60 protein-coding genes, 3 tRNA genes and 2 pseudogenes (2 of these 65 only partly in view) are annotated in these 55,229 nt (G+C 72.4%); 12 read left to right on the forward strand and 53 right to left on the reverse strand.

Going from position 1 to position 55,229, the window contains the following annotated elements; genetic code table 11:
* From FE634_RS16530 to FE634_RS16580, 11 genes are all read right to left on the reverse strand, one after another.
* On the reverse strand, positions 1-387 hold the start of the coding sequence (locus tag FE634_RS16530; RefSeq protein ID WP_396954599.1) for an MlaE family ABC transporter permease. It extends 450 nt beyond the left edge of the window; the window shows 387 of its 837 coding nt (coding positions 1-387); it begins with the start codon at positions 385-387; its stop codon lies off the left edge, out of view.
* Positions 384-1,169 carry an MlaE family ABC transporter permease gene (locus FE634_RS16535; RefSeq protein WP_134766993.1) on the reverse strand — a complete coding sequence of 262 codons (786 nt, stop codon included), beginning with the start codon at positions 1,167-1,169 and terminating at the stop codon, positions 384-386. Before FE634_RS16535 ends, FE634_RS16530 begins: the two co-directional genes overlap by 4 nt.
* 4 nt (positions 1,170-1,173) lie before the next feature.
* Entirely contained in the window at positions 1,174-2,127 is a 954-nt protein-coding gene (locus tag FE634_RS16540; RefSeq protein WP_148240786.1) for an ABC transporter ATP-binding protein, read from the reverse strand.
* Between the two features lie 227 nt (positions 2,128-2,354).
* Complete coding sequence (gene rplL, locus FE634_RS16545) at positions 2,355-2,738, reverse strand: 50S ribosomal protein L7/L12 (protein ID WP_137294360.1); 384 nt, start codon at positions 2,736-2,738, stop codon at positions 2,355-2,357.
* Between the two features lie 78 nt (positions 2,739-2,816).
* Positions 2,817-3,497, reverse strand: coding sequence for a 50S ribosomal protein L10 (rplJ, locus tag FE634_RS16550; protein ID WP_137294361.1), 681 nt, complete (start codon positions 3,495-3,497; stop codon positions 2,817-2,819).
* 606 nt (positions 3,498-4,103) lie between these two features.
* The gene (gene rplA / locus FE634_RS16555; RefSeq protein ID WP_137294362.1) at positions 4,104-4,820 is read right to left on the reverse strand and encodes a 50S ribosomal protein L1; all 717 of its coding nucleotides are present in this window, start codon (positions 4,818-4,820) and stop codon (positions 4,104-4,106) included.
* A gap of 91 nt (positions 4,821-4,911) precedes the next feature.
* Positions 4,912-5,340, reverse strand: coding sequence for a 50S ribosomal protein L11 (gene rplK, locus FE634_RS16560; RefSeq protein WP_137294363.1), 429 nt, complete (start codon positions 5,338-5,340; stop codon positions 4,912-4,914).
* A gap of 116 nt (positions 5,341-5,456) precedes the next feature.
* A complete protein-coding gene (nusG, locus tag FE634_RS16565; RefSeq protein ID WP_138876524.1) occupies positions 5,457-6,401 on the reverse strand; it encodes a transcription termination/antitermination protein NusG in 945 nt (314 codons plus the stop codon).
* A gap of 52 nt (positions 6,402-6,453) precedes the next feature.
* Complete coding sequence (gene secE / locus FE634_RS16570; protein WP_137294365.1) at positions 6,454-6,699, reverse strand: preprotein translocase subunit SecE; 246 nt, start codon at positions 6,697-6,699, stop codon at positions 6,454-6,456.
* Positions 6,700-6,771: 72 nt separating this feature from the next.
* Positions 6,772-6,844, reverse strand: a tRNA-Trp gene (locus tag FE634_RS16575).
* Positions 6,845-7,015: 171 nt separating this feature from the next.
* Positions 7,016-8,434, reverse strand: coding sequence for an APC family permease (locus FE634_RS16580; protein WP_138876525.1), 1,419 nt, complete (start codon positions 8,432-8,434; stop codon positions 7,016-7,018).
* A gap of 105 nt (positions 8,435-8,539) precedes the next feature.
* Here FE634_RS16580 and FE634_RS16585 point away from each other — a divergent pair, with 105 nt between their 5' ends.
* From FE634_RS16585 to FE634_RS16595, 3 genes are read left to right on the forward strand one after another with little or no spacing between them, the layout of a single operon-like run.
* Complete coding sequence (locus FE634_RS16585; RefSeq protein ID WP_138876526.1) at positions 8,540-9,748, forward strand: pyridoxal phosphate-dependent aminotransferase; 1,209 nt, start codon at positions 8,540-8,542, stop codon at positions 9,746-9,748.
* The gene (locus FE634_RS16590; protein ID WP_138876527.1) at positions 9,745-10,770 is read left to right on the forward strand and encodes an adenosine deaminase; all 1,026 of its coding nucleotides are present in this window, start codon (positions 9,745-9,747) and stop codon (positions 10,768-10,770) included. The genes FE634_RS16585 and FE634_RS16590 overlap by 4 nt, the downstream gene beginning before the upstream one ends.
* 38 nt (positions 10,771-10,808) lie before the next feature.
* Positions 10,809-11,351, forward strand: a complete 543-nt coding sequence (locus tag FE634_RS16595; RefSeq protein ID WP_138876528.1) for a DUF4190 domain-containing protein — start codon at positions 10,809-10,811, stop codon at positions 11,349-11,351.
* A 17-nt stretch (positions 11,352-11,368) separates the two neighbouring features.
* Here the strand turns inward: FE634_RS16595 and FE634_RS16600 are convergent, their stop codons facing one another.
* The 11 genes from FE634_RS16600 to FE634_RS16650 all read right to left on the reverse strand — a co-directional run bounded on the left by FE634_RS16600 (position 11,369) and on the right by FE634_RS16650 (position 20,415).
* Positions 11,369-12,451, reverse strand: a complete 1,083-nt coding sequence (locus FE634_RS16600; RefSeq protein WP_262347460.1) for a UDP-N-acetylmuramate dehydrogenase — start codon at positions 12,449-12,451, stop codon at positions 11,369-11,371.
* Positions 12,448-12,834, reverse strand: a complete 387-nt coding sequence (locus tag FE634_RS16605) for a MaoC/PaaZ C-terminal domain-containing protein (RefSeq protein WP_137294370.1) — start codon at positions 12,832-12,834, stop codon at positions 12,448-12,450. The genes FE634_RS16600 and FE634_RS16605 overlap by 4 nt, the downstream gene beginning before the upstream one ends.
* Entirely contained in the window at positions 12,834-13,226 is a 393-nt protein-coding gene (locus FE634_RS16610; RefSeq protein ID WP_138876529.1) for an FAS1-like dehydratase domain-containing protein, read from the reverse strand. The genes FE634_RS16605 and FE634_RS16610 overlap by 1 nt, the downstream gene beginning before the upstream one ends.
* Positions 13,227-13,325: 99 nt before the next feature.
* Positions 13,326-13,496: a 50S ribosomal protein L33 gene (gene rpmG, locus FE634_RS16615; RefSeq protein ID WP_137294372.1), complete on the reverse strand. Its 171-nt coding sequence runs from the start codon at positions 13,494-13,496 to the stop codon at positions 13,326-13,328.
* A gap of 48 nt (positions 13,497-13,544) precedes the next feature.
* Positions 13,545-13,618, reverse strand: a tRNA-Met gene (locus FE634_RS16620).
* A gap of 11 nt (positions 13,619-13,629) precedes the next feature.
* Positions 13,630-13,702 (reverse strand) — tRNA-Thr (locus FE634_RS16625).
* A gap of 72 nt (positions 13,703-13,774) precedes the next feature.
* On the reverse strand, positions 13,775-15,190 hold the full coding sequence (locus tag FE634_RS16630; protein ID WP_138876530.1) for an amidase: 1,416 nt from the start codon (positions 15,188-15,190) through the stop codon (positions 13,775-13,777).
* 91 nt (positions 15,191-15,281) lie between these two features.
* Positions 15,282-15,857 (reverse strand): DNA-3-methyladenine glycosylase I, encoded by a 576-nt coding sequence (locus FE634_RS16635; RefSeq protein ID WP_148240787.1) that lies wholly within the window; start codon positions 15,855-15,857, stop codon positions 15,282-15,284.
* Positions 15,858-15,903: 46 nt separating this feature from the next.
* Positions 15,904-17,034: a sensor histidine kinase gene (locus tag FE634_RS16640; protein ID WP_137294375.1), complete on the reverse strand. Its 1,131-nt coding sequence runs from the start codon at positions 17,032-17,034 to the stop codon at positions 15,904-15,906.
* Positions 17,031-18,005 (reverse strand): pirin family protein, encoded by a 975-nt coding sequence (locus FE634_RS16645; protein WP_262347461.1) that lies wholly within the window; start codon positions 18,003-18,005, stop codon positions 17,031-17,033. Before FE634_RS16645 ends, FE634_RS16640 begins: the two co-directional genes overlap by 4 nt.
* A 34-nt stretch (positions 18,006-18,039) precedes the next feature.
* A complete protein-coding gene (locus FE634_RS16650) occupies positions 18,040-20,415 on the reverse strand; it encodes an FdhF/YdeP family oxidoreductase (protein WP_148240788.1) in 2,376 nt (791 codons plus the stop codon).
* A 220-nt stretch (positions 20,416-20,635) separates the two neighbouring features.
* Between FE634_RS16650 and FE634_RS16655 the strand changes: the two genes are divergently transcribed.
* Positions 20,636-21,220 (forward strand): RDD family protein, encoded by a 585-nt coding sequence (locus FE634_RS16655; protein ID WP_137294377.1) that lies wholly within the window; start codon positions 20,636-20,638, stop codon positions 21,218-21,220.
* 27 nt (positions 21,221-21,247) lie between these two features.
* Here the strand turns inward: FE634_RS16655 and FE634_RS16660 are convergent, their stop codons facing one another.
* Entirely contained in the window at positions 21,248-21,667 is a 420-nt protein-coding gene (locus FE634_RS16660; protein WP_138876531.1) for a hypothetical protein, read from the reverse strand.
* Positions 21,668-21,776: 109 nt separating this feature from the next.
* On the opposite strand from FE634_RS16660, the gene FE634_RS16665 reads away from it, so the two are divergent.
* Positions 21,777-22,712, forward strand: coding sequence for a metallophosphoesterase (locus FE634_RS16665; protein ID WP_137294379.1), 936 nt, complete (start codon positions 21,777-21,779; stop codon positions 22,710-22,712).
* A gap of 3 nt (positions 22,713-22,715) precedes the next feature.
* Here FE634_RS16665 and FE634_RS16670 read toward each other — a convergent pair whose 3' ends face one another.
* The 6 genes and pseudogenes from FE634_RS16670 to FE634_RS21170 all read right to left on the reverse strand — a co-directional run bounded on the left by FE634_RS16670 (position 22,716) and on the right by FE634_RS21170 (position 36,002).
* On the reverse strand, positions 22,716-25,265 hold the full coding sequence (locus tag FE634_RS16670; protein WP_138876532.1) for an ATP-binding cassette domain-containing protein: 2,550 nt from the start codon (positions 25,263-25,265) through the stop codon (positions 22,716-22,718).
* A gap of 60 nt (positions 25,266-25,325) precedes the next feature.
* Entirely contained in the window at positions 25,326-27,560 is a 2,235-nt protein-coding gene (locus FE634_RS16675) for a DUF3488 and transglutaminase-like domain-containing protein (RefSeq protein ID WP_148240789.1), read from the reverse strand.
* On the reverse strand, positions 27,560-28,741 hold the full coding sequence (locus FE634_RS16680; RefSeq protein ID WP_138876534.1) for a DUF58 domain-containing protein: 1,182 nt from the start codon (positions 28,739-28,741) through the stop codon (positions 27,560-27,562). Before FE634_RS16680 ends, FE634_RS16675 begins: the two co-directional genes overlap by 1 nt.
* 7 nt (positions 28,742-28,748) lie before the next feature.
* Positions 28,749-29,396 (reverse strand): AAA family ATPase, encoded by a 648-nt coding sequence (locus tag FE634_RS16685; RefSeq protein WP_262347462.1) that lies wholly within the window; start codon positions 29,394-29,396, stop codon positions 28,749-28,751.
* Positions 29,397-29,472: 76 nt separating this feature from the next.
* Positions 29,473-29,724: pseudogene (locus FE634_RS21805) on the reverse strand (AAA family ATPase); the annotation flags it as partial.
* A complete protein-coding gene (locus FE634_RS21170; RefSeq protein ID WP_187366735.1) occupies positions 29,721-36,002 on the reverse strand; it encodes an Ig-like domain-containing protein in 6,282 nt (2,093 codons plus the stop codon). The pseudogene FE634_RS21805 and the gene FE634_RS21170, both read right to left, overlap by 4 nt.
* Before the next feature lie 84 nt (positions 36,003-36,086).
* Here FE634_RS21170 and FE634_RS16700 point away from each other — a divergent pair, with 84 nt between their 5' ends.
* The 5 genes from FE634_RS16700 (at position 36,087) to FE634_RS16720 (ending at position 40,886) form a co-directional block, all read left to right on the forward strand.
* On the forward strand, positions 36,087-37,307 hold the full coding sequence (locus FE634_RS16700; RefSeq protein ID WP_138876537.1) for an FHA domain-containing protein: 1,221 nt from the start codon (positions 36,087-36,089) through the stop codon (positions 37,305-37,307).
* A 7-nt stretch (positions 37,308-37,314) separates the two neighbouring features.
* Entirely contained in the window at positions 37,315-38,715 is a 1,401-nt protein-coding gene (locus tag FE634_RS16705; protein ID WP_148240790.1) for a serine/threonine-protein kinase, read from the forward strand.
* Positions 38,716-38,869: 154 nt separating this feature from the next.
* Positions 38,870-39,808, forward strand: coding sequence for a WXG100 family type VII secretion target (locus FE634_RS16710; RefSeq protein WP_148240791.1), 939 nt, complete (start codon positions 38,870-38,872; stop codon positions 39,806-39,808).
* The gene (locus tag FE634_RS16715) at positions 39,805-40,629 is read left to right on the forward strand and encodes a hypothetical protein (RefSeq protein WP_148240792.1); all 825 of its coding nucleotides are present in this window, start codon (positions 39,805-39,807) and stop codon (positions 40,627-40,629) included. Before FE634_RS16710 ends, FE634_RS16715 begins: the two co-directional genes overlap by 4 nt.
* 8 nt (positions 40,630-40,637) lie before the next feature.
* Entirely contained in the window at positions 40,638-40,886 is a 249-nt protein-coding gene (locus FE634_RS16720; protein WP_137295637.1) for a hypothetical protein, read from the forward strand.
* A 144-nt stretch (positions 40,887-41,030) separates the two neighbouring features.
* Here the strand turns inward: FE634_RS16720 and map are convergent, their stop codons facing one another.
* The 24 genes and pseudogenes from map to rpsJ all read right to left on the reverse strand — a co-directional run bounded on the left by map (position 41,031) and on the right by rpsJ (position 53,570).
* Entirely contained in the window at positions 41,031-41,849 is an 819-nt protein-coding gene (gene map, locus FE634_RS16725) for a type I methionyl aminopeptidase (RefSeq protein ID WP_138876542.1), read from the reverse strand.
* A 67-nt stretch (positions 41,850-41,916) separates the two neighbouring features.
* The gene (locus tag FE634_RS16730) at positions 41,917-42,492 is read right to left on the reverse strand and encodes an adenylate kinase (protein ID WP_137295635.1); all 576 of its coding nucleotides are present in this window, start codon (positions 42,490-42,492) and stop codon (positions 41,917-41,919) included.
* Positions 42,492-43,793, reverse strand: a complete 1,302-nt coding sequence (gene secY, locus FE634_RS16735; protein WP_137295634.1) for a preprotein translocase subunit SecY — start codon at positions 43,791-43,793, stop codon at positions 42,492-42,494. Before secY ends, FE634_RS16730 begins: the two co-directional genes overlap by 1 nt.
* Positions 43,794-43,935: 142 nt before the next feature.
* The gene (gene rplO, locus FE634_RS16740; RefSeq protein WP_134766959.1) at positions 43,936-44,376 is read right to left on the reverse strand and encodes a 50S ribosomal protein L15; all 441 of its coding nucleotides are present in this window, start codon (positions 44,374-44,376) and stop codon (positions 43,936-43,938) included.
* A gap of 1 nt (position 44,377) precedes the next feature.
* Entirely contained in the window at positions 44,378-44,560 is a 183-nt protein-coding gene (rpmD, locus tag FE634_RS16745) for a 50S ribosomal protein L30 (protein WP_134766958.1), read from the reverse strand.
* Positions 44,560-45,197 (reverse strand): annotated as a pseudogene (gene rpsE / locus FE634_RS16750) (30S ribosomal protein S5). The gene rpmD and the pseudogene rpsE overlap by 1 nt, the downstream one beginning before the upstream one ends.
* A 33-nt stretch (positions 45,198-45,230) precedes the next feature.
* Complete coding sequence (rplR, locus tag FE634_RS16755) at positions 45,231-45,614, reverse strand: 50S ribosomal protein L18 (protein WP_137295631.1); 384 nt, start codon at positions 45,612-45,614, stop codon at positions 45,231-45,233.
* A 3-nt stretch (positions 45,615-45,617) separates the two neighbouring features.
* On the reverse strand, positions 45,618-46,160 hold the full coding sequence (gene rplF / locus FE634_RS16760) for a 50S ribosomal protein L6 (protein WP_134766955.1): 543 nt from the start codon (positions 46,158-46,160) through the stop codon (positions 45,618-45,620).
* A 38-nt stretch (positions 46,161-46,198) separates the two neighbouring features.
* Complete coding sequence (gene rpsH, locus FE634_RS16765) at positions 46,199-46,600, reverse strand: 30S ribosomal protein S8 (RefSeq protein WP_134766954.1); 402 nt, start codon at positions 46,598-46,600, stop codon at positions 46,199-46,201.
* A gap of 72 nt (positions 46,601-46,672) precedes the next feature.
* Entirely contained in the window at positions 46,673-46,858 is a 186-nt protein-coding gene (locus tag FE634_RS16770) for a type Z 30S ribosomal protein S14 (protein WP_010831721.1), read from the reverse strand.
* Position 46,859: 1 nt separating this feature from the next.
* Positions 46,860-47,432: a 50S ribosomal protein L5 gene (rplE, locus tag FE634_RS16775; protein WP_137295630.1), complete on the reverse strand. Its 573-nt coding sequence runs from the start codon at positions 47,430-47,432 to the stop codon at positions 46,860-46,862.
* 1 nt (position 47,433) lies between these two features.
* Positions 47,434-47,805: a 50S ribosomal protein L24 gene (gene rplX, locus FE634_RS16780; RefSeq protein ID WP_209020658.1), complete on the reverse strand. Its 372-nt coding sequence runs from the start codon at positions 47,803-47,805 to the stop codon at positions 47,434-47,436.
* Positions 47,805-48,173 carry a 50S ribosomal protein L14 gene (gene rplN / locus FE634_RS16785; RefSeq protein ID WP_134766952.1) on the reverse strand — a complete coding sequence of 123 codons (369 nt, stop codon included), beginning with the start codon at positions 48,171-48,173 and terminating at the stop codon, positions 47,805-47,807. Before rplN ends, rplX begins: the two co-directional genes overlap by 1 nt.
* Before the next feature lie 100 nt (positions 48,174-48,273).
* Complete coding sequence (rpsQ, locus tag FE634_RS16790; protein WP_137295629.1) at positions 48,274-48,558, reverse strand: 30S ribosomal protein S17; 285 nt, start codon at positions 48,556-48,558, stop codon at positions 48,274-48,276.
* On the reverse strand, positions 48,555-48,797 hold the full coding sequence (rpmC, locus tag FE634_RS16795; protein WP_134766950.1) for a 50S ribosomal protein L29: 243 nt from the start codon (positions 48,795-48,797) through the stop codon (positions 48,555-48,557). Before rpmC ends, rpsQ begins: the two co-directional genes overlap by 4 nt.
* Entirely contained in the window at positions 48,797-49,216 is a 420-nt protein-coding gene (gene rplP, locus FE634_RS16800; protein ID WP_134766949.1) for a 50S ribosomal protein L16, read from the reverse strand. Before rplP ends, rpmC begins: the two co-directional genes overlap by 1 nt.
* A 3-nt stretch (positions 49,217-49,219) precedes the next feature.
* Positions 49,220-50,059: a 30S ribosomal protein S3 gene (rpsC, locus tag FE634_RS16805; protein ID WP_137295628.1), complete on the reverse strand. Its 840-nt coding sequence runs from the start codon at positions 50,057-50,059 to the stop codon at positions 49,220-49,222.
* A complete protein-coding gene (gene rplV / locus FE634_RS16810; RefSeq protein ID WP_138876544.1) occupies positions 50,059-50,478 on the reverse strand; it encodes a 50S ribosomal protein L22 in 420 nt (139 codons plus the stop codon). The genes rpsC and rplV overlap by 1 nt, the downstream gene beginning before the upstream one ends.
* Complete coding sequence (gene rpsS / locus FE634_RS16815) at positions 50,478-50,759, reverse strand: 30S ribosomal protein S19 (protein ID WP_134766946.1); 282 nt, start codon at positions 50,757-50,759, stop codon at positions 50,478-50,480. The genes rplV and rpsS overlap by 1 nt, the downstream gene beginning before the upstream one ends.
* 15 nt (positions 50,760-50,774) lie before the next feature.
* Entirely contained in the window at positions 50,775-51,611 is an 837-nt protein-coding gene (gene rplB, locus FE634_RS16820) for a 50S ribosomal protein L2 (protein WP_137295626.1), read from the reverse strand.
* A gap of 22 nt (positions 51,612-51,633) precedes the next feature.
* On the reverse strand, positions 51,634-51,936 hold the full coding sequence (gene rplW, locus FE634_RS16825) for a 50S ribosomal protein L23 (RefSeq protein ID WP_134766944.1): 303 nt from the start codon (positions 51,934-51,936) through the stop codon (positions 51,634-51,636).
* Positions 51,933-52,586, reverse strand: a complete 654-nt coding sequence (gene rplD / locus FE634_RS16830; protein WP_138876545.1) for a 50S ribosomal protein L4 — start codon at positions 52,584-52,586, stop codon at positions 51,933-51,935. Before rplD ends, rplW begins: the two co-directional genes overlap by 4 nt.
* Before the next feature lie 2 nt (positions 52,587-52,588).
* Positions 52,589-53,245 (reverse strand): 50S ribosomal protein L3, encoded by a 657-nt coding sequence (gene rplC, locus FE634_RS16835; protein WP_137295624.1) that lies wholly within the window; start codon positions 53,243-53,245, stop codon positions 52,589-52,591.
* A 16-nt stretch (positions 53,246-53,261) separates the two neighbouring features.
* Positions 53,262-53,570: a 30S ribosomal protein S10 gene (rpsJ, locus tag FE634_RS16840; RefSeq protein ID WP_008360994.1), complete on the reverse strand. Its 309-nt coding sequence runs from the start codon at positions 53,568-53,570 to the stop codon at positions 53,262-53,264.
* A 1,128-nt stretch (positions 53,571-54,698) separates the two neighbouring features.
* Here rpsJ and FE634_RS16845 point away from each other — a divergent pair.
* Entirely contained in the window at positions 54,699-55,229 is a 531-nt protein-coding gene (locus FE634_RS16845) for a hypothetical protein (RefSeq protein ID WP_148240793.1), read from the forward strand.
* Positions 55,226-55,229: the 5' portion of a DUF4129 domain-containing protein gene (locus tag FE634_RS16850; RefSeq protein ID WP_138876548.1), read on the forward strand. It continues 629 nt past the right edge of the window; only the first 4 of its 633 coding nucleotides appear in the window; it begins with the start codon at positions 55,226-55,228; its stop codon lies beyond the right edge, outside the window. Before FE634_RS16845 ends, FE634_RS16850 begins: the two co-directional genes overlap by 4 nt.

Below are 55,229 nucleotides of genomic sequence, written 5' to 3' on the forward strand. Positions count from 1 at the left end.
GGCGGTGAAGCCGCAGCCGACGGTGGCGGCGAGCGCGATGCCGGAGACGAGCGGGGCGATCTCGCGGGTGTTGAAGTAGGCCGAGACGAAGCCGGAGAACGCCGCCGTGCCGAGCTGGTTGAGCGCGGCGTACCCGGACAGGCCGACCTGGGCGCCGGTGAAGAACGTCATCCCGAGGATCACCCCGACGGTGCCGCCGATGACCGCGAGCGAGCCCGAGCCGAGGGTGACCTCGGCCAGGATCCGCATGATCTCCCGGGGGTAGCGCGCGATCGTCCTCGGCACCGCGCCGAGCGCGCGCAGGTAGAAGCCGAGCTGGCCCCCGAGGTCGTCGAGGGCGCTGACCGGCTTCCGGTAGACCGACCTCAGGTTCGGCACCGCGCTCACCCGGCCTTCGGTGGGACGAGCTGGAGGTAGATGGTGCTCATCACGAAGTTCACGACGAAGAGCAGCAGGAAGGTGATGACGACCGACTCGTTGACGGCGTCGCCGACCCCCTTGGGGCCACCGCCGGCGTTCATCCCCTTGTAGGAGGCGACGATCGCGGCGAGGAGGCCGAAGACCGCCGCCTTGAGCAGGCCGACGTAGAGGTCGGGCAGCTGCGCCAGGGCGGTGAAGCTGGCGATGTAGGCGCCAGGCGTGCCGTCCTGGAGGATCACGTTGAAGACGTAGCCGCCGGAGACGCCGACCACGCTGACCAGCCCGTTGAGGAAGACCGCGACGAGGATGCAGGCCAGCACCCGCGGGACGACGAGCCGCTGGATCGGGTCGATCCCGAGCACCATCATGGCGTCGAGCTCCTCGCGGATCTTGCGGGCGCCGAGGTCGGCGGCGATCGCGGAGCCGCCGGCGCCGGCGATGAGCAGCGCCGTCCCGATGGGTGCGGCCTGCTGGATGACGGCCAGCACCGAGGCCGAGCCGGTGAACGACTGGGCGCCGAACTGCTTGATGAGGCCGCCGACCTGCAGCGCGATGACGGCGCCGAACGGGATCGCGACGAGCGCGGTCGGGATGATGGTGACCGAGGCGATGAACCAGGCCTGCTGCAGGAACTCCCGCAGCTGGAAGGGTCGCCGGAAGAGCCCGCGCAGGACGTCGAGCGCGAACGCGAACAGGCCCCCCGCGGCCCCGAGGGGCGCGAGGACGCGCGAGGACGTCAGGGAGGACACCTGCTCAGGCCCCGGTCGCCCACGTGACGTCGTCGTCGAAGGACCCCGGCGGCGGCGTCACGCCGTTCTCGCGGCACCAGGCACCGGGCTCGCGCTGGCTGCGACGCGGGATCCCGTTCGACGGCTCGAGCTGCGGCGGGATGGGCGGCAGCGGCGGCAGCTCCTGGCCCGACTCGGCGGCGAGCTCGTCGGCGTCCTTCTCCTCCGACATGCCGATCGGGCCGACCCGCTGGGCGTTGAGGAACTGGCGCACCACCGGCTCCTCGGAGCTGAGCAGCATCTCCCGCGGCCCGAACATCGCCAGGTGGCGGTGGTAGAGCAGGCCGATGTTGTCGGGCACGGTGCGCGCGGTGTTGATGTCGTGGGTGACGATGAGGAACGTCGCGTCGATCTGGGCGTTGAGGTCGATGATCAGCTGGTTGAGGAACGCCGTGCGCACCGGGTCCAGGCCGGAGTCGGGCTCGTCGAAGAGCACGATCTCGGGGTCGAGCACCAGGGCGCGGGCCAGCCCGGCGCGCTTGCGCATGCCGCCGGAGATCTCGCCGGGCAGCTTGTCCTCGGCCCCGAGCAGGCCGACCAGGTCCATCTTCTCCATCACGACTTCGCGGACCTCGGACTCCGACTTCCTCGTGTGCTCGCGCAACGGGAAGGCGACGTTGTCGTAGAGGTTCATGGAGCCGAACATCGCCCCGTCCTGGAACAGCACGCCGAAGAGCTTGCGGATCTCGTAGAGCTCCTTCTCGCGGCAGGAGGCGAGGTCGGTGCCCTCGATGACCACCGCGCCGCTGTCGGGCTTGAGCAGGCCGATGATCGTCTTGAGCAGGACCGACTTGCCGGTGCCGGACGGGCCGAGCATCACGCTGATCTCGCCGGCGGGGACGGTCAGGGACACGTCGCCCCAGATCATCTGCTTGCCGAACGACTTCGTGAGGTTCTCGATCCTGATCTCGACACCCATGCGTGCTCCTCCCCTCCTCGGACCCGGCGGCCACGGGGCTGCTACCCGGGGACACTCACCGGTAACAACGGTGCGGACGCGGCGAGGTTACGCGGGAATGTGCGCGACGTCACGTCGCACTCGCGGGGTGGCGAAAAGCAGCGAGGCGGCCACCCCCGGTGGGGGTGACCGCCTCACGGTCGGCAGGTGGTGCTCAGGACCTCGTCCCGCTCACCGACCCGCCCGGGTCACTTGAGGGTGACGGTGGCGCCGGCGGCCTCGAGGGCCTCCTTCGCCTTGTCGGCCGCAGCCTTGTCGACCTTCTCCAGGACCGCCTTGGGGGCGGCCTCGACCAGCTCCTTGGCCTCCTTCAGGCCGAGCGAGGTGAGGGCGCGCACCTCCTTGATGACGTTGATCTTCTTCTCGCCGGCAGCCTCGAGGACGACGTCGAACTCGTCCTGAGCGGCCTCGGCCTCGGCCGGGGCAGCGGCGCCGGGCGCAGCGGCCACGGCGACGGGAGCGGCGGCGGTGACGCCGAAGGTCTCCTCGAACTGCTTCACGAACTCGGAGAGCTCGATGAGGGTCATCTCCTTGAAGGCGTCAAGGAGCTCGTCGGTGCTGAGCTTCGCCATGGTGGCGTTCCTTCCATTCGGTGGCCCCGCCGCGGACGCGGGTCGGGACCGGGTTTCAGGTGGTGGGTACGCCTGGGATCAGGCGTCGGTGGCCTCGGCGTCGGGAGCAGCGGCCTCGGTCGCCTCCGCGGCGGGAGCGTCGTCGGACGCCTCCTCCGCGGGGGTCTCCTCGGCAGCGGCCTCCTCGGCCGGGACCTCCTCGGCGGCGGCGGGCGTGCCCGCACCACCTGCGAGGATCGAGGGGTCCTCCTCGGCCTTGGCCTGCAGCGCACCCGCGAGACGGGCGGCCTGGGCGATCGGCGCGTTGAGGAGGTAGACGGCCTGGGACAGCGAGGCGAGCATGGCGCCCGCCATCTTGCCCAGGAGCACCTCGCGCGACTCGAGATCGGCCAGCTTGGCGATCTCCTTCGCGTCGAGGATGTTGCCGTCCAGGACTCCACCCTTGATGACAAGGGCGGGGTTGGCCTTGGCAAAGTCACGCAGACCCTTGGCCGCCTCGACCACGTCGCCGTTGATGAAGGCGATAGCGGTCGGGCCGGTCAGCAGGTCGTCGAAGCCGGAGATGCCCACCTGGTTGGCGGCAATCTTGGCCAGCGTGTTCTTGACCACGGCATAGCTGGCGTTCTCACCGAGGGAGCGGCGAAGGTTCTGCAGCTCCTTGACGGTGAGACCGCGGTACTCGGTCAGCACGGCACCGTCGGAGGCGTTGAAGGACTCAACGATCTCCGCGACGGCGGCGTTCCTGTCTGCCCGCGCCATGGGTCTCCTTCCGGACTGGGAGACCGCCCCCGGCACCACCTGGGAACGACGAACGCCCCGAGCGCGGGGCTCAGGGCGTGAGGCTCCGTGTGGAGCCGGACTCTGAATCCTGCGCGGGCCGTCCGCATCCCTGCGGCACCTTCGGTCGGACTGCATGCACAGCCCGACAACCGGCGGTCTCTGGTTTCGGGTGGAACTCTACGGGCGGCTGGGCCGACGGGCCAAATCCGTGGGGCCCGGCCCCGCCGGGATTTCCCCGGTCGACCGGGGAAGTCTGAACTTGTCGGCCAAAACCCAGGCCCCCCAGTTCAGGTTTTGCCCGCCCAGTGGGTCGGATGGGTCGACCACGCCGACGTGACGGACGTGCCGCTGTTGATCCAAGCTGCCGCTCCGGGGCCGGCCCCGCCCGGCCGGGGTTTCCCCGGCCGACCGGGGAAATCTGAACTTGTCGGCCGACACCCCGGCCCCCCAGTTCAGACTTCGGCCGACCGGTGTGACCGGTGGGTCGCGTGGGTCGTGGCGTGCACCCAGGAGGCGGCGGGCGCCCGCAACGACACCGGCCCGCCCAGCAGAGCTGGACGGGCCGGTGTCGGGAGGGACGGAGGCTCAGGCCTCGTCGTCCTCGCCCGCGACGTTGCGGGTGCGGTTCGGGTCGACCTGGATGCCGGGGCCCATCGTCGTGGAGACGGTGACCTTCTTCAGGTAGCGGCCCTTGGAGCTGGCCGGCTTGAGCCGCAGCACCTCCTCGAGGGCGGCGGCGTAGTTCTCGGCCAGCGCGGCCTCGGTGAACGACGCCTTGCCGATGATGAAGTGCAGGTTGGCGTGGCGGTCGACGCGGAACTCGATCTTGCCGCCCTTGATGTCCGTCACGGCTTTCGCCGGGTCGGGCGTCACGGTGCCGGTCTTCGGGTTCGGCATGAGGCCGCGGGGCCCGAGCACGCGGCCGAGGCGGCCGACCTTGCCCATCATGTCGGGGGTCGCGACGACGGCGTCGAACTCGAGCCAGCCACCGCTGACCTTGTCGATCAGCTCGTCGCTGCCGACGATGTCGGCGCCGGCCTCGCGGGCGGCCTCGGCCTTGTCGCCGTTGGCGAAGACCAGGACGCGGGCGGTCTTGCCGGTCCCGTGGGGCAGGTTGACGGTGCCGCGCACCATCTGGTCGGCCTTGCGGGGGTCGACGCCGAGTCGCATGACGACGTCGAGGGTCTCGTCGAACTTCTTCTTCGAGGTGCTCTTGGCGATCTTGATCGCGGCCAGCGGGGCGTGGAGCTCGTCCTTGTCGAACGTGTCCGCCGCCGCGCGGTAGGTCTTGCTGCGCTGCATGGGTCTCAATCCTCTACGTGGTGACGCCGTCGCGACGGCGTCGGGAAGGTTGTGGTCGAAAGTGGGCCAGCACGGGCCCTGCCACGGGGTGCTACTCGGTGGTGACGCCCATCGACCGGGCGGTGCCCTCCACGATCTTCATCGCGGCGTCGATGTCGTTGGCGTTCAGGTCGGGGAGCTTGGTCGTCGCGATCTCGCGCACCTGGTCCTTGGTCAGCTTGCCGACCTTCTCCTTGTGCGGGACGCCGGAGCCCTTCTGCAGCCCGGCGGCCTTCTTGATCAGCTCGGCGGCCGGCGGCGTCTTCGTGATGAAGGTGAACGACCGGTCCTCGTAGATGGTGATCTCGACGGGGATGACGTTGCCGCGCATGGACTCGGTCTGGGCGTTGTAGGCCTTGCAGAAGTCCATGATGTTGACGCCGTGCGGACCGAGGGCGGTACCGACGGGCGGGGCGGGCGTCGCTGCGCCGGCCTGGAGCTGCACCTTGACGAGCGCAGCGATCTTCTTCTTCGGAGGCATGTTCTCTTCCTGTTCTCTGTGGTCATGACGAGGGCGACGCGCCCCCTGCCACGGGTGTTGCTCTACCTATGGTGCTGCGTCGCCGGCCGCGAGGGAAATCGCGACCCGGCGGAGCCTCAGCCCTTCTCGATCTGGCTGAAGCTGAGCTCGACCGGGGTCTCCCGGCCGAAGATCTCCACGAGGGCCTTGACCCGCTGCGACTCGGCGTTGATCTCGGTGATCGTGGCGTGCAGCGTGGCGAACGGGCCGTCGACGACCTGGACGGAGTCGCCGAGGTCGAAGTCGACGACCTCGATGGCCTTCTTGGCCGTCGAGGCGGAACCGGAGCCGGAGGTGGAGGTGCCGGCCGCGGCGGCGGCGATCTCGGCGGCGGCCACGACGGCCGGCGCGAGCATGTTCTCGACCTCGTCCATGCTCAGCGGCACCGGCTGGTGGCTGTTGCCGACGAATCCGGTGACCGAGGGCGTGTGGCGCACCGCCGACCACGACTCGTCGGTGAGGTCCATGCGGACCAGGACGTAGCCGGGCAGCGCGGGCTTCTTGCGGGTGCGGCGCTGGCCGTTCTTGATCTCGACGATGTCCTCGATGGGGACCACGATCTCGTGGATGTAGTCCTCCATGTTGAGCGAGACGATCCGGTTCTCCAGGTTCGACTTCACCCGGTTCTCCATGCCGGAGTAGGTGTGGACCACGTACCAGTCGCCCGGCTTGGCCCACAGCTCGCGACGGAACGCCTCGAGCGGGTCCTCGTCCTCGGCGGGGACGTCGTCCTCGGCGTCCTCGGCGGCGGCCTCGTCGGCGTCGAGGGTCTCCTCGACGAGCTCGGCGGCGGCCTCGTCGGCGACCTGCCCCTCGGCCTCGACCAGGTCGGCGAGCGCCTCGTCGGTCGGCTCCTCGGCGTCGAGGTCGTCGTCGATCTCGGCGACGGCCGGCGCCGTGCCCTCCGCAGCACCCTCGGTGGCCTCGAGGACGTCGTCCTCGACCACGGGGTCGGTCACCTCGGCGTCGGGGTTGTCGATCGCTTCGGTCTCGTTGTACTGCTCAGACACGCGTTGCTCCATCAATTGCTGTTCAGGGGGGCCTCTGCGTCACGACGGCGGCGCCGCCGCGACGTCAGCCGGCGAAGATCGCGAAGGCGAGCTTGCCGAAGCCCAGGTCGAGCGCCGAGACGATCGCCATCATGACGATCACGAAGACCATGACCACGAAGAAGTAGGTGACCAGCTGCTCTTGCGTCGGGTAGACGACCTTGCGCAGCTCGGCGACCACCTGGCGGTAGAACGTCGGGATGCTCGTGCGCTTGCGCTCGTCGCCGGGCCTGTCGTCCCGGGAACCGCGGACCGCGCTGCTGTCCGACACGCCACTCACCTCTCGCCGTACCTCGTGGAGCTTCCGATTGTCTCGAAGCTGTGTTGCCGTACTGATGTGTTGCAGGGCACGAGGGACTTGAACCCCCAACCTTCGGTTTTGGAGACCGATGCTCTGCCAGTTGAGCTAGTGCCCTCCGTCGATCCCTCCGCCACGAACGCACCCGGTCTCGGGCACGGCGCAGCATGCGGGGGAATCCACCGTCGGGGAGTCTACGGCCCCGGGGCCAGCGGCGTCCAAACAACCCCCGCACCGACCCCCGCACCGACCCCTGGCGCGCCCCTGTCCGCGCCCGCGCGGGGTCGGCTCAGCCGGCGCCCGGGCGGCCCCGCCCGACGCCCTCGGGCCGGGTGCGGGCGCCGAAGGAGTACTCCAGCAGGAACAGCACGACGCCCAGCGCCAGGAGCCCCGCGACCCACAGCAGCGATCCGGGGTCGTCGATGACGACGTAGGCCAGCAGCACGGCGTTGCCGAGCAGGCCGAGCAGCAGCAGGGCCGTCGGGGCGTGGTAGTTCTCCTCGGTCTCGGCCTCCCCGCGCAGCTTGAACGCGGCGACGATCACCAGGGAGTAGATGAAGAGGGTGAAGACCACCGTCACGGTGGCGAGCCGGTCGACGACGTCGATGCCGGCGCCGGACTCGTTGAGCGCCCAGCCGACCAGCAGCAGCGCGCAGACCACGGCACCGGCGAAGAGCAGCGCCACGACCGGGCTGCGGCGCTGGTCGTGGGTCTTGGCGAAGACGCCGGGGACGACGTCCTCGCGGGCCATGCCGTAGAGGATGCGGGACTGGGTGACGACCGAGACGAGGGTGGTGTTGGTGATCGCGGTCATCGCGATGATCGCGAAGACGATGCTGAGGACGCCGACCGAGATGGGCAGCACCCCGGACTCGACGACGTCGAGCAGCGGGGCGTCGGAGGAGGCCAGCTCCTTCGCGTCGACCACCAGCGAGGCCGACATCGCGACCAGCACGTAGATCACGCCGGCCGCCATCATGCCGCCGACCAGGGCCCGCGGGAAGTGCTTGGCCGGGTCGACGACCTCCTCGGCGATGTTGGCGGCGTTCTCGAAGCCGGTCATCGCGAAGAAGGCGAGCGCCACCCCGGCGACGATCGCGAAGATCTCGTTGCCCTGGGTGGAGAAGTCGGTCAGGGTGCCGAGGTCGGAGTCGCCCTCGGCGGTGTGCACCACCGCGATGAGCAGCACGACGACCAGGCCGGTGACCTCCACGATCGTCATCACCAGGTTGGCCACGACCGACTCGGTGATGCCGAGGTAGTTCACGATCGTCAGCAGCACGATCAGACCGAGCGAGACCAGGATGGCCGGCGGCAGGGACCACACGGTGTCGAAGTAGGCCGCGAACCCGGTGGCCAGCGAGCCCGAGGCCGCGAAGCAGGCCGAGAGCATGCTGACGGTGACCAGGAAGGTCAGGACGCGGTTCTTGAAGGCCTTGTTGACGAACAGCGCCGCGCCCGCGGCCTGGGGGAACTTCGTGACCAGCTCGGCGTAGGCGGCGCCGGTGATGGTCGCGATCGAGACGCCGATGAGGAACGCGACCCAGAAGGCGCCGCCGACCTCGCCGGCGACGGCGCCGATGAGGACGTAGATGCCCGAGCCGAGCACGTCGCCGAGGACGTAGAAGAAGAGCAGCCGGCCGGTGATCGTCCGCTTGAGCCCGGACTCCTCGCGGTCGACCCCCTCCGGGGACTGGGTGTCGGTCACGGTGACCCGCTTCCTCTCCGAGGACCCGCCGTCCCGACGGGCCTGGTGGTCCTTCGGCCCGAGATGGGTCGGAGGTGTGGAACGTCTCGCCCCTACGATGGGCCCATGACCAGCAGCCCCCGCGACAGACGAGTCTCCCAGCGCATCGGCGCCATCGCCGAGTCGGCCACGCTCAAGGTCGACGCCAAGGCGAAGGCCCTCAAGGCCGAGGGACGTCCGGTCATCGGCTTCGGTGCCGGCGAGCCCGACTTCCCCACCCCCGACTACATCGTCGAGGCTGCCGTCGAAGCCTGCCGCGACCCCCGGAACCACCGGTACACCCCTGCTGGTGGGCTGCCGGAGCTGAAGAAGGCGATCGCCGAGAAGACGCTGCGCGACAGCGGCCTCGTGGTCGACCCGGCGCAGGTGCTGGTCACCAACGGCGGCAAGCAGGCGATCTACGCGGCGTTCGCCGCGATGCTCGACCCCGACGACGAGGTCATCGTGCCGGCGCCGTACTGGACGACCTACCCCGAGGCGATCGCGCTCGCCGGCGGCGTCCCGGTCGAGGTGCTGGCCGACGAGACCCAGGACTACAAGGTCACCGTCGAGCAGCTCGAGGCCGCCCGCACCGACAGGACCAAGGTGCTGCTGTTCGTCTCGCCGTCGAACCCGACCGGCGCCATCTACTCCGCCGAGGAGATCCGGGCGATCGGGCGCTGGGTCGAGGACCACGACCTGTGGGTGCTCACCGACGAGATCTACGAGCACCTCGTCTACGACGACGCCGAGACCGGGTCGATGCCGGCGCTGTGCCCGTTCCTCCAGGACAACTGCGTCATCGTCAACGGCGTCGCCAAGACCTACGCGATGACCGGCTGGCGGGTCGGCTGGATGATCGGCCCGAAGGACCTCGTCAAGGCCGCGACCAACCTCCAGTCGCACGCCACCTCCAACGTCGCGAACGTCGCCCAGCGCGCCGCCATCGCCGCGGTCGAGGGCGACCTCACCGCGGTCGAGGAGATGAAGACCGCCTTCGACCGGCGTCGCAAGACCATCGTGTCGATGCTCAACGAGATCGACGGCGTCCTGTGCCCGATGCCCGGCGGCGCGTTCTACGCCTACCCGTCGGTCAAGGGCCTGCTGGGCAAGGACTACGACGGCGTCCGGATCGACACCTCCGCCGAGCTCGCCGAGTACTTCCTCGACAAGGCCGAGGTCGCCGCCGTCCCCGGTGAGGCCTTCGGCTCCCCCGGCTACCTCCGGTTCTCCTACGCCCTCGGTGACGACGACATCGTCGAGGGCATCTCGAGGCTGCAGAAGCTGCTCGCTTGAGACCCCGGGACCTGCACGCCCTGCCGAAGGCGCACCTGCACCTGCACTTCACCGGCTCGATGCGGCACGGCACGCTGCTCGAGCTGGCCGAGCGCGACGGCATCGCCCTGCCCGACTCGCTGGTGTCGGAGTGGCCGCCGCAGCTGAGCGCGGCCGACGAGAAGGGCTGGTTCCGCTTCCAGCGCCTCTACGACGTCGCGCGCTCGGTGCTGCGCACCGAGGACGACGTGCGGCGCCTGGTGCTCGAGGCCGCCGAGGACGACGTCCGCGACGGCGGGCGGTGGCTGGAGATCCAGGTCGACCCGAGCGGGTACGGCGCCCGGTTCGGCGGGATCACCGCCTTCACCGACCTCGTGCTGGACGCCGTCCGCGTGGCCTCCGAGCGCACCGGGCTCGGGATGGCGGTCGTCATCGCCGCCAACCGGACCCGCCACCCCCTCGACGCGCGCACGCTCGCCCGGCTCGCGGCGCAGTACGTCGACCGCGGGGTCGTCGGGTTCGGGCTCTCGAACGACGAGCGGCGCGGCCGCACCGCCGACTTCGAGGCCGCCTTCGAGATCGCCGGGCGGGCCGGGCTGCTGCTCGTGCCGCACGGCGGCGAGCTGCGCGGGCCCGACCACGTGCGCACCTGCCTGGACCGGCTGCACGCCGGGCGGCTCGGCCACGGCGTCCGGTCGACCGAGGACCCGGACCTGCTGGCCCGCATCGTCGACAGCGGCGTGGCCCTGGAGGTCTGCCCGGTCTCGAACGTCGCCCTCGGCGTCTACTCCGACCTGACGTCGGTGCCCCTGCCGACCCTGCTCGAGGCCGGCGCCACGGTGGTCCTCGGTGCCGACGACCCGCTGCTCTTCGGCTCGCGCCTGGCCGGGCAGTACGCCACGATGCGGGCCGCGCACGAGCTGTCCGACGAGACGATGGCCGAGCTCGCGCGGATGTCGCTGCGAGCCTCGCGCGCCCCCGACGCGCTGCGGGACGCCGCCCTCGCCGACGTCGACGCCTGGCTGGCCGCGCCCGCCGGCTGAACGGGTTTCGCCCCGGCCGCCGATGGGACACTGACGCCATGAGCGAGCGCCCCGACGAGACCGAGCCGATCCAGTCGTACCTCGCCAAGGGTGACCCCTCCTCCGAGCAGGCCCCGGCGCCCGAGCCACCGACGAGGCCCCACGAGCAGCCCCACCCGGGCCCGGCGCAGGGCCAGCCGCACCCCCAGTCGTACCCCCAGCCGTACGGGGGCCAGCCGTACGGGGGCCAGCCGGGCTACCAGCCCTACCCGCCAGGCGCCTACTCCTACGGCTACCGCCCCTCGCACAGCGGCGCCAACACCGCGATGGCGCTGGGCATCGCCAGCATCGTCTGCCTGGTGCTGACCTTCGTCGTCTGCGTGACGCTGCCCGGCGTGCTGTGCGGACCCTTCGCGATCGCGCTCGCGATCCGGGCCCAGAAGGAGATGCGGGCCGCCCCGGGTCACTTCACCAACGAGAGCGCGGCGACGACCGGGCTCGTCACCGGCATCATCGGCACCGTCCTGGGCGTCGGGGTGATCGCCGTCGCGGTGCTCTACGCCGGCTTCGTGGTCTCGATCTTCAGCCTCGGCACCACCTGAGCGACGGCCGCGGCGGGCTAGAGCTCGCAGCCGACGAGCACCGGCTCGTGGACCAGGGTGATGCCGAACGCCGCGTGCACGCCGTCGCGGACCTCGCGCGCGAGCGCGAGCAGGTCCTCGGTCGTCGCGTCCCCGCGGTTGGTGAGGGCGAGCGTGTGCTTGGTGGAGAGCCGGGCCGGCCCGGCGCCGTGGCCACGGGCGAAGCCGGCGTGCTCGATCAGCCAGGCGGCCGAGGTCTTCGCGAGCCCGTCGCCCGCGGGCCAGGCCGGGGCGCCCTCGGGCACCTCGGCGGCCGGCACGACCGGGTTGGTGAAGAACGAGCCGGCGCTCCAGGTGTCGTGGTCCTCGGCGTCGAGGACCATGCCCTTGCCGCCGCGCAGCCCGAGCACGGCGGCCCGGACGTCGGCGAGCGGGGCGCGACGTCCCTGCTCGACGCCCAGGGCGCGGGCCAGCTCGGCGTAGGCGACCGGGGCGCCGAGGGTGCCTACGGCGAGCTGGAAGGTGACGTCGAGGACGACGTGCCGCCCGCCCCAGGCGTCGTACCGCTCGGCCTTGAAGCGCGAGCTGCGGTAGCCGAAGTCGCAGTCGGGGCCGGCGAAGGTGCGCACGCGGTTCAGCACGCGGTCCCAGACCCGGACCCGCGCGATCGTCTGCGCGACGTCCTGGCCGTAGGCGCCGACGTTCTGGATCGGGGTGGAGCCGACGGCGCCCGGGATGCCGGACAGCGCCTCGACGCCCACCCAGCCGCGCTCGACGGCGTGGGCGACGAAGCCGTCCCAGTCCGCACCGGCGGCGACGGTCACCAGCGCTCCCCCGCAGGTCGCGTCGTCGGGGCCGACGGCCTCGCCGGTGTCGCCGGTGTCGCTGGTCAGGCCGGTGGTGGCGACCGCGACGACCGTGCCGGCGAAGCCGGCGTCGGCGACGACGAGGTTGCTGCCGCCACCGAGCAGGAGCACCGGCTCGCCGGCGGCGTCGGCCGTCGAGACGGCCTCGACGAGCTCGGCCTCGGTCGTGGCGACGACGAACCGCCCGGCCGGGCCGCCGAGCCGCAGGGTCGTGTGGTCGCGCAGCCGCTCCCCGGCGGGGTCGGGCACGGTCACGCCCGCAGGGTGGCCTGGCAGCGGCCGAGGACCGAGACGCCGTCGCAGGTGACCGTGACGGCGATGGTGCCGTCGTCCTTGACGACGCCGCTCACGCTGACCTCGACGCCCTCGGCCGGGACGACGACGGGCTTGGTGAACTTGGCGCCGATCGAGGCGACCTCGCCGCGGCCGCCGGCCTGCTCCTCGACGTAGCGGGCGGCCAGGGCCAGGGTGTACATGCCGTGGGCGATGACGCCGGGCAGCCCCACCGAGCGGGCGACGTCCTCGTCCTGGTGGATCGGGTTGTGGTCACCGCTGGCGCGGGCGTAGGCCACGAGGTCGTCGCGGGTGATCGTGAACGTGCGTGCGGCCAGCTCGCCCGCCGGGAGCGCGGCGCCCATCAGGCGTTCCCGCGGTGGACGAGGGTGGCGCTGCCGGTGCAGACCAGGGCGCCGGCGGCGTCGGTGACCCGGCTGGTGGTGCCGATGATGTCGTTGCCGCCGATCTGGCGCAGCGTGGCGACGGTGAGCGCGACGGTGAGGACGTCGCCGGGCACGACCGGCCGCTCGTGGGCGAAGCGCTGCTCCCCGTGCACGATGCGCGCGAGGTCGAGCGCCTCGGCCTCCAGGAACCCCATCATCGCGTCGAAGGCGGGGACGATGGGATAGGTCGCGGGGGCGGGGCCGCCGTCGTAGCGGCCGCCGGTGGCCTCGACGAAGGCACGGACCGAGGGCTCGGTGACCTCGTGCGGCGGGGCGGGCGGGTACGAGCGCCCGACGATGGTGGCGTCCACGGAGTCGACGTTAACGCAGACGAGCCCGCCTCCGGGATCCGGGGCGGGCTCGATCGGCGCCGGCGCGGGCCGGTGCCAGGTGGTGCGGGACGACCAGCGTCAGCGGGTCTCGCGGTGCGCGGTGTGCTTGCGGCAGCGCGGGCAGAACTTCGCGAGCTCGAGCCGGTCGGGGTCGTTGCGGCGGTTCTTCTTGGTGATGTAGTTGCGCTCCTTGCATTCCACGCACGCGAGCGTGATCTTGGGGCGAACGTCGGAGCTCTTGCTGGCCACGGTGGATCCTCTGTCGAAGGGTGCTGAACGCTGGTCGGTCGTGCTGGGTAGCGGGAGCGGGACTCGAACCCGCGACACCACGATTATGAGTCGTGTGCTCTAACCACCTGAGCTACCCCGCCAAGAGTACGAGAGCCCCTTTACGGAATCGAACCGTAGACCTTCTCCTTACCATGGAGACGCTCTGCCGACTGAGCTAAAGGGGCAACGACGCAGAACGATACACACGGTCCGATGAAGCACGAAATCGGGTCCGGTGGCACCGCGCGGCGGTGGGATCACCCTCCCACAGACCCCCCGATCCGAGCGAAGGGGGATGCCTCCTCGAGCTCGTAGGCCAGCTCGAGGAGCACGGCCTCGTGACCGGCCGCGGCACCGAACATCATCCCCACCGGGAGCCCCTGCGCCGACGTCGCCAGGGGCAGGGAGATCGCCGGCTCGCCGGTCGCGTTCTGGAGCGGCGTGAAGGCCACCCACGTCGTCAGCCGGTCGATGACGGTCTCGTAGGGCTGGGTCGGGTCGAGGTGCCCGACCAGCGGCGTCTCGTGGGCCAGCGTCGGCGTCAGGGTGACGTCGTGCGCCTCGTGGTGGCGGGCCAGGAGGACCGAGGAGCGGCGCAGCCGGCGCACCGCGCCGGGCAGGCGGTGCAGGTTGCGGGTCGCGTGCCGGGCCAGCCCGCGGGTGAGGTGGTCGAGGCGGTCGGGGTCCCAGGAGCGGCCGTGCTGACGCCGTCCGGTGCGGAGCAGGACGAGGGCGAGCGAGGCCCAGTAGAGCAGGAAGTCGTCGCGGAAGCCGGGCGGCGTCGGCGCCTCGACCTCCTCGACGTGGTGGCCGAGCTCCTCGAGGAGGACGGCGGTGCGCAGGGTGAGCTCGCGCACCTCGGGGCTGGCCCCGACACCTCCGGCCCCGGAGGTGTTGAGGGCGACGCGGAGCCGCTTGCGGCCCGGGCGGGTGAGATCCCCCACAGGCGGCAGCGAGAGGTTGCGGTAGACGTGCTCGGCCTCGCGGAGGAACGCGGCCGTGTCGCGCACCGAGCGGGTCAGCACGCCGTCCGAGACGATCCGGACGGGCATCTCGCGCAGCGCCCGGTCCTGGGCCAGCCGGCCGCGGGTCGGCTTGAGCCCGACGAGCCCGTTGACGGCGGCCGGGATGCGGATCGACCCGCCGCCGTCGTTCGCGTGGGCGATCGGGAGGGCGCCGGAGGCGACGAGGGCGGCCGAGCCCGCCGAGGACGCCCCGGCCACGTGCTCGGTCGACCACGGCGAGCGGACGGCGCCCAGCCGGGGGTGCTCGGCCGCCGCCGAGAAGCCGAACTCCGACAGCTGGCTCTTGCCGAGCGACAGCAGGCCGGTGGCGAGGTACATCCGCGCGAAGTCGCCGTCGGCCGGGGCCGGGCGCGCGACCCAGGCGTCGGTGCCCTCGCGGGTCGGCATCCCGGCGACGTCGACGTTGTCCTTGACGACGGTCGGGACGCCGGCGAAGAAGCCGCCACGGGGGTCGCGGGCCTCCACCCGCGCCCGGTCGTAGGCGGTGAAGGCCATCGCGCCGAGGAGCGGGTCGACCCGCTCGACCCGCCGGATCGCCGCCTCGACCACCTCGGGCACCGACACCGCGCCCTCGTGGAGGGCGGCGACGAGGCCGACCGCGTCGTGGTCGCCGAGGGCGTCGTCGTCGTGCGCGCTGACCTGGGTCATGCGTGGTGACGGTAGCCGGTGCGGCCCTCCGTCGGGACCGGCCAGCCGGGCGGACCCCGCCGTCCCGGTCGGGACGTGCCGCCGGGCCCGGTCAGCCGGCCCGGCGGAAGCACCCCACCAGGTGCGGGTCGAAGACGCCGGTGGCCTCCATCAGCGCCTGCATCGTGGTCGGGCCGACGAACACGAAGCCCCGCTTCTTCAGGCCCTTCGACAGCGCGACCGACTCGGGCGAGGTGGTCGCCACCGCGGCGGTGTCGGTGGGGGCGGGCGGGTGCTCGGGGGCGAAGGACAGCACGAGGGCCTCGAGGCCGCCGGCCTCGCGCAGGGCCACGGTGGCGCGGGCGTTGGTGACGGCGGCCTCGATCTTGAGGCGGTTGCGGACGATGCGGGCGTCGTCCATCAGGCGCGCCCGGTCGGCGTCGTCGAAGCGCGCGACCGTGTCGGCGTCGAAGCCGCGGAAGACCTCGCGGAAGGCCTCGCGCTTGCGCAGGATCGTCGACCACGACAGCCCCGACTGGAACGCCTCCAGGGTGAGCCGCTCGAGGTGGGCCGCCTCCCCGTGGACCGGCCGTCCCCACTCGTGGTCGTGGTAGTCGCGCATCAGGCCCGGCTGGTCGCCGGCCCACGGGCAGCGGGCGAGGCCGTCGGCGCCGGTCAGGGGTCCCATGCCGGCATCCTGCCCCAGCCCGCCGACAGGCGGCCGGGCCCGCGGGTCAGGAGGCGCCGGCGCGCGCCAGCGGGACGGCGAAGGTGAACGCGCTGCCCCGCCCCGGCGCGCTGGAGACCTCCAGGACGCCGCCCATCAGGGTCACCAGGTTGCGCGAGATCGCCAGCCCGAGCCCGGTGCCGCCGAACTCCCGGGTGATCGAGGAGTCGGCCTGGCGGAACCTCTCGAACACCTGGCCCTGCACCTCCTCGGTCATGCCGATGCCCGTGTCGGTGACGGTGAAGCGGAGGTCGACGGTGTCGGGGCCCTCCCCCTCGGCCTCGACGGCGAGCCCGACCCCGCCGACGTGGGTGAACTTGGTGGCGTTGTCGATGAGGTTGGTGAGCACCTGCGCGATGCGGGCGGCGTCGCCGACCACCCGCCGCGGGACGTCGGGCGCGACCTCGGTGACGAAGTCCAGGCCGCGCTCGTCGAGCGCGCCGCGGACGATCAGGGCGGTGTCCTCGACGACGTCGTGGAGGTCGAAGGCGGCCGCGACGAGCTCGACGCGGCCGGCCTCGACCCGCGAGAAGTCGAGGACGTCGTTGACCAGCCGCAGCAGCCGCTCCCCGGAGCGCCCCATCACCGTCACCAACCGGCGCTGGCGGTCGCTGAGCGTGGTGTCGTCGAGCAGCTCGGCGGCGGCCAGGACGCTCGTGAGCGGCGTCCGGATCTCGTGGCTCATGGTGGCCAGGAAGGCCGACTTGGCGGCGTTGGCGCTCTCGGCGACGCGGCGGGACTCCGCCAGGCTCCGCTCGAGGTCGCGCCGGGCGGTGATGTCCTCGGCGATGCCGTACACCTCGACCATCTCGTCGTCGACGACGATCGGGATGCCGATCACCTCCAGGTCGCCGACCGAGCCGTCGCCGCGCACGAAGCGGGTCTCGAAGATCCGGGTCTCCCCGCCCAGGATGCCGGCGAAGTGGCCCGCCACCTCCTCGACGTCCTCGTCGAGGAGCAGCTCGAGGAAGGAGTGGCCGACCAGCTCGTCGGCGCCGCGGCCGCTGATCCCGAACGCGGCCGGGTTCACCGAGAGGAACCGGCCCTCGAGGTCGAGGGAGAACACCGCGTCCGGGTGCAGGTCCCACAGGGAGCGGAGCCGGGTCTCGGCCAGGCGGAGGTCGCGCTCGGCGCTCACCGACGCTCCCGGAGGCGGACCTGGGGCATCGGGGGCGCGGGGATCGGCGGCCGCGGCTCGCCGGTCGGGACGCCGAAGCGGCCGTCGGCGAGCGTGCTCCCGTCGCCGACCTGCTCCTGCCACTCGCGCCGCGAGGCGACCACCTCCTCGTGGGTGCGGGCCACGAAGTTCCACCACATCACGATCGCCTCGCCGAACGGCGGCCCCCCGAGCAGGAGCAGCCGCACCGGGTCCGGGCCGGCGACGAGGTCGAGCGAGGCCGCACCCGGGGGCAGGTAGACCAGGTCGTGGGCGGCGGCGTCGCGCCCGCCCACGCGCACCGCGCCGGCGTCGACGAGGACGCCGTGCTCGAACGCGGGGTCGACGTCGAGGGTGGTCGCGGCGCCGGGCTCGAGGAGCAGCTCGGCGCCCAGCAGCGGCGTCGCGGTGGGGACCGGCGAGACGACGTCGAGCAGCGCCCCGAGGAAGACGCGCGCCTCGAGGCCCGGGCGGCGCACCGGCGCGGGCGCGTGGTGCACGAAGCCGGGGTCGGCGTCGCGGGCGTGCTCGGGCAGCGCGACCCAGAGCTGCGCGCCGTGCAGGGTCGTCGTCGCCCCCGTCGAGACCTCGGAGTGGCTGATCCCGCGGCCGGCGGTCATCAGGTTGACCTCGCCGGGGCGCACGATCGCGTGGTGGCCGGCGCTGTCGCGGTGCTCGATCTCGCCGGTGAACAGCCAGCTCACCGTCTGCAGACCGGTGTGCGGGTGCGGCGGCACGACCATCCCGCCGCTCTCGGCGACCGGGTCGGGCCCGTAGTGGTCGAGGAAGCACCACGCACCGATCAGGCTGCGGGCGCGCGAGGGCAGCGTGCGTCTCACCGTCATCGCCCGCGGTCCGCCGAGCGGCACCTCGCGCGGCGTCATGACCTCGACGCCCTCCGCGGGACCGGCGGTGCAGGTGACTTCCTCGGGGTGCTCGTCCAGCGTGCTCACGGGATCATCGTGACACCCCGCACCGGCGGGGCCCTCAGCTCTGCTGGATCGGGTCGGTGGCCCGCTTGTGCCCGTGCTCGACGTCCACGCCCGCCGGCCTCGTGACGCCGGCCCTCCCGCCGCCCGGTGCCTGCAGCCGCACGACGACCGACTTCGAGGTCGGGGTGTTGCTGCCCTCGGCCTTCGAGTCGAGCGGGATGAGCGGGTTGGTCTCGGGGTAGTAGGCCGCGGCGCAGCCGATCGGCTGGTCGTAGGCCACAATGCGGAACGCCGGCGCGGTGCGCTCCGAGCCGTCGTCCCACTCGCTGACGAGGTCGACCAGGTCGCCGTCCTCCCAGCCGAGGTGACGGATGTCGTCGGGGTTCACGAACACGACGCGGCGCCCGTTCTTGACGCCGCGGTAGCGGTCGTCGAGCCCGTAGATCGTGGTGTTGAACTGGTCGTGGCTGCGCATCGTCTGCAGCAGCAGCCGTCCCTCGGGCACGGCCAGGACGTCGAGCGGCACCACCGAGAAGATCGCCCTGCCCACCGCCGTCGGGAAGGTGCGCGAGTCGCGGGGCGGGTGCGGGAGCACGAACCCGCCGGGCCGCTCGACCTTCTCGTCGTAGGCCGCGCACCCGGGCACGACGTTCGCGATGCGACGCCGGATGGCCGAGTAGTCGGCCCGCAGGTCGGCCCACGGGATCTCGTAGGCCGCGCCGAGGGTCGCCAGCGCGAGCGAGCAGACGATGTCGACCTCCGAGCGCAGGTGCTCCGAGGCCGGTTCGAGCGGACCCTTCGACGCGTGGACCGCGGACATGGAGTCCTCGACGGTCACGCGCTGCTCCCGGCCGCCGGTGAGGTCCTTCTCCGAGCGGCCCAGCACGGGCAGGATCAGCGCCTCGCGGCCGGTGACGACGTGCGAGCGGTTCAGCTTGGTCGACACGTGGACGGTCAGGTCGGCCCGGCGCAGCGCGGCCTCGGTGACCTCGGTGTCGGAGACCGCGGAGGCGAAGTTGCCGCCCATGGCGAAGAAGACCCGCGCCCGGCCGTCGGTGAGCGCCTTGACCGAGTCGACGGTGTCGAAGCCGTGCTCGCGCGGCGGGTCGAAGCCGAACTCGGCCTGGAGGGCGTCGAGGAACTCCGGCTTGGGCCGCTCCCAGATGCCCATCGTGCGGTCACCCTGCACGTTGGAGTGGCCGCGCACGGGGCACAGGCCGGCGCCGGGCTTGCCGATGTTGCCCTGGGCCAGCGCGAGGTTGACGAGCTCCTTGATCGTGGCGACGGAGTTGCGGTGCTGGGTCAGGCCCATCGCCCAGCAGAAGACGGTGCGCGAGGAGGTGCGCAGCATCTCCCCGGCCTCCTCGACCTGGGCCCGGGTCAGGCCGGTGGCCCGCTCGATCTCGGACCAGTCCACCTGGCGCAGGTGCTCGACCCACGCCTCGTAGCCCTCGGTGTGCGCGGCGACGAAGTCGTGGTCGACGGCGTCGTGCTCGAGCAGGTAGGCCGCCAGACCCTGGAAGAGGGCCAGGTCGCCGTTGATGCGCACCGGGAGGAACAGGTCGGCCAGCGCCGTGCCGGGACCGACCATGCCGCGCGGCGTCTGCGGGTTCTTGAACCGCACCAGCCCCGCCTCCCGCAGCGGGTTGACCGCGATGATCCGGGCGCCGCGCTGCTTGGCGATCTCCAGCGCACTCAGCATGCGGGGGTGGTTGGTGCCCGGGTTCTGCCCGGCGATGACGATGAGCTCGGCGTCGTGGACGTCCTCGAGCGACACCGACCCCTTGCCGATGCCGATGGTCTCGGCGAGGGCGACCGAGGTCGACTCGTGGCACATGTTCGAGCAGTCGGGCAGGTTGTTGGTCCCGAAGGCGCGCACGAACAGCTGGTACACGAACGCGGCCTCGTTCGAGGTCTTGCCCGAGGTGTAGAAGATCGCCTCGTCGGGGCTGTCCAGGCCGCGCAGGTGCCCGGCGACGAGGGTGAACGCGTCGTCCCAGGAGATCGGCTCGTAGTGCGTGCTGCCGGCCCGCTTGACCATCGGCTCGGTGATCCGGCCCTGCTGGCCCAGCCAGTAGTCGGTGCGCTCCTCGAGCGCGGCCAGCGGGTGCTCGGCGAAGAAGCCCCGGTCGACGCAGCGGCGGGTCGCCTCCTCGGTGACCGCCTTGGCGCCGTTCTCGCAGAACTCCGCGGCGTGCCGGTGCCCCGCCGCCGGGTCCGGCCAGGCGCAGCCCTGGCAGTCGAAGCCGTCGACCTGGTTCAGCTTGAGCAGCGTGCGCGCGGTCCGGCTCGGACCCATCTGCTCGACCGCGCGCTTGAGCGCCACGGCCACGGCGGTCTTGCCCGCGGCGGCGTGGGCCTCACCGCCGACCTCGAGGTCGGACTCGTCGATGTCGTCGCGGGGCGGCTTGCGGGCGAAGGGGCGGACCATGCCCCACATCCTCGCCCCTGCCCGGTCGACCGGGGTCACCCCGGGGAGGCCACCGGGCGCAATAGCCCGTCATGACCTGTCCGTGCGCGCCCGGACGCGCTAGTTTCAGCCGACCTCCCGACCCTCCCGGGTCGGTGCCCTGCGCCACGCTCCCTGCCGGCCCGGCACGTCCCCTCGTGCCCGGCAGGCGGGCACGCCCCCACCTCCCCGAGGAGATCCCATGTCCCAGTCACCGCCTCCCCCGCCGCCGCCCGGCGGCTACGGCTCACCGCCCCCGGCCGGCGGCTACGGGGCCCCGCCCCCGCCGCCGGTGGGCGTGCCCCGCCCCGGCGAGCTGGTCGACCGGTTCGTCGCCCGGCTGATCGACGGGGTGATCCTCGGCGTCGTCTACGGCATCGTCTACTCGATCTTCAGCGCGATCTTCCTGCGGGGCTTCGGCTACTCGACCGGCGAGTGGCTGCTGTTCTGGATCTTCGCCTCGATCGTCATCAGCGTGGTCTGGGTCGGCTACTTCGCCTACCTCGAGTCGGCCCGTGGTGCCACGATCGGCAAGCAGGTGATGAAGCTCAAGGTGGTCGGCCCCGACGGCGTCGCGAACCCGACGCTCGAGCAGGCCGCCCGGCGCAACGTCTGGCTGGCCGCCAACCTCCTCAACATCATCCCGATCATCGGGGCGGTGCTGAGCTTCCTGGCCAGCGTCGCGGCGGTCGTGATGATCGCCGTCGGGATCAACGGCGACCCGCAGCGCCGCCAGGCCTGGCACGACCGGTTCGCCGGCGGCACGCAGGTGCTCAAGGTCGGCTGACCCGCGCCGCCGCGACCGCCGCCGGGATCAGCGTCCCGGCGGCGGGAAGGCCGGCGGCGGGAAGGCCGGCGGCGGCCCCGAGGGGTGCGCCGGGCGCTGGACGTCGGCGGCGACGACGTCCTTGTGGAAGCGCCGGTGGACGTGGAGCGGCTCGCCGAGCGAGGTGCACCTCCACCACAGCCCCGACGGCGGCCCGACCTGGACCGAGCGCGGCACCTCCGCCAGCACCCCGGTGACCTTGGACTGGCTCCACGTCGTGCCGGCCAGCACCAGGATCCGACGGTCGGTGACCACCACGACGCGGTACTTGTTGGCGAAGACCAGGATCAGCACCGAGAGCAGCAGCCACCACTGGCTGATCTTCTGGCCGCCGAACACGGCCTGCACCTGCTCGCCCGGCTGCAGGTGGGGACGGGCCTTCTCGAGCATCGTGTCGCGCAGCGCCATGCCGGGTTCTCCTCGGGGTCGACGGGCCGGTGGACCCGGCCGGCGGCCGTCGTCTCCCCGACGGCCAGGTTCTCCACTCCCCGTTCCCGGCGCGCACTAACCTCGATCCGTGCAGCTAGGTCAGTACCCGTCCCCGCGTCACGTCGTCGCCCACCTCAGCGACCCGCACCTGCTCGCCGCCGGTGGTCTCCAGTACGGCGCCGTCGACCCCGAGCGGGGCCTGCTGCTGGCCCTCGAGCGCCTGCGGCACCTCGACCCGGCGCCCCAGGTGCTGCTCTTCACCGGTGACCTCGCCGACAAGGCCCAGCCGGCGGCGTACGTGCGGCTGCGCGAGCTCGTCGAGCCGGTGGCCGCCGACCTCGGCGCGCAGGTCGTCTGGACGATGGGCAACCACGACGAGCGGGCGGCCTACGCCGCGAACCTGTACGGCGAGCACGGCCACGACGGCCCGCAGGACCGGGTCCTCGAGGTCGACGGGCTGCGCGTCGTCGCCCTCGACACCAGCGTGCCCGGCTACCACCACGGCGAGCTGGAGCCGGCCCAGCTGGCCTGGCTGGCCGACGTCCTCGCCACGCCGGCACCGCACGGCACCGTCCTGGCGATGCACCACCCGCCGATCCCGGTGCCGATGCTGCGGGCCGCCGAGGTGATCGAGCTCGAGGACCAGGCCGCGCTCGCCGCGGTGCTGGCCGGCACCGACGTCCGCGTCATCCTGGCCGGGCACCTGCACATCTCGACGTACTCCACCTTCGCCGGGATCCCGGTCTCGGTCGCCTCGGCGTCCTGCTACACCAGCGACCCCGCCCCGGTCGAGCGGTTCGTGTCGGGCGTCGACGGGCACCAGGCGTTCACGGTGGCGCACCTGTACGCCGACCGCGTCGTCCACACGATCGTGCCGCTGGCCCCCGCCCCCGAGGTGACCGGGTTCCCGGCCGACGTCGTGGCCCAGCTCGAGGCCCTCACGCCCGCCGAGCGGCGCGAGCTGCTGTCGCGCAAGAACTCCGACTTCAACATCGACCTCGAGGGCCCCTTCGACGACGAGTGAGGCTCAGCCGTCGGAGGTCGCGCTGCGGCGTACCAGCCAGAACCCGATGCCGACGGCGATCGCGCCCAGGAGGCCGAGCACCATCACGTCCATCACGAAGTGGGCGCCGCCGGCCCGCGCGATCCAGTCCTCCTTCTCGCGGTCGCCCTGGGCCCGGGTCAGGCCCATGGCCGAGGCGCAGGCGGCGTAGGCCCACCGCGACGGCGAGAGCCAGGCGATCTGCTCCAGCACCGGCCGGTTGATCGCGAACAGCGAGCCCGAGAGCACGAGCTGGACCATGATCATGCCGACCAGCGCCGGCATCGTCTGCTCGCTGCTGGTCACCAGGGCCGACAGGCACAGCCCCACGACCGCCATCGTGAACGACAGCGCCCCGATCGTCAGCGCGATCCGGGCCGTGCCCAGCTCGCCGTCGGCCCCGGGCAGGCCGACGACCGCGATGAAGGTGACCACCAGCCCCTGCAGGAACGCCGCGGAGCCGAGCACCACGATCTTGCTGGCGAAGTAGACGCCGGGCGAGAGGCCCACGGCGTACTCGCGCCGGAAGATCGGCCGCTCCCCCACGAGCTCGCGGATGGCGATCGCGGTCCCCATCAGGCAGGCCGCCACGATCAGGACGATGAGGCGCTGGGAGGCCTCGCCGGGCGAGAGGACCTTGTCGACGAGGTCGCCGAAGGGCTGGCCGTCCTGGGTCGGCTGACAGCGCAGCGGGCCGACCGAGTCGCTGTTGGGTGGACAGCGCCGGGTGTCGTCGAGGGAGAGCCCCGAGCCGCCGGGGACGAGCCGGCTCAGGCCGCCCAGCACCAGCGGCAGCGCGATCAGCATGGTCAGCAGCAGCCGGTCGGCCACCACGACGGCGGTGTTGCGGCGCACCATCGTCGAGAGCTGCCGGGTGATCGACTGGCGCGGCGGCGCCGGCACGGGCGCCGCAGGCCCCGGCAGGCGGCCGGTGTCGGTCGACGACCGCGGCGGCGCGATCCGCGACCACAGGTCCGGCTCGTCGAGCAGGTCGAAGACCTCCGGGTAGTTGCTGACCCCGAAGTGCGCCAGGACGCCGGCCGGCGGCCCGAAGTAGGCGATCCGACCGCCGGGGGCGAGGACCATCACGTTGTCGCACACGTCGAGGGCGAGCACGGAGTGGGTGACGACCACGACGACGCGACCGTCGTCGGCGAGCGAGCGCAGCTGCCGCATCACCTCGAGGTCGAGGCCGGGGTCGAGGCCGGACGTCGGCTCGTCGAGGAAGAGCAGCGGCGGCGCGGTGAGCAGCTCGGTGGCGATGGAGACCCGCTTCTTCTGCCCACCCGACAGCTCGGTGCCGATCCGGTTGTCGAGCCGCTGCTGCAGCTGGAGCTGCCCGGCCACGGTGTGCACGCGGTGGGCGCGCTCCTCCGGGCGGGTGTCGGGCGGCAGCCGCAGCTCGGCGGCGTAGCCGAGGGCCTGGCGGACCTTGAGCTGCGGGTGCTGGATGTCCTGCTGGGGCACCAGGCCGATCTGGAAGCGCAGCTGGTCGTAGTGGGCGTAGAGGTCGTGGCCCTGCCAGATGACCCGGCCGTGGGTCGCCGGCCGCAGCCCGGTGAGCGCCCCGAGCAGGGTCGACTTGCCCGCGCCGGAGGGACCGATGACGGCCGTGAGCGACGACGGCGCCAGCGTGAACGAGACGTTCTCGAGCAGCCGCTTGCCCCCGCCCACGACCACGGAGAGCCCGTCGACGTAGAGGGTGAACTCGTGCTGGGTGGCGGAGGTCAGCAGCTGCGCGCCGTCCCACCGGAAGGTCTGGTTGCCGACGATGACCTCGGACCCGGGGTCGACCCGGGTGGAGCCGGCGACCCGCTGGCCGTTGACGAAGACGCCGTTGAAGCTGCCGAGGTCGTGCAGCACCGCCGGGCCGTGCTGCTGCCCGAGCTCGAGGCGGGCGTGGAACCGTGACGCCAGCGGGTCGTCGAGCACGATGTCGTTGGACAGGTCGCGCCCGATCGTCACCGACCGGCCGAAGCCCGCGCTGGCCGGCATCATGGTGCGGCCGTGCTCGAGCTGGCCGGGGGGCAGCACCGCCTGGGCGACCACGGGCGCCTCGCCGAGCGGCGGCGGCGTCGGCTGGTACGGCGGCGGGGCCGCGCCGTGTCGCGGCGCCCCGGCGTGCTGGGCGGGCTGGGCGGGCTGGGCGGGCTGGGCGGGCTGGGCGGGCTGGTGCGGCTGGGCGGGACTCGGCGCCCGGTACGGCGGCGGGACCGGCGCGGGCCGGACCGCGGCCACCAGCCAGGCGAGGATCGTCTCGCCGTGCGGGTCGCCGAGGGCGTACGACGTCGCGGCCGGGCCCACGGGGAGCCGGGAGACCCGCGCGCCGCCGACGAAGGTGCCGCCGGTGCTGGAGTCGGCGACGAACCAGGAGTCGCCGTGGCGCTCGAAGGTCAGGTGGTGCCGCGAGGCGCGCGGGTCGGCGACCACCACGTCGCAGGTCTGCTCGCGCCCGACGACGACCCGGTCCTGGTCGAACTCGCGCGGGCCGAGGGCGGACTGCACGACGAGGCGTGCGCGGGGGTGGTCGCTCATGACGTGCGACACCCTAACCGCGCCGGTCCCGACAGCTCACGAGCCGGCCCACGAGCCGCCTCACGAGCGCCGGCGGAAGGAGCGGACGGCGACGACGGACAGCAGCCGGCGCCGTCGGGTGGCCGCCGAGGTCATCGCCCTGCGCTCGGCGTCCACCAGCGCCCAGAACTCCGCGGCCACCGCCGCGTCGGGCTCGGTCGGGCCGAAGACCAGCCCGTCGGCGTGCCGGGCCAGGGCCGGCGCGGCCGCCGACGGCACGTGGGGGGCCTGCTCGCGACGGGTCAGGGTGCTGCCGACCGGGACCGGCCGGCCGAGGTCGCGGGCGTGGTCGACCAGCTCGCGCCAGCCCCCGACCACCCGCTCCGAGGCCTGTGCGGCGCCGCGACGCCGGCGGCGGCGCCAGCCCTTGAGCCCGGCGACGGTGCCGACGACCAGCAGGGCCAGCAGCAGCGGGCCGCCGACGGCGACCAGCACCCAGCCGAACCAGCCGGCGACGACCGCGTCGTCGTCCTGCTCCTTGCGGTCGATCCTGCGCGCCTCGAGCTCGGCCTCGGTCTGCTCGGCCAGCGTCGACGGCGGCGGGACCGGTGCCGGCGGCGGGACGACGGTGCCGCTCATCTCCTGCTCGGCCAGCGGCGGCTGCTCCGCGGGCCGGTCGAGGTCCATGAACGTCTCGGTCGGCAGCGTCCGCCAGCTGCCGTCGGCGAGCTGCACCTCGACCCACGCCGAGACGTCACGGCCCTGGACGGCGCCGTCGTCGGGCACCACGGCACCAAGCACCACCCGCGCCGGCACGCCGACCTTGTTGGCCAGCAGCGCCATCACCGCGGCGTACTGCTCGTCGTTGCCGACCGCGATCGGTGCGTTGGCGAACTCGTCGCCGAGGCGCTTGACGTGGTGGCCCGGGTGGTAGATCCGCTCGGCCTGGAGGACGCCGTCGGAGTACTTGCCCTCGACCTTGAGGTGCTCGGCGATCGCGAAGACCCGCTCCATCGGCTCCGACGCCCCGGCCGACCACTGCACCGCCTGGGTGTCGAGGAACGAGGCCGCGAACGGGACGTCGGTGACGACCTGGGCCGGCGCGTCGGTCGGCGACAGCTCGTCGTCGGGCTCGACGGCGGTGAAGTGGTAGACGTCGCCCGGCCGCACCCCGGTCGGGACGACGGCGGTCGACGTGGCCAGGTTGTAGCGCCAGGACTCCGCCTTCGTGGTCGCGTCGCCGGCGTCGAAGCGGAGCTCCTGGAGCGCGCCGACGGTCGGCAGCCAGACGCCGTCGTAGCCGTCGCCGACGGTGACCTCGACCGAGACCCGGTCGCCCTCGACCGGGTTGTCGATCGTGCTGGAGACGCGCTGGAACGTGTCGGTGGTGGTGGAGGGGTCGGCCCCCTCGGAGGCGCCCCACACGATCCCGTCGTAGTGGTCGAGGGTGGCGATCCGCAGCCGGGAGCCGGCGGGCGCGCCGTCGAGGGTGAGGAGCGTCTCGTCGTACAGGTTCTCCGCCTCGACCGGCTCGGGCTCCTCGACGTAGCGCCGGAACGACGCCAGCGGCGAGGGGTACTGCCCGATGTCGAAGGGCGGGCGCACCTGGGTGCGCAGCACGGTGCGGCCGGTGTCGTCGCCGAACGCCACGGACGTGACCGGCATCGCCAGCGCCCCCGCGCCGGCGACCAGGACGACGCCGACGACGCCGCGCCGCCAGCGGCCGCGGCGTCCCTCGACCGGACGCCGGCGCCGCGACTCGCGGACGGCGACCCAGCCGATCGCGAGGGCCGCGAAGAGCGTGCCCTGGAGCCACAGCGACTGCGGGCGCGCGACGCCGAGCAGGATCACCGCGACGAGCAGCAGCACCGGCGCGAGCAGCCCCAGCGCCGAGCGCAGGAGCGCCGGGCCGGAGCGGACCCCCACGGTGAGGCCGCCGAGCAGCCCGGCGACCAGGCCGAGCGTCCACGGCAGCACGAGGACCTCGCCCGTGCCCTGGACGGGCGGGAGGGTGGTGAGCAGCTCCTTCCAGCCCCCGACGACCTGGTCGGCCACGGTGCCGACCGACGTCGCGGCGACCAGCGCGCCGACGCCGAGGAACACCGGGACCCCCAGCGTCACCGCCGCGATGCCGGGCCAGCGCATCGCCCGCACGAGGCCGGTGAGCGCGAGGCCGAGGACCAGGCCGAGCACCGCGACGAGCAGGTGGGCGACGCCGGTGAAGGTGGTCGCCAGCCCGACCAGGGCGACCAGGCACAGGGCGAGGAGGAAGCCGAGGTCGACGGCGGTCTCGCGGGAGGGGAGGAAGCGGCGCATCACACGCTCCAGCGCAGCAGGGCCGGGAGGTCGTCCTTGTCACCGAGGCGCAGGACCGACAGGCCGCCGACCTCGCTGACGCCGGGCCGCACGCCGCGCTCGACGAGGAGGGCCAGCCGGCGGACCTCGGGCGGGAAGACCGCCGCGGCGCGCAGCACCGGGTCGAGCCCGGCGGCGGCGCCGGTCAGCAGGAACAGCAGGCTGGTGTCGGGGGCGAGGTCGACGGCGCGCCGGGCCGCGCCGACCAGGCCGACCGAGCCGGCCGAGGCGCGGCAGACGGCGTCCAGGGCGAGGTTGCCGTCGACGCCGGAGCTCGCGGTCGGGCCGCACACGAACGTCGCCTCGAACTCGTCGGCGATCGCGCGCACCAGCACCGAGGCGGCGACCGACATCGCGATCTCCAGCTCGTCGTCGTCGGCCCACGACGCCAGGTCGTCGTCGACGACGACGGTGGCGTGGCTGCGCCGGGTGTCGAGGTACTGCCGCACGAGCAGCTGCTGCTGGCCCGCGCCCATCGCCTTGGCCGAGGAGCGCCAGTGCACGTGGCGCAGGTCGTCGCCGGCGACGTACTCGCGCAGCGCGTGGAAGGCGAGGTCGCTCTGGGAGATCGCGTCGGTCTCGACGCCCTCGAGGTCGCGGAGCAGGCCGGCGCCCATCGCGTCGAGCGGCACCAGCGGGGGCCGCACCAGCACCTCCTGTGCCTCGGCCCACACCGAGTCGCGGGAGAACACGCCGACGGCGTCGCCGCGCCGGGTGACCGCCGGGCCGACCTCGATCACCCCGCGGCGCTCGGTGCGGATCGTGAAGGACTCCTGGCTGGTCGCCCCCGCGGCGAGCGCCGGGACGCCGTAGCGGTGCACGGCCGCGCCGACGGGCAGCTCGAGCAGCGTGGGGAGCATCCGCCGGCCGGAGGCGTTGGTGACGTCGACGCCGCCCGACACCGAGCTGCCGGCCACCACCCGCGACGGCTCCAGGACGATCGCCACCCGCACCCGGGTGCGGCCCAGGAGGAAGGGCAGGCAGAGGGCGAGCAGCAGCAGGCACGCCGTCCCCAGGACGACGAGCTCGCGCCACCGCGTCTGCGACGCCACGGCGAGGGCGAGCACGCCGAGGCCGAGGAGCAGCCAGCCCAGCGGGCGGACCACCCCCAGCGCGGCGCGGACCCGGGTCGGCACGGTCACAGCACGATCAGCGGGTCGCGACGCGGTCGGTGGGCGGGGCGACGGCGTCGAGCAGCCGGGAGATGACGGCGTCGACGGTGACCCCGGTGAACTGCGCCTCCGCGTCGAGCAGCAGCCGGTGGCACAGCACCGGCTCGGCCAGTGCGCGCACGTCGTCGGGGACGACGTGGTCGCGCCCGTCGGCGGCGGCCCAGGTCTTGGCGACCCGGATGAAGGCCAGGCAGCCACGGGCCGAGAGCCCGAGCTTGACGTGCGGCTGGCGGCGCGACTCCTCGGCGAGCTCGGCGACGTAGCCGACGACGGCCGGGTCGACGTACACCTCGTCGGCGAGGCCGCTCATCTGGGCGATTGTCTGGGCGGTGATCACCGGCGTCACCAGTGCGGCGCGGTCGCGGACGCCGGCGTTGAGGAGCAGCTCGATGGTCGCCGCCTTGTCGGGGTAGCCGACCGAGCTCTTCATCAGGAACCGGTCGAGCTGGGCCTCGGGGAGCCGGTAGGTGCCGGCCTGCTCGATCGGGTTCTGGGTGGCGATCACCATGAACGGCCGGCCGACCTCGTGGGGCCGGCCGTCGACGGTGACCCGGCCCTCCTCCATCACCTCGAGCAGCGCCGACTGGGTCTTGGGCGAGGCCCGGTTGATCTCGTCGGCCAGCACGATCGAGTGGAAGATCGGGCCCGGGGTGGAAGTCGAAGGTGCCCTTGTGCTGGTCGTAGACGGTCACGCCGGTGACGTCGGAGGGCAGCAGGTCGGGGGTGAACTGGATCCGGGCGTGGCTGCCCTGCACCGTGTTGGCCAGCGCCCGCGCCAGCATCGTCTTGCCGGTGCCCGGGAAGTCCTCGAGCAGCAGGTGGCCCTCGGAGAGCAGGCAGGTCAGCGCCAGCCGGACGACGTGCCGCTTGCCGAGCACGGCCTTCTCGATGTTGTCGGTGAGCTGGTCGAAGGTCTGGTGGAACCAGGCGGCCTGCTCGCGGGTGATCGTCATGCGGGTCCTGTCACGGTCGGGTCGGAGGCGGTCGGGGCGGGGCCGGTCAGCTGCCGGGCCACGTGTACCTCGGGCTCGTGGCGCCCCCGCACGTCGCGCTCACCCAGCCACCGGGGTTGCCGTAGTAGGCACCGGTCTGGTGCGACCCGTTGCCGAACGGGCCCTTGCGCCCGAAGCCGCCGCCGGTCGAGGAGTCGATGGTGCAGGAGTTGCCCCCGCCGGGGAAGTTGCTCAGGATGATCGTGATGTAGCCGCAGGAGGCGTGCGTGCACAGCGTGCCGGAGGTCGTGTAGCAGCGCGGCAGCCCGGAGCCGGGCCGGTCGTTGCAGCGGTCGCCGCGGGTCACCTCGACCGAGGGCAGCAGCGGCTGGTCGGTGCGGACCGACTCGGCGGTGCGGGTGGCCGGGCCGCGGGCCGGCGCGGCGTCGGACAGCCGCACCGTGATCGTCTCGGTCGTGTCGTAGCCGATCCGGCGCAGCTCGGTGTCGAAGGTGTAGGTGTCCACGCCCGGGACCGTGATGGTCTCGTCGCGGCCCTGGTTGCTGGTGATCCGCACCGAGGCGGGGTCGCCGTTGGGGTCGACGGTGATCCGCCAGGCGATCTCCTGGCTGGGGACGACGTCGCCGCGGGTGGAGGTCATCGACACGACGTGCTGGGTGCCGAGCGGGCCGTAGGGTCTGCACCGACCGCGGCGCCGACGGCGAGCAGCGGTCGAGCTCGTTGCACACCTCGAGCCGCACCTGGTGGGCGCCGTCGTTGTCGGGGACGGTCACGGTGCGCGACTGCCCGCCGGCGCCCTGGAACTCCTCGACGACGGTGCTGCCGACGATCACCTTGACCCGCGACTGCGCGCCGTTCGAGACCGGCACGGTGAAGTCGGCGCGGGACTGGTTGTCCTGACCGGTCGCCGTGACCGACCAGTCGCCCCACGCCTCGGGGTCGCCGACGGCGACGAACTCCGAGGTGGGCCCGGTCGCGGTCCGGCCGTCGCCGCCCTTGTTGGTCACCCGCACGGCGTACTGGTACTTCCGGCCGTCGTAGCCGATGCCGCCGTCGACGCACGAGGTGGAGCCCTGGTCGGTGCACGCGGGCAGCGGCGACCCGTCGCGCAGCACGGTGTAGCTCAGCGGCGTCGGGCCGTTGGGGTTCACCGCGGGCCAGGAGACGACCACGGCCGTCTGCCGGCTGCTGGTGCGGTTCTCGGTGAGGGTGGGGGCCGGCGGGGCGGCCGGGGTGCCGACCGACTGGTAGGGCCCGCCGGAGCGGCGCTCGCCGGCGAACCGCTCGTTCACGGCGTACACGGTGAAGGTGTAGCGCTGGTTGTTGTCGAGCCCGGTGACCGTGGCCTCCGGGCGCCGGGTGGTGGTGCTCCCGCCGTCGTCCCAGGAGACGACGTACTCGCGGATGTCGGAGGTCTGCGTCGTCGGGGGCGTCCACCGCAGGCGGAGGGTGGTGTCGCCCTCCTCCACCACCTGGATCGGGCCGACCCGGCCCGGCTTGGCGTCGGGCGTGGCGACCCGCGACTGCGGGCTCCAGCCCGACCAGCCGACGGCGTTGTGGGCGCGCACCTCGAAGCGGTAGTCCTGACCGTTGGTCAGGCCGGTGACGTCGCAGGAGGTGGCGGCGCACTCGCGGCCGACCCCGCCGGTGCCGCGCACCTCGTAGCGGTCGATCGGGGCGCCGTTCGCGTCGGGCGCCCGCCAGCCGAGCGCCACCTCCTGGTCACGGATCGTGGTGCCCGGGACCGGCGCGGTCGGGACGTCGGGCACGTCGAGCACGTCGAAGGTGATCCGGCCCTCCACCTGCCGCTCGGGCCCGTTCGACCCGGTGACGTCGCTGGCCAGCACCCGCAGCTCGGCGCGGCCGTCGACCTCGGGGCCGGTGGTGATGGTGACCCGCGACCCCTCGAAGCTGGTCTGGACGTCGAGACTGCTCACCTGCTCGACCTCGAGCACCTCCGGCTCCGGGTTCGGGACGCCGGCGCGCAGGTACGGCGCGAGGTCGATGGTCCGCTCCTCGCCCGCGCGCATGTCCTCGAGCCGCACCGGCGACATCGACGGCGGCGGCGACTCCACGACGAGCAGCTGCACGAGCCCGGGCTCGCTGCCCTCGGCGGTGACCTGCAGGGTGGCGCGGCTGCCGGCCACGGCGCTGCCCGCGGCGTTGACCTCGATCGTCGACCCGCTGGGCTGGACGATGCTCAGGCCGTCGACCGAGGTCTGCCAGTCGGCGTCGAACGACAGCGAGTCGACGTCCTCGGGGTCGGGCGTCCACACGTGGCAGAACGACGCGACGTCGAGGCCGATGGTGCGGTCCTGGGCGATGCGGACCGGGGTCTCGGGGCAGCGCAGCACCGGCCGCGACCGGCCGACCTGCACGGGCACCGACACGATCGCCTCGACGCCGTCGGGGTCGTCGACACCGTCGCCGGTCGTGACCTCGAAGACCACCGCGCCCGGGCCCTCGTAGCGGTCGGAGGCGGCGACGTCGAAGGTCGTGTCGCCGGTGATGGTCGGCTGCACGTCGCCCTCGGGCGAGGCCCAGATGCGGTCCTGCAGGGTGAACTGGACCGGCCCTCCGCCCGGGCTGACGACGTGGTCGGCGAGGTCGAGGCTCGCGGTGCCGCCGGGGTCGACCTCGATGACGGCGCCCGGCACGGCGTACGGCGCGCCGGCGGCGGCCGGCGGCACGTAGATCGAGCCGGTCGCGGCGCCGCCGTCGGCGTCCCGCACGCGGAAGGGCACCACCATCGGCTCCGCCCCGCGCTGCACGGTGACCTCGCCGCCGGCGATGGACGCGGTCGTGCCCCGCGGTGCGAAGACCTTGCTGACCCGGAGGTCCTCGGGCTCCCCGTCGGGGTCGTAGGCCGTCTCGAGGACGTCGACGGTGACCGTCGAGGCGTCGCCGCGACCGTCGACCTCGCCCTCGGCCGCCTCGAGCGCGCCCTCGTCGGCCGGGGTGCCGTAGGCGTCGAAGACGACCGGCGGGTTGTTGTAGGGCGTCGCCAGGCGCAGCGTGACGGTCGCCTGGGACGCGTCGAGGCCGTTCGAGAGCCGGTAGACGACCTGGAGGGTGCGGGCGTCGAGGGTGTCGGGTGCCTCGATGACGATCGGGCCCTGCGGGGTCTCCAGGCTCACGCCGGCGGGCGGGTCGACCAGCGTGGCCTCCACGCGGTCGCCCGCGGCGACGTAGTCGTTGGCGAGGATGTCGACGCGGGCCAGCCGGCCCGGCTCGGTCGTCACGGTGTCGGGGACGGCGAGCGGGGGCTGGGGGGTGCCCGGCGGGACGACGGCGACGCGCACGGTGCCGGCCGCGCTCCCGCCGTTCGGGTCGGCGACGGTGTAGCCGAACTCGTCGGTGCCGACGCTGCCCGGGTAGGCCTGGTAGACGATCGAGCTCGCGCCGAACCGGACGATCCGGCCCAGCGACGGCGCCGAGTCGATGCCGGTGAGGGTGACCGGGTCGCCGTCGGGGTCGACGCCGGCGCCGGGGATGCGGAGCTTGATGGTGTCGCCCGCGACGGCGCGGCCCTCGAGCACCGGCGGCTCGGGCGGGACGTTGCGCCGGGTGCCCGGGACGACCTGGATCTCGAGGGTGCCCGGGGCGCGGTCGCCGGTGGTGTTGGTGGCCAGGTAGCGCACGGTGAACGTCTCGGCGTCCTCGAGCCCGTCGGGGGCGACGTAGCGCACGAACCGGTCGGTGACGAAGGCCTGGCCGGTCGGCACGTCCTCGTCGCCGGGCGGGCGGACCTCGAGCACCCCGGCGTCCCCGGCGGGCCCGTGGCCGACGAGCTCGAGCTCGTCGCCGGCCGGGCTGAAGTCGTTGTCGAGGACCGGGACCGAGACCCCTCCCCCGGCCCGGACGACGACGCGGTCGGTCTCGGTGACCGGGGTGTTGTCCTCCGGTGCCGGGCGCCACGCCACCACGACCTCGCCCTGGACGCCGGAGCGGGCGCCGTTGCTGACGGTGTAGCGGACCAGCTGGGGGTTGGGGTCGAGCCGGCCCTGGCGGGCGGCGATGCGGAGCCAGCGGCCCTCGACCACGGCGACGTCGAGCGCGTTCTCGGCGTCGGGCGTCGCGCCCTGCACGACGAGCACGCCCCCGGTCGGGTCGATGTCGTTGGCCACGACGTCGACCAGCGTGGCGGCCTGGCCGTGCAGCGTCACGCTGTCGGGCATCGCGACCGGGGCCTTCGGCGGCCGGTCGGGCGCCTCGACGTCGACCCGGATCCGGCCCGGCGCGAACGGCGCGTTGCCGAAGCGGAGGTCGTAGTCGAGGAAGTAGGTGCGCGCCTGGGTGGCGGTGAAGCTGATCGTGCCGTCGACCAGGTCGGTGGTGACCTCGGTGCCGGCGGGCTGGGCGACCTTGCCCGCGAGCGCGGTCCGGGCCGTCGGGGTGATCGGGTCGGAGCCGGGCAGGTCGTTGCCCAGCGGGCGGATCGTCAGGGTGCTGCCGACCTCGCCGGAGACCACGTCGGGCTCGGCCACGCCGGGGAACGACTTGCGGTCGGTGAGCGACTGCACCTGGAACTCCAGCTCGTCCTCCACCGGCGCCCCGATGCCGTCGGTGACGGTGTAGGTCACCTTCACCACGCCGCTCTCGGCCGGCGCGGTGAACCGCACCCGCCCCGCGGACGTCGTGCGCGCGACCGCGCCGCTCCGCTCCCCGCCGAGCGCGACGGCCCCGTCGAGGGTCAGCGGGTCGCCGTCCTCCTTGTCGCGCCAGTCGGGCAGCACCGGGATGTCGAGGGTGCCGCCGGCCGGGACCGCCCAGACCCGCGGCTCGAAGCCCTCGCGCAGCTGCGGGGTGGCGTTGACGGCGTCGGTGCGCGGGGTGACGGTGACCGTCGCGGTGTCGGAGAGCCCGGTGCGGCCGTCGTCGATGGTGTAGTCGAACCGCGTCGGGCCGGCGCCGTCGGGGAGGTCGACCTGCACGGTCTGGCCGTCGGGGCTGACCGTCACCTCCGCGTCGGAGCCGCGCGGCGGCTGGACCCCCGAGATCGCGAGCAGCCGACCCCCGGGGGCGGTGTCGTTGTCGAGCGGGTGCAGCACGGTCGTGCGCCCCACGCGGGCGCCGAGGGCGTCGTCCTTGGCCTCGGGCGGACGCCGGTCGCCGTCGTCGGTGTTCTCGTTCTGGTCGTCGTCGTCGGACTTGTCGGGCTTGAGCTGGAAGGCGTCCCAGTTGTCGAGGCGGGTCGGCTGGTCGGAGTCGATGTTCCAGACGGCGCCGGTGCCGCGGTCGTTGAGCAGGATCTCGCCGCGGTTGACCCGGAAGACGAGGTCGCTGGTCTCGGTGCCGAGGTCGGCGACGTTCGGCTCGTCGTCGCCGCAGACGGTGGCGACCGCGCCGAACCCGCCGGACCAGGCGCCGTAGACGCAGGCGCCGAGCCGCACCGGCGCGGTCGGGCGGCCGCCGGCGTCGGCGACCAGCTCGATCTCCTCGCCGGTGTCCAGGTCGATGCCCACGAGCCGGTCGGGCGTCGCGACCAGGACGACGTCGGCGTCGGGGCCGGGCACCTGGAGGACCGACCCGGCGGGCAGGTCGGCGTCGGCGCCGCCGACCACCTGCAGCGCACCCGACTCGGCGTCGAGAACGACGGCGCGCTCGCCGACCGTCGTGACCGCGACCGTGCGGCCGAGGTCGGCTCCGAGCGGGACCTCGCTCGGCCGGCCGAAGCCGCCGTCGCCGGCCGGGAGTGTGCGCAGGACGTCGTCCTCGGCGGAGGCGACGACCAGGTCGCCGTCGACGGTGACCGCCAGGGCGGCGTCCGGGGCGGTGACGGCGAGCGGGTCGGCCTCGGGGTCGAGGGCTGCGACCGGCGGGACGCCGCGACGGGTGTCGACCCGGGTCGCGCGCAGGCTGCCGTCGGCGGGGTCGAGGACGGCGAGGCTGCCGCCGGCCAGCTGCACCTGGGCCGCGGCGGGCAGGGCGGCGCTCTCCCCGTCGGGCAGCGAGACGCGGGCCGGGTCGATGGTCGAGAGCACGCCCGCCGACACGTCGATGCCAAGCACCGCAGCGCCGTCCTGGACGACGTCGAGCTGGGCGTCCTGCTCGGCGAAGGTGACGCCGTCGAGCTCGCCGATCGGCTTGTTGACGCGGCCGTGGTAGCCGTCGCGGCCGTTGGTGACCCAGATGCCGCCGTCGTTGAGCTGCGCCTCGTGCTTGCGGTAGCCGTCGGCCTGGGTGGCCACCACGACGACACAGGTCGCCGCCACGAGGAGCGCCGCGTTCGTCGCGACCGCGACGCGGTGGCGGCGAATCGCCGTCGAGATCGACATTGCACTCCTGGGGGCCTGGGAGGCAAGGGTAGGAAGGCTGCTCCCGACACGACAACTCGGCAGTCGCTGCGGGAGGATGCCCGGGTGCAGGCGTCCTACACCCCCGGCGACGGACTCGTCGTCGGCGCGGGGCGCCGGTGGCTGCTGCTGGACGCCGTCCCCGACGCCGCGACCACCGAGCGGCTGTGGGACCTGCTGACCGCTCCGCGCGTCGCGAGCGCCACCGTGCTCGACGTCGTCGCCACGGCCTGCGGTCCCGGGACCGCCCTGGTGCTCCTCGACCTGACCCCCGGCGCCGAGACGTCGGCGACCCGCGGCTCGGGACGGCACACCGCCGTCGACGGGGTCCACACCCTCACGCTCGGGCCGGCCGACGCCGGTGCTCGTGCCGGTGCTCCTGCCGACGCCGGGCCGCCCGCGCGCCGGCTGGTCGGCGGCGTGGTCGCGGCCGCCGCGGTCGTGCTCGCGCCGGACCCGGCGGGCCCGCCGGCCGCCGCTCCCGCGTCGGTCGCGGAGCCGGTCGCCGGGTCGGTCACCGGGTCGGTCGATGGGCTGATCGACGGCATCCCGCCGGAGATCCTCGCCCCGCGCCCGGGTCCGCCGGCCCCCTCGCCTCCCCCGCCCGCCCTCGGTGCGGTCGACACCGACGAGCCGCCCGCCGTGCCGGACCGGCGACGCGACGAGCCGGGGGGCCACACCGTGCGCCGCGGCGCCTCGGCCCCGGCGCCCCCTCCCCCGGCGCGACCCGGTGCGGTCGACAGCGACCACGACGGCCACACCACCTACCGGCCCGAGGACGTCGGCCGCGCACCGACGCCGCCCGCCGGCCACCTGCAGCAGTCCACGGCCGACACGGTGCTCGCCGTGCACTGCCCCGCGGGCCACGTGACCGCCGCCTACCGACCGCGGTGCCGGGTCTGCGACGCCCCGGTCGGCCCGCAGGAGCCGCAGCGGATGCCCCGCCCCCGCCTCGGCGTCCTGCACCTGCCCGACGGCGAGCGGGTGCCCCTCGACCGGGGCGTCGTCGTCGGCCGGGCGCCGACCCCGGTGCCGGGCGGCCCGCAGTGGCCGCACCTGGTGCGGCTGCCGGCCGGGGAGACCCTCGTGTCGCGCTCGCACCTGTCGGTGGCGCTCGACGGCTGGCTGGTGCTGGCCACCGACCTCGGGTCGCGCGGCGGCACGACGCTGCGGGTGCCCGGCCGGGCACCGCAGCGGGTCCGGGGCCACGAGACCTACGTGTGGGAGCCGGGTCAGGTGCTCGACCTGGCCGACAGCTACGAGATCGTCTACGAGGTCACGGGATGATCACCCCATGACGGGCGCGCCGCAGATCCCCGGCTACACCTTCCTCCAGCACCTGGGCACCGGCGGCTTCGCCGACGTGTTCCTCTACGAGCAGCAGTGGCCCCAGCAGCGGGTGGCGGTCAAGGTCGTGCGGGCCGACGTGGCGCTGACGGCGCGCGAGAAGAGCCTGTTCACCGCCGAGGCGAACGCGATGGCGACCCTCGCCGACCACCCCTACATCGTCTCGGTCATCACCGCCGGCACGACCGGCGACGCCCGGCCCTACCTGGTGATGCGCTACTGCCCGCCGCCCGACCTGGGGGTCCGGGTCCGGCAGGCCCCGATGTCGGTGGCCGACGCCGTCAGCACCGGCATCAAGCTGGCCAGCGCGGTCGAGACCGCCCACCGGGCCGGGATCGTGCACCGCGACATCAAGCCCAGCAACGTGCTGGTGACCAGCTACCACGAGCCGGCGCTCACCGACTTCGGCATCGCCGGCCACCTGGCCGACGTCGGCGGCGACGAGGAGGTGCGGATCTCCTACCCGTGGGCCCCGCCCGAGCTGCTCGACGCCCGCTCCAACGGGTCGGTGGCCTCCGACGTCTACTCGCTGGGCGCCACGATCTGGAACCTGCTGACCGGCCGCTCGCCGTTCGCGATCCTGCACGGCGACAACAGCCCGCGGGCGCTGTCGACCCGGATCCTGCACACCCCCGCGCCGCCCACCGGCCGCCCCGACACGCCGGCCGCCCTCGAGGCGCTGCTCGCGCAGTGCCTGGCCAAGGTGCCCGAGCACCGGCCCTCCTCGGCGCTCGACCTGGCGCGGTCGCTCCAGCGGATCGAGCAGCAGGCCGGCTACGCGCGGACCCCGGTCGCCGTCGAGGGCGACCGCCCGGCCGCGGCGGCCGGCCGCGCCGTCGCGCCCGGCGGCGACACCGACGCGACCTACGTCAAGCCGGTCACCGTCATCCCGGCGTCCGGTCCCCGCGCGGCGCGGATCGAGTCCGACAGCCGGGCCGCCGTCGACCCGGGACGCGGGTCGCGCGGGGCCGTGGTGTGGGGCGTCCTGGGAGTCCTGGTCGTGGCCGCGGTGGTCGCCGTCCTCGCCCTGCGCGGTGGCGGCGAGGAGGACCCCGCACCGGCCCTCGACCCGGGCACGCGGACGCCGGCACCGCTCGAGGCGGGCTCGCCGCAGCTGCCGCCCGACGTCACCGGGCAGCGGCAGGGCGCGCGGGTCACCTTCACCTGGCGGGCCCCCGACGAACCGCTGGCCGGCGACACCTGGGAGTGGCGGCGCACCGACTCCGGCGACGGCAACCGCACGACCGGGCGGCGCCTGACGCTCCGGTCGCCCGAGCGGTTGTGCGTGCAGGTGCGCCTGATCCGCGGGGCCGACGCCTCGCCGTTCACCGAGCGCTGCGTCGACTGAGCCCGGCCGCCGGCACGAAACGGAACTCTCCGCCGTCCGCGGTGGAGACGTCGCCGTCCCGCTGGTCCTAGCGTGCAGCCACGGGACGAGACGGGTCCCGGCCCGGGTCCCGGCACAGGTCCTGGCACCGGACGGCGTGGGTGAGGAGAGGCCGATGGTCGGACTGGTCGGCGCCGATGTCGAGGCGCTCGAACGACTCTCGGCCGACTTCGACGCCGGCGCGCACGAGCTGCGCGACCTGGCCGCGCGGCTCGCCGGCACGATCGACGCCGCCCACGACTGGCAGGGCCCCGACGCCGAGCGCTGCAAGCACGAGTGGGGCACGTTCGCGCAGGAGCGGATGACGGGCGTCTCGGACGCCCTGGCCACCGCCGGCCGGCTGCTCGCCGAGAACGCCCGCGAGCAGGAGCGCGCGAGCGGCGCGGGCGTCGGCGGGGCCACGGCGGCCGGGTACGGCGTGCTGTCGTTCCTGCGCGACGCGATGGCCGTCAAGAGCTTCCTCACCGCGCCGCTGAAGCCGATCATGAAGGCCAAGGCGCTGCTCGACTTCGTAAGCCTCCTGCGCGCGGCCAACCTGGGCAGGCTCGCCGACTCCGCGCGGCTGGCCGAGGCGCTGGAGGTGTTCATGAACGGCAGCAGCACCGGCGGGCTCCTCGGCAGGCTCGGCCTGCCCGCCCTCGGCCGGCTGCTCGGCAAGGCGTTCCTCCCGGTCACGGCGGTCACCGGCGTCGTCGACGTCTTCACCGGTGGCGGCCACGACGGCTGGCGGGGCTGGGCCACGCGGGGCTTCGGGCTCGCCGGTGCCGCCGGCGCGGTCACGCTGATGGTCGGCGGGGCGGCGCTGGTCGCGACCGCCCCCGTGACCGCGGCCGTCGCGGCCGTGGCCGTCACGGCCTACGGGCTGTGGACGGCGGGCAGCTACGTCCACGACCACTGGGACACCTTCAAGGACAGCGCCGCCCGCGTCACCACGGCCGTCGGCGACGCCGCCGGCCGCGCGTGGGACGGCGTCACGAGTGGCTACCAGTCGGCGCTGGGGTGGGCCCACGGCCTGCTCGGCGGCGGCGCCCGACCGGCAGGAGCAGGGGCATGACGAGCACCACCCACGCGGCGAGCCAGGCGAGCGAGCCGAGCGAGGCGAGCGAGGCGGGGGGCGACGTCCAGACGATCGCCCTGGAGATCCTCACCGACGAGGAGCTGTCGGTCCTGCTGCCCGACCAGGGGGTCGTGGTCACCCCCGTGCTGTCGGCGGTGCCGGCGGCCGAGCGCGACGCCGTCCGGCGCACCGCGTTCCGCGGCCTCGTCGCCCGGGGCATCGTCGACCCGCCCGGCCAGGAGGCGGTGACCGCGGCGCTCGGCGCCCCGGCCGCCGTCGGCGACGTCGCGCTCGACCTGAGGGTCCGCAACGACGTCCTGTCGGCGCTGACGCTGCGGCAGAGCGCGTCGGCCGTCGTCGCGGTCGGCCGCACGACGTCCTCGGACCAGGACTTCTGGTACGCCCACGTCGTCGAGGACGTCGTCCTGCTCGAGGAGGTCGGCTCCGACGGCCTGCACCGCTTCGCCCTGGGTCACGCCCGCGACCTCGCGGCGCTGCTGCTCGGCGCCGTCGTCCACCCGGAGGCGAGCGACGGCACCGGCGAGGACGTCGAGCTCGCCGTCGCGCCCGACTCGGAGGCGCCGTCCGAGCTCGTCGAACGGCTCGGCCAGGCCTACCTGCGCGCCGACGTCCTGGTGGTGCGGCGCGAGGAGGGCGCAGCGCTCGAGCGCCCCGACCTCACCGGGCTCTTCACCGGTCCGCGGGGCTCGTGGTCGATCCTGGCCCGGCCCGGCTCCCAGCGTGCCTGGGCCCACGCCGAGACCCTCGACTCGGTGCGGACGCGGGTGGCGGCCCTGGCGGCGGGGGCGCGGTCGTGATCCGCGGGATGGACACCGAGCGGGTCCAGGACCTCGCCCGGCAGATGGCCGAGGTGGCCGACCGCGTGCGCGCGATCGAGACCCGCCTGAGCGCCCAGCTCGCGGCCACCGAGTGGGTCGGCAGCGACCGCACCCGCTTCGAGGCCGACTGGACCGCCCAGCACGTCGTCGCGCTGCGCCAGGCGGCCGACGTCCTCGACGAGGCCGCGCACGTCGCCGCCGACAACGTCCGCGAGCAGGAGGGGGCGTCGGCCTGACCCGCGACTCGGCGCGAAGGTGAACTGGGACGACGTCGAGTCGGCGCGGAGGTGAAGTCGGACGACGTCGAGTCGGCGCAAAGGTGAAGTCGGACGACGTCGAGTCGGCGCGAACGCTCAACCCGAGCGCCGACTCGGCGAGGATCAGTCGCCGCCGTAGGGGACGCCGAGGGCCTCGAGTCGGGCGCGGCCGCCGTCGAGGGCGGTGAGCACCCAGGCGCCGTCGGGGGTGAGGGTGAAGGTGTGCTCGTAGTGCGCCGCCCAGGAGCCGTCGTGGCTCACGACGGTCCAGTCGTCCTCGAGGACGTCGGTCTCGGCGGAGCCCAGGGTGACCATCGGCTCGACGGCGAGGGCCAGGCCCTCCACCAGGCGCGGGCCGCGGCCCGGCTTGCCGAGGTTGGGGACGTCGGGCGGCAGGTGCATCTCGGAGCCGATGCCGTGGCCGGTGTAGTCCTCGAGGATGCCGTAGTCGCCGCGCGAGCGGACCAGCGTCTCGACGGCGTGCGAGATGTCGGTGACGCGACCACCCAGGCGCGCCGCGCCGATGCCGGCCCAGAGGGCGTCCTCGGTGACGGCCATCAGCCCGCGCACCTCCTCGGAGACCTCGCCCAGCGCGACGGTGGTGGCGGCGTCGCCGTGCCAGCCCTCGACGATCGCGCCGCAGTCGATCGAGACCAGGTCGCCCTCGGCCAGGACCCGGCTGCCCGGGATGCCGTGCACGACCTCGTCGTTGACCGAGACGCAGAGCGAGCCGGTGAACCCGTGGTAGCCGAGGAAGGACGGCGTGGCGCCCAGCCCGCGGATGTGCGCCTCCGCGGCGGCGTTGAGCTCGCCGGTGGTCAGGCCCGGCCGGGCCAGGTCGGTGACCAGCTCCAGGGTGCGGGCGACGACCAGCCCGGCGCGGCGCATCGCCGCGATCTGCTCCGGCGTCTTGATCTCGACGCCGCGGTCCCGCCAGCCCATCGTCTACCTTTCCGACGTCACCTGCCGGGTCGCGACGACGTCGCGACCGCGGTGGGGCAGGAGTCGCTCAGCTCTCGGGGATGATGTCGAGGGCCGCGAAGATGCGCTGCGTGACCTCGTCGACCGTGCCCATGCCGTCGACCTCGACCAGGAGCCCGCGCGAGCGGTACAGCTCGATCAGCGGCTCGGTCTCGGTGGTGTAGAGGTCCTGGCGCTTGCGGATGACCTCCTCGGTGTCGTCGGCGCGACCGCCGGTCGTGGCGCGCTGCAGCAGCCGCGCGACCAGCTCGTCGGGGTCGACGGTGAGCACGACGGCGGCGTCGAGCTTGTGCCCGGTGAAGGCGATCATGCCGTCGAGCTCGTCGACCTGCGCCGTGGTGCGCGGGTAGCCGTCGAGGAGGAAGCCCGGCTTCGCGTCGGGCTCGTCGATCCGGTTGCGGACCATCAGGTTGGTGACCTCGTCGGGGACGTAGTCGCCGGCGTCCATGTAGCGCTTCGCCTCGATGCCGAGCTCGGTGCCGGCACTGACGTTGGCGCGGAAGATGTCGCCGGTCGAGATCGCCGGGATGCCGAAGTGGTCGGCGATCGAGGTCGCCTGCGTGCCCTTGCCCGCGCCGGGCGGGCCCATCAAGATCAGACGCATCAGCGCAGGAATCCTTCGTAGTTGCGCTGCTGGAGCTGGCTCTCGATCTGCTTCACGGTGTCGAGCGCCACGCCGACCATGATGAGGATCGAGGTACCGCCGAACGGGAAGTTCTGGTTGGCATCGATCAGCACCAGCGCGATCAGCGGGATGAGCGAGATGATGCCGAGGTAGAGCGCTCCGGGCAGCGTGATGCGGGACAGGACGTAGGACAGGTAGTCCTCGGTCGGCTTGCCCGCCCGGATCCCGGGGATGAAGCCGCCGTACTTCTTCATGTTGTCGGCAACCTCGGTCGGGTTGAAGGTGATCGACACGTAGAAGTAGGTGAAGAAGATGATCAGGGCGAAGTACGTCGCCATGTAGAACGGGTGGTCGCCGGCCACGAAGTGGTCGTTGATCCAGCCGACCCAGCCCGCGGGGTTGGTGTTGTTCTGCTGGAACTGCACGGCCATGGCCGGCAGGTAGAGCAGCGAGGAGGCGAAGATGACCGGGATGATGCCGGCCTGGTTCACCTTGAGCGGGATGTAGGTCGAGGACCCGCCGAACATCTTGCGCCCGACCATGCGTCGCGCGTACTGGACCGGGATCCGGCGCTGGGCCTGCTCGATGAAGATGACCGCGGCGACGATGACCATGCCGATGGCGATGACGACGCCGAAGGTCCACCAGCCCTGGGTCTTGCCGACCTGCCAGAGCGCGACCGGGAAGGTCGCGACGACCTGGGTGAAGATGAGGATCGACATGCCGTTGCCGATGCCGCGCTCGGTGATCTGCTCGCCGAGCCACATGATCACCGCGGTGCCGGCGGTCATGGTGACGACCATGACGATGAACGTCGAGAGGCTGTTGCTGTGCAGCAGCGGCAGCTCGCACTGCAGCAGGCTGCCCGACCGGGCCAGCGCGACGATGCCGGTGGCCTGGAGGACCGCGAGGCCCAGCGTCAGGTACCGGGTGTACTGGGTGATCTTGCCCTGACCCGACTGGCCCTCCTTCTTGAGCGCCTCGAGCCGTGGGATGACCACGACGAGCAGCTGCAAGATGATGCTGGCGGTGATGTAGGGCATGATCCCGAGCGCGAAGACCGTCAGCTGGAGCAACGCTCCACCTGAGAACAGGTTGATGAGCGTGTACACGCCCTCGTTGTTGGCCTGGTCTCCGAGGCACTGCTGGACGTTGCCCACGTTCACCCCGGGTGCGGGGATCTGCGAGCCGGCCCGGAAGACGACGATGATCGCCAGGACGAACAACAGTTTCTTGCGCAGGTCCGGGGTACGGAAGGCGTTCACGAACGCGGCGAGCACGTTTCCTCTTTCTCCAGCAGATGAGGGCCCGGACCCGACGGCTCCGGTGATGGAGCACGATCGCTGGGCCCGGGGAAGCCTAACAGGCACGTCAGGGGCGCCCCTACGTGAGGGACGCCCCTGACCAAGCCGTGTGAGTTGTTCAGGCCACGGTGACCGAGCCGCCAGCGGCCTCGATCTTCTCCTTGGCCGAGGCCGAGAAGGCCTGGGCGGTGACCGAGACCTTGACGGTCAGGTCGCCCTGACCGAGGACCTTGACCGGCAGACCCTTGCGGACCGCGCCGCGCTCCACGAGCGAGGCGACGTCGATGTCGCCACCCTCGGGGTAGAGCGAGCTGATCCGGTCGAGGTTGACGACCTGGAACTCGACCTTGAAGGGGTTGCGGAACCCCTTCAGCTTGGGCAGCCGCATGTGGATGGGCATCTGGCCACCCTCGAACGCGACCGGCACCTGGTAGCGGGCCTTGGTGCCCTTGGTACCGCGACCGGAGGTCTTGCCCTTGGAGCCCTCACCGCGTCCGACGCGGGTCTTGGCCTTCTTGGCGCCCGGAGCCGGGCGCAGGTGGTGCAGCTTGAGCGTCATGTCACTCGACCTCCTCGACCGTCACCAGGTGACGGACGGTGTGGACCATGCCCCGGATCTCCGGACGGTCCTCCTTGACGACCACGTCACCGATGCGCTTGAGGCCCAGCGAGCGAACGGTCTCGCGCTGGTTGGCCTTGCACCCGATGGTGGACTTGTTCTGCTGGATCTTGAGCTGCGCCATCAGTGGCTCACCCCTGCGGCGGCGGCGTCGGCCGCCTCCTGCTTGCCCTCGGCCTGGGCCTTGAGCAGCGCCGCCGGGGCGACGTGCTCGACCGGCAGGCCACGGCGGGCCGCGACGGCCTCGGGCTGCTCGAGCATGCGCAGCGCCTCGACGGTCGCGTGCACGATGTTGATCTGGTTCGACGAGCCGAGCGACTTGCTCAGGACGTCGTGGATGCCGGCGCACTCGAGGACCGCGCGCACGGGGCCACCGGCGATGACGCCGGTACCGGGCGAGGCCGGACGCAGGAAGACGACGCCAGCCGCCTTCTCGCCCTGCACCGGGTGAGGGATGGTGCCCTGGATCCGGGGAACCCGGAAGAAGGCCTTCTTGGCCTCCTCGACGCGCCCTTGGCGATCGCCGCGGGCACCTCCTTGGCCTTGCCGTAGCCGACGCCGACCATGCCGTCACCGTCACCGACGACGACGAGGGCGGTGAAGCTGAAGCGCCGACCACCCTTGACGACCTTGGCGACACGGTTGATGGCGACGACGCGCTCGAGGTACTGGCTCTTCTCAGCGCCCTGGCCACGACCACCGTCGCGCCCACGGCCCTGACGGTCGCCGCCACCGCGCTGTCCGCGCTGCGGTCCACTCATGAGTCTCTACTCCCTGTAGGTGTTGGTCGCTGGCTAGAACGTGAGTCCGCCGGAGCGGGCCCCGTCAGCCAGGGCCGCGATCCGGCCGTGGTACTTGTTGCCGGCGCGGTCGAAGACCACGGCGTCGACGCCCTGGGCCTTGGCGCGCTCGGCCACGAGCTCACCGACCCGGGTCGCCTTGGCGGTCTTGTCGCCGTCGAGGGACCGGAGGTCGGCCTCCATGGTGGAGGCGGACACGAGGGTCTTGCCCACCAGGTCGTCGACGACCTGGACGGTGATGTGCTTGGTCGAACGCGTCACGACCAGGCGCGGGCGCTCGTCGGTGCCGCTGATCCGCTTGCGACCGCGGACCTGACGCTTGAGCCGCGACTGCAGCCGCTTGGAGGCGTGCTTCTGCTGCTTGATCTTGATGGCCATGTGCTACTTACCAGCCTTTCCGACCTTGCGGCGGATGTGCTCGCCGGAGTACCGGACACCCTTGCCCTTGTAGGGCTCGGGCTTGCGAAGCTTGCGGATGTTGGCGGCGATCTCGCCGACCAGCTGCTTGTCGATGCCCACCACGCCGAGCTTGGTGGGGCTCTCGACGGTGAAGGTGATGCCCTCGGGGGCGTCGAAGATGATCGGGTGCGAGTAGCCGAGCTGGAACTCCAGCTGGGTCGGGCCCTTCGACAGGACGCGGTAGCCGACGCCGACGATCTCGAGCTTCTTCTCGTAGCCGTCGGTGACGCCCACGACCATGTTGTTGACCAGCGTGCGGGTCAGGCCGTGGAGGGACTTGCTGATGCGCTCGTCGTCGGGGCGCTTGACGTCGAGGACGCCGTCGTCACCCTTCTCGACCACGATCGGTGCGGCGACGGTGTGCGACAGGGTGCCCTTGGGGCCCTTGACGGTCACGAGCGGGCCGTTGATAGCCACGTCGACACCGGACGGGACCGCGACGGGGAGCTTGCCAATACGCGACATGCTGTTCGTTCTCCTTTTCGGTCAGTCGTTGGTGCCGGTCACCAGACGTAGGCGAGGACTTCTCCGCCCACGCCCTTCTGGTTGGCCTGGCGGTCGGTGAGCAGGCCCTGGCTGGTCGAGATGATCGCGACGCCGAGTCCGCCGAGCACCTTGGGCAGGCCGGTGTGCTTGGCGTAGACGCGCAGGCCGGGCTTGCTGATGCGGCGGACGCCGGCGAGCGAGCGCTCGCGGTTGCGGCCGTACTTGAGGGTGATCGTCAGCGTCTGGCCGGGGCCCTCGTTGTCGGTCACGTCGAAGGAGGCGATGTAGCCCTCCTGCTTGAGGATCTCCGCGACGCCCTGCTTGAGCTTGCTGTAGGGCATGGAGACCTCGTCGTGGAACGCCTGGTTGGCGTTGCGCAGACGCGTGAGCATGTCTGCGATCGGGTCAGTCATCGTCATGGAAGCGTGTTCTCTCTCTTCTGTGGTTTCCCGCGGTGCGGCGGGACCTTCAGCGGTTGGTGGTGGTGAGGTTCACCAGGAGGACTTGGTGACGCCGGGCAGCTCGCCGCGGTGAGCCATCTCGCGCAGGCAGATGCGGCACAGGCCGAACTTCCTGTAGACGGCCTTCGGGCGGCCGCAGCGCTGGCAGCGGGTGTAGCCGCGGACGGCGAACTTCGGCTTGCGCGCGGCCTTGACCTTGAGCGAGGTCTTCGCCATGTCAGTTCTCCTTGAAGGGGAAGCCGAGCTGCTTGAGCAGCGCGCGACCCTGGTCGTTGGTGGTGGCCGTCGTGACGATGGTGATGTCCATGCCGCGCTGGCGGTCGACCTTGTCCTGGTCGATCTCGTGGAACATGACCTGCTCGGTGAGGCCGAAGGTGTAGTTGCCGTTGCCGTCGAACTGGCCCGGGTTCAGACCGCGGAAGTCGCGGATGCGCGGGAGCGCCAGCGACAGGAGGCGGTCGAGGAACTCCCACATGCGGTCGCCGCGCAGCGTGACGTGGCAGCCGATCGGCATGCCCTCGCGCAGCTTGAACTGGGCGATCGACTTGCGGGCCTTGGTGACGGCCGGCTTCTGACCGGTGATCGCGGTGAGGTCGCGGATGGCGCCCTCGATCAGCTTCGAGTCGCGCGCGGCCTCGCCGACGCCCATGTTGACGACGATCTTGACCAGGCCGGGGACCTGCATGACGTTCGCGATCTCGAACTCCGACTTGAGCGCCGGGAGGATCTCCTCGCGGTAGCGCGTCTTGAGACGCGGGGTGACCTTCTCGGCCACTGCTCCCTCAGTCATTTCAGATCTCCTTGCCGGTCTTGCGCGAGATGCGGACGCTGCGCTCGCCGAGGTAGGTCGACCCGTCGGGGCGACGCTTGGTGACCTCGTCGCGGCGGAAGCCGATGCGGGTGACGCCGTCACCGTCGACGAGCATGACGTTCGAGACGTGGATCGGGGCCTCGACGGTGATGATGCCGCCGGTGTTGCCGCCGCGACCGCCCTGGTTGACGACCTTGGTGTGCCGCTTGACGCGGTTGACACCCTCGACGATCACGCGGTCCTCCTCGCGGAGCACCTTGATGACCTTGCCCTCGGCGCCCTTGTCCTTGCCTGCGATCACCTTGACGGTGTCGCCCTTCTTGATGTTGATCTTGCCGACCTTCTTGGTCATCACAGCACCTCCGGGGCGAGCGAGATGATCTTCATGAAGCGCTTCTCGCGCAGCTCGCGGCCGACGGGGCCGAAGATGCGCGTGCCGCGCGGCTCGCCGTCGGTCTTGAGGATGACGGCGGCGTTCTCGTCGAAGCGGATGTAGGAACCGTCGGCGCGACGGCGCTCCTTGACGGTCCGGACGATGACGGCCTTGACGACGTCGCCCTTCTTGACGTTGCCACCGGGGATCGCGTCCTTGACGGTGGCGACGATGACGTCACCGATGCCGGCGTAGCGGCGACCCGAGCCTCCGAGCACGCGGATGCAGAGGATCTCCTTGGCACCCGTGTTGTCGGCGACCTTGAGTCGCGACTCCTGCTGAATCACTGTTTCTCTCCTTGTCGAGCTGGTTCTCGCCCGTCCCCCGCCGGGGCGGGGCGGATCGAGCCTGGCCGAACGGTGTTGTTAGGGCCGAAAAGTTCGGGGACTACTTGGCCTTCTCGAGGACCTGGACGAGGCGCCAACGCTTGGTGGCCGACAGCGGACGGGTCTCCATGATCAGGACCCGGTCGCCGGTGCCGCACTCGTTGTTCTCGTCGTGGGCCTTGAGCCGGCTGGTGCGGCGCATGACCTTGCCGTAGAGCGCGTGCTTGACGCGGTCCTCGACCTCGACCACGACGGTCTTGTCCATCTTGTCGCTGACGACGAGACCCTCGCGGGTCTTGCGGGCGTTGCGGCCCTCGGTCGCCGGGGTGCTGGTGCTGTCGCTCATGCGGTTGCCTCGTCCTTCGTGCCCGGGGCGGTCCGGATGCCGAGCTCGCGCTCGCGCACCACGGTGTAGATCCGGGCGATGTCCTTCTTGACCGTGCGGAGCCGACCGTGGCTCTCGAGCTGGCCGGTCGCGGCCTGGAAGCGGAGGTTGAACAGCTCCTCCTTCGACTCGCGCAGCTTCGACTCGAGGTCGACGTCGTTGAGCTCGTCGAGCTCGTGGGCCTTCGTGTCGCGGCTCATCAGAACTCACCGGCCTCTCGGGTGATGAAGCGGCACTTCATGGGGAGCTTGTGGATCGCGCGGCGCATGGCCTCGCGAGCGGTCTCCTCGTCGACTCCGGAGAGCTCGAACATGACACGGCCGGGCTTGACGTTGGCGATCCACCACTCGGGCGAGCCCTTGCCGGAACCCATGCGGGTCTCGGCGGGCTTCTTGGTGAGCGGACGATCGGGGTAGATGTTGATCCAGACCTTGCCACCACGCTTGATGTGGCGGGTCATCGCGATACGGGCCGACTCGATCTGCCGGTTGGTCACGTAGTGACCCTCGATCGCCTGGATGCCGAAGTCACCGAAGGCCAGCGTCGTGCCACCCTTCGCCGATCCACGGCGGTTGGGGTGGTGCTGCTTGCGGTGCTTGACGCGGCGAGGCATCAGCATGGGTCAGCCCTCCTGACCGGGGGTCTCGGCCGACGGCGTCGCCAGGGCGGTGTTGCCGCCGGCGGGAGCCTCGGTGGTGTCGGGTGCGTCGGTGCGGTCGCTGCGCGTCGGGCGGGTGCCACGGCTCGGGCGCTCGCCACCACGCTGCGGGCGGTTGCTGCCGCCGCGGCCGGGGACGCCGGCGCGGGCTGCGGCCTGGGCCTGGCGCTCGGCACGGGTGCCGGCGACCTCGCCCTTGTAGATCCAGACCTTCACGCCGATGCGACCGAAGGTGGTCTTGGCCTCGTAGAAGCCGTAGTCGATGTCGGCACGCAGCGTGTGCAGCGGGACGCGACCCTCGCGGTAGAACTCGGTGCGCGACATCTCGGCACCGTTGAGCCGACCCGAGCACTGGATCCGGATGCCCTTGGCACCCGAGCGCATCGTGGTCTGCATCGCCTTGCGCATCGCGCGGCGGAACTGCACGCGGCCGGCGAGCTGCTCGGCGACTCCCTGGGCGACGAGCTGGGCGTCCATCTCCGGGGCCTTGACCTCGAGGATGTTCAGCTGGACCTGCTTGCCGGTCAGCTTCTCGAGCTCGCCACGGATCCGGTCGGCCTCGGCGCCGCGGCGACCGATGACGATGCCCGGGCGGGCGGTGTGGATGTCGACGCGCACGCGGTCACGGGTGCGCTCGATCTCGACCTTGGAGATGCCGGCCCGCTCCATGCCCTTGGAGAGCAGCTTGCGGATCGCGACGTCCTCGCCGACGTAGGCCTTGTAGAGCTTGTCGGCGTACCAGCGGGACTTGTGGTCGGTGCTGATGCCGAGGCGGAAGCCGTTCGGGTTGATCTTCTGGCCCATCAGGCACTCCTTCCGTTCTTCAGAGCCAACGCGGGCTGGACGACGAGCGTGATGTGGCTGGTGCGCTTGTTGATCCGGGTCGCACGACCCTGCGCACGCGGCCGCCACCGCTTCATCGTGGGGCCCTCGTCGACCATGGCGACCGAGACGACGAGGTCGCCGGTGTCGAGGCCCTCGGTGGTCTCGGCGTTGGCGACGGCGCTCTCGAGGACCTTGTAGACGGTCTCGGAGGCGGCCTGCGGTGCGAACTGCAGCAGCGACAGGGCCTGGTCGACCGGGAGGCCGCGGACCATGTCGACGACACGGCGGGCCTTCATCGGGGTGATCCGCTGGAAGCGGGCACTCGCGAAGGCACCCGGCTGGTCACCCAGCAGGGAGTCGCGGCGCGCGCTGGTGCGGTGACGCTCGGTGGTAGACATCAGCGACGACGCCCCTTCCGGTCTTCCTTGACGTGCCCGCGGTAGGTGCGGGTGGGCGCGAACTCGCCCAGCTTGTGACCGACCATCGAGTCGGTGACGAAGACCGGGACGTGCTTGCGACCGTCGTGGACGGCGATCGTGTGCCCGATGAAGTCCGGGGTGATCATCGAACGACGCGACCAGGTCTTGATGACGTTGTGAGAGCCCTTGGCGTTCTCGGCGTCCACCTTCTTCTGAAGGTGGTCGTCGATGAACGGACCCTTCTTGAGGCTGCGAGGCATCTGTCTACTTCCCTATCAGCGCTTGTTCTTGCCGGACTTGCGCCGGCGGATGATCTGGGAGTCGCTCGCCTTGCGCTTGCGCGTGCGACCCTCGGGCTTGCCCCAGGGGGACACCGGGTGACGACCACCCGAGGTCTTGCCCTCGCCACCACCGTGCGGGTGGTCGACGGGGTTCATGACGACACCGCGGACGGTCGGGCGCTTGCCCTTCCACCGCATGCGGCCGGCCTTGCCCCAGTTGATGTTGGACTGCTCGGCGTTGCCGACCTCGCCCACCGTGGCGCGGCAGCGCACGTCGACGAAGCGCATCTCGCCCGAGGGCATGCGGACCGTGGCGCGCGAGCCCTCACGGGCGACGAGCTGGGCGCTGATGCCGGCGGAGCGGGCGATCTTGGCACCGCCGCCGGGGCGGAGCTCGATGCAGTGGATCGTCGTACCGACCGGGATGTTGCGCAGCGGCAGGTTGTTGCCGGGCTTGATGTCGGCCGTGGGGCCGGACTCCACGCGGGTGCCCTGGGTGAGGTCCTTCGGCGCGACGATGTAGCGCTTCTCGCCGTCGGAGTAGTGCAGCAGGGCGATGCGGGCGGTGCGGTTGGGGTCGTACTCGATGTGAGCGACCTTGGCCGGCACGCCGTCCTTGTCGTAGCGACGGAAGTCGATGATCCGGTAGGCACGCTTGTGGCCACCGCCCTGGTGGCGGGTGGTGATCCGGCCCTGGTTGTTGCGGCCGCCCTTCTTGGGCAGCGGACGCGTCAGGGACTTCTCGGGCGTGGTCCGGGTGATCTCGACGAAGTCGGCGACCGACGAGCCACGACGGCCCGGGGTGGTCGGCTTGTACTTGCGGATTGCCATGGGTATCTGGTCCTCTCGCCGCTCAGGCCTGGCCGGCGAAGATGTCGATGCGGTGGCCCTCGGCGAGGCTGACGATGGCGCGCTTGGTGTCCTTGCGCTTGCCGAGACCGGTCCGCGTGCGGCGGGTCTTGCCCGGGCGGTTCAGCGTGTTCACCGAGGTGACCTTGACGTTGAAGATCTTCTCGACCGCGATCTTGATCTCGGTCTTGTTGGCCTCGGGGTGCACCAGGAAGGTGTACTTGTTGGCGTCGAGGAGGCTGTAGCTCTTCTCGGACACGACCGGCGCGATCAGGATGTCGCGGTGGTCCTTGTGCAGGGTGCTCACTTGTCGTCCTCCTCGGTCTCGGTCACGACGGCCGACGTCGAGCTCGCGGCGCCCACGAAGGCGTCGTAGGAGCCCTGCGTGAAGACCACGTCGTCGGCGGCGAGCACGTCGTAGGTGTTGAGCTGGTCGACGGCGACGATGTGGACCTCGACCGCGTTGCGCAGCGAGAGCCAGGTGACGACGTCGGTGCGCTCGAGCACGACGAGGAAGCGCACGCGCGGGCTGAGCCCGGTGAGCGCGGCCAGGGCCGCCTTGGTCGAGGGGGCCTCGCCGGTGACGAGGGACTCGACGACGTGGATCCGCTCGTTGCGGGCCCGGTCGGAGAGCGCCCCGCGCAGGGCGGCGGCCTTCATCTTCTTGGGGGTGCGCTGGCTGTAGTCGCGCGGGTGCGGACCGTGGACGACGCCACCGCCGGCGAACTGCGGCGCGCGGGTCGAGCCCTGGCGGGCGCGGCCGGTGCCCTTCTGCTTGTAGGGCTTGCGGCCACCGCCGCGGACCTCGCCGCGACGCTTGGTCGAGTGCGTGCCCTGACGAGCGGCGGCCTGCTGCGCGACGACGACCTGGTGGATCAACGGGACGTTGACCTCGACGTCGAAGATGGCGGCGGGCAGCTCGGGGGTGACGACCTTGGCCGTGTTGTCGCTAGCCATGCTCAGGCCTCCTGCTTCTTGGCGGCCGAGCGGAGCATGATCAGTCCGCCCTTGGGGCCGGGGACGGCGCCCTTGACGAGGATCAGACCCTTCTCGACATCGACCGCGTGCACGGTGATGTTCTGGGTGGTGACCGTCTCGGTGCCCATGTGACCGGCCATCCGGGTGCCCTGGAAGACGCGACCGGGGGTCGCGCAGGCACCGATGGAACCCGGCTTGCGGTGGTTGCGGTGGGCACCGTGCGAGGCGCTCACGCCGTGGAAGCCGTGGCGCTTCATGACACCGGCGAACCCCTTGCCCTTGCTGGTGCCGGTGACGTCGATGACGTCGCCCGCGGCGAAGAGGTCGGCGGCCAGCTCCTGGCCCACGGTGTAGGCGGAGGCGTCGGCGGTGCGGATCTCGACGACGTGGCGGCGCGGCGTGGTGCCGGCCTTGTCGAAGTGCCCGGCCTGCGGCTTGGTGATCTTGCGACCCTCGATCTCGCCGTAGCCGACCTGGATGGCGTTGTAGCCGTCCGGCTCGGGCAGGCGCACCTGGGTGACGACGTTGGTGTTCGCCGCGATCACGGTCACGGGGACGACCTTGTTGTTCTCGTCCCAGAGCTGGGTCATGCCGAGCTTGGTGCCCAGCAGTCCCTTGACGTTGCGTTCAAAAGTCATGGCTGTCTCCCGCGACTCAGAGCTTGATCTCGATGTCGACGCCCGCCGGCAGGTCGAGACGCATCAGCGAGTCAACGGTCTTCGGCGTGGGGTCGATGATGTCGATCAGGCGCTTGTGGGTGCGCATCTCGAAGTGCTCGCGCGAGTCCTTGTACTTGTGGGGCGAGCGGATGACGCAGTACACGTTCTTCTCGGTCGGCAGCGGCACGGGGCCGGCGACCTTCGCACCCGTTCGGGTGACGGTGTCCACGATCTTGCGCGCCGAGGTGTCGATCACCTCGTGGTCATAGGCCTTGAGCCTGATGCGGATCTTCTGTCCCGCCATAGGTAGCTCGTCCTTCTCGCTCGTCCTGCGTGCTTGGGTGTCCTGGCTCCGGGTCCCACCCCCGCGGTCGGGCGTGTCGCCTGGGCCAGAAATCTGGATCCCACATGGCGAAGCGCTTCGACTGCTGAGGCTGTCGGCTGAATCGGGTCTCCTGGTGCGGTGCGGCCGTGTGTCTGCCACCACCACGTCACCGGGGGCGCTGCCCGCTGGGGGCCACGCTGGGAGACGCGATTCAGTAGTCAAGACAAGCCGCACCCCGGCAACCCGCCGGAGCAACCTGGATATCTTGGCAGACATCTCGGGTCGTACCAAATCCGACCCCGGGCGGCCGGCAAGGAGGCTCACCGGCGTGGCGTCGTCGGGGCCCCGCCCACCCCCGAGGCCGGGCGTGTCGCGGCTGGTGGCGGTGCGCCGACGCCGGCGGCGCCGGCCTCCTGACAGGATGTGCACCCGTCGACCCGTGACCCCGTCGAGGAGCCATGTCCGACCAGCAGTCCTACCCGCCCCCCGGTTCGCCCCCTCCCCCGGGCGCCCCGCCGCCGAACGAGCCCGCCGCCTTCCCCTGGGCCCAGCCGGCCGCCGCGCCGCCGGCCCAGCACGGCGGCCCGCCCGGCGCCGTGCCGCCGCCGGGCTGGCAGCCGGGGCCACCGGCCGGTCCGCAGCCGGGCTGGCCGGCCGGTCCGCAGCCGGGGTGGCAGCCGGCGCCCGGGATGCTCGGCGCCGCGCACAAGCCGGGAGCGATGCCCCTGCACCCGCTCTCCCTCGGCGCGATCTACGACGCGTCGTTCCGCATCATCCGGTTCAACCCCCGGGCGACAGTCGGCTCGGCCGTGCTCGTCGCGGCCGTCGCCATGGCGATCCCGGTGCTGCTCACCGCCGTGCTCACCTTCACCGTCGGCCTCACCCTCGACACCTCGGGCAGCGGCGAGATCAGCGACGCCGACCTGCTCGGCACGCTCGTCGCCTACGGGTCGGTCGGGCTGGCCTCGGTGCTGCAGAGCATCGGCATCATCTTCGTGACCGGGATGGTGGCCCACGTGACCCGGGCCGCGGCCGTCGGGCGCCGGCTCTCGCTGGGCGAGGCCTGGGCGGCGACCCACGGACGGCGCTGGCGGCTGGTCGGCCGTCGTGCTCGGGCTGGCCCTCACCGTGATCATCGCCGCCTACGTCGTGTTCTGGGTGCTCCTGGTCGTCCTCGCCGACGTCGTCGTGGTCGTCGTCGTCGTCGGGGTGCTGTCGGTGCCGTTCTTCCTGGCCCTGATGACCTGGTTCTGGATCCGGTGCTACTACCTGCCGGTGCCCGCCCTGATGCTGGAGCGGCTCGGCGTGTTCGCCAGCATCGGGCGCGGCTACCGGCTCACCCGCCACCAGTTCTGGCGCACCCTGGGCATCGCCCTGCTCACCGTCCTGGTCGCCGGGACCGCGGCCCAGGTGCTGAGCTTCCCGTTCTCGCTGGTGGCCCAGCTCGGCTCGCTGGCGGCCGGTGAGTACGGCGCGCTCGTCTTCGTCCTGGGCACCGCGATCGCCCAGGTGCTGTCGACGGCGTTCGTCGCCCCGTTCAGCGCCGCGGTGACCTCGGTGCAGTACCTCGACCAGCGGATGCGCAAGGAGGCCTTCGACGTCGAGCTGATGCGGGAGGCCGGGGTCCTCGACGCGTGA

Origin of the sequence: Nocardioides sp. S-1144, from assembly GCF_005954645.2 — a bacterium.
Lineage (GTDB): Bacteria > Actinomycetota > Actinomycetes > Propionibacteriales > Nocardioidaceae > Nocardioides > Nocardioides dongxiaopingii.

Coding starts and splice junctions, on each gene's coding strand:
- FE634_RS16540 (WP_148240786.1), bottom strand. CDS start 2,127: ATGGGTGTCGAGATCAGGATCGAGAACCTCACGAAGTCGTTCGGCAAG.
- rplL (WP_137294360.1), bottom strand. CDS start 2,738: ATGGCGAAGCTCAGCACCGACGAGCTCCTTGACGCCTTCAAGGAGATG.
- rplJ (WP_137294361.1), bottom strand. CDS start 3,497: ATGGCGCGGGCAGACAGGAACGCCGCCGTCGCGGAGATCGTTGAGTCC.
- rplA (WP_137294362.1), bottom strand. CDS start 4,820: ATGCAGCGCAGCAAGACCTACCGCGCGGCGGCGGACACGTTCGACAAG.
- rplK (WP_137294363.1), bottom strand. CDS start 5,340: ATGCCTCCGAAGAAGAAGATCGCTGCGCTCGTCAAGGTGCAGCTCCAG.
- nusG (WP_138876524.1), bottom strand. CDS start 6,401: ATGGAGCAACGCGTGTCTGAGCAGTACAACGAGACCGAAGCGATCGAC.
- FE634_RS16585 (WP_138876526.1), top strand. CDS start 8,540: ATGACCAGCAGCCCCCGCGACAGACGAGTCTCCCAGCGCATCGGCGCC.
- FE634_RS16595 (WP_138876528.1), top strand. CDS start 10,809: ATGAGCGAGCGCCCCGACGAGACCGAGCCGATCCAGTCGTACCTCGCC.
- FE634_RS16605 (WP_137294370.1), bottom strand. CDS start 12,834: ATGGGCGCCGCGCTCCCGGCGGGCGAGCTGGCCGCACGCACGTTCACG.
- FE634_RS16630 (WP_138876530.1), bottom strand. CDS start 15,190: ATGACCCAGGTCAGCGCGCACGACGACGACGCCCTCGGCGACCACGAC.
- FE634_RS16635 (WP_148240787.1), bottom strand. CDS start 15,857: ATGGGACCCCTGACCGGCGCCGACGGCCTCGCCCGCTGCCCGTGGGCC.
- FE634_RS16650 (WP_148240788.1), bottom strand. CDS start 20,415: ATGGTCCGCCCCTTCGCCCGCAAGCCGCCCCGCGACGACATCGACGAG.
- FE634_RS16655 (WP_137294377.1), top strand. CDS start 20,636: ATGTCCCAGTCACCGCCTCCCCCGCCGCCGCCCGGCGGCTACGGCTCA.
- FE634_RS16660 (WP_138876531.1), bottom strand. CDS start 21,667: ATGGCGCTGCGCGACACGATGCTCGAGAAGGCCCGTCCCCACCTGCAG.
- FE634_RS16670 (WP_138876532.1), bottom strand. CDS start 25,265: ATGAGCGACCACCCCCGCGCACGCCTCGTCGTGCAGTCCGCCCTCGGC.
- FE634_RS16675 (WP_148240789.1), bottom strand. CDS start 27,560: ATGCGCCGCTTCCTCCCCTCCCGCGAGACCGCCGTCGACCTCGGCTTC.
- FE634_RS21170 (WP_187366735.1), bottom strand. CDS start 36,002: ATGTCGATCTCGACGGCGATTCGCCGCCACCGCGTCGCGGTCGCGACG.
- FE634_RS16705 (WP_148240790.1), top strand. CDS start 37,315: ATGACGGGCGCGCCGCAGATCCCCGGCTACACCTTCCTCCAGCACCTG.
- FE634_RS16710 (WP_148240791.1), top strand. CDS start 38,870: ATGGTCGGACTGGTCGGCGCCGATGTCGAGGCGCTCGAACGACTCTCG.
- FE634_RS16715 (WP_148240792.1), top strand. CDS start 39,805: ATGACGAGCACCACCCACGCGGCGAGCCAGGCGAGCGAGCCGAGCGAG.
- FE634_RS16720 (WP_137295637.1), top strand. CDS start 40,638: ATGGACACCGAGCGGGTCCAGGACCTCGCCCGGCAGATGGCCGAGGTG.
- map (WP_138876542.1), bottom strand. CDS start 41,849: ATGGGCTGGCGGGACCGCGGCGTCGAGATCAAGACGCCGGAGCAGATC.
- FE634_RS16730 (WP_137295635.1), bottom strand. CDS start 42,492: ATGCGTCTGATCTTGATGGGCCCGCCCGGCGCGGGCAAGGGCACGCAG.
- rplO (WP_134766959.1), bottom strand. CDS start 44,376: ATGACGCTCAAGCTGCACCACCTGCGCCCGGCTCCGGGCGCCAAGAAG.
- rpmD (WP_134766958.1), bottom strand. CDS start 44,560: ATGGCGCAGCTCAAGATCCAGCAGAACAAGTCCACCATCGGGTGCAAG.
- rplR (WP_137295631.1), bottom strand. CDS start 45,614: ATGGCCATCAAGATCAAGCAGCAGAAGCACGCCTCCAAGCGGCTGCAG.
- rplF (WP_134766955.1), bottom strand. CDS start 46,160: ATGTCGCGTATTGGCAAGCTCCCCGTCGCGGTCCCGTCCGGTGTCGAC.
- rpsH (WP_134766954.1), bottom strand. CDS start 46,600: ATGACGATGACTGACCCGATCGCAGACATGCTCACGCGTCTGCGCAAC.
- FE634_RS16770 (WP_010831721.1), bottom strand. CDS start 46,858: ATGGCGAAGACCTCGCTCAAGGTCAAGGCCGCGCGCAAGCCGAAGTTC.
- rplE (WP_137295630.1), bottom strand. CDS start 47,432: ATGACTGAGGGAGCAGTGGCCGAGAAGGTCACCCCGCGTCTCAAGACG.
- rplX (WP_209020658.1), bottom strand. CDS start 47,805: ATGACCAAGAAGGTCGGCAAGATCAACATCAAGAAGGGCGACACCGTC.
- rpsQ (WP_137295629.1), bottom strand. CDS start 48,558: ATGAGCGACAGCACCAGCACCCCGGCGACCGAGGGCCGCAACGCCCGC.
- rpmC (WP_134766950.1), bottom strand. CDS start 48,797: ATGAGCCGCGACACGAAGGCCCACGAGCTCGACGAGCTCAACGACGTC.
- rplP (WP_134766949.1), bottom strand. CDS start 49,216: ATGCTGATGCCTCGCCGCGTCAAGCACCGCAAGCAGCACCACCCCAAC.
- rpsC (WP_137295628.1), bottom strand. CDS start 50,059: ATGGGCCAGAAGATCAACCCGAACGGCTTCCGCCTCGGCATCAGCACC.
- rplV (WP_138876544.1), bottom strand. CDS start 50,478: ATGTCTACCACCGAGCGTCACCGCACCAGCGCGCGCCGCGACTCCCTG.
- rpsS (WP_134766946.1), bottom strand. CDS start 50,759: ATGCCTCGCAGCCTCAAGAAGGGTCCGTTCATCGACGACCACCTTCAG.
- rplB (WP_137295626.1), bottom strand. CDS start 51,611: ATGGCAATCCGCAAGTACAAGCCGACCACCCCGGGCCGTCGTGGCTCG.
- rplD (WP_138876545.1), bottom strand. CDS start 52,586: ATGGCTAGCGACAACACGGCCAAGGTCGTCACCCCCGAGCTGCCCGCC.
- rplC (WP_137295624.1), bottom strand. CDS start 53,245: ATGACTTTTGAACGCAACGTCAAGGGACTGCTGGGCACCAAGCTCGGC.
- rpsJ (WP_008360994.1), bottom strand. CDS start 53,570: ATGGCGGGACAGAAGATCCGCATCAGGCTCAAGGCCTATGACCACGAG.